The sequence below is a fragment of the Ruegeria sp. CF3 genome (assembly GCF_056537365.1).
This window is the reverse complement of record NZ_JBQFRK010000001.1, coordinates 1070645-1126847: the sequence shown is the minus strand read 5'-3', so window position 1 is coordinate 1126847 and position 56203 is coordinate 1070645. Positions and strand designations below refer to the sequence as shown.

Annotated in this window: 56 protein-coding genes and 3 pseudogenes (2 of these 59 cut by a window edge); 42 read left to right on the top strand and 17 right to left on the bottom strand. The window is 55.4% G+C overall.

Annotation, left to right across the window (positions count from 1 at the left end; genetic code table 11):
- Window positions 1-613: the 3' portion of an IS6 family transposase gene (locus ACR0KC_RS05680; protein WP_480705367.1), read on the top strand. The gene continues 95 nt to the left of window position 1, outside the view; only the last 613 of its 708 coding nucleotides appear in the window; its start codon lies beyond the left edge, outside the window; it ends in the stop codon at window positions 611-613.
- 270 nt (window positions 614-883) lie between these two features.
- Here the strand turns inward: ACR0KC_RS05680 and ACR0KC_RS05675 are convergent, their stop codons facing one another.
- Entirely contained in the window at window positions 884-1783 is a 900-nt protein-coding gene (locus ACR0KC_RS05675) for a LysR family transcriptional regulator (protein ID WP_480771583.1), read from the bottom strand.
- A 96-nt stretch (window positions 1784-1879) separates the two neighbouring features.
- On the opposite strand from ACR0KC_RS05675, the gene ACR0KC_RS05670 reads away from it, so the two are divergent.
- Together ACR0KC_RS05670 and ACR0KC_RS05665 are read left to right on the top strand one after the other, a co-directional pair.
- Window positions 1880-2527: a class I SAM-dependent methyltransferase gene (locus ACR0KC_RS05670; protein ID WP_480771582.1), complete on the top strand. Its 648-nt coding sequence runs from the start codon at window positions 1880-1882 to the stop codon at window positions 2525-2527.
- Between the two features lie 66 nt (window positions 2528-2593).
- On the top strand, window positions 2594-3067 hold the full coding sequence (locus ACR0KC_RS05665; RefSeq protein WP_480705363.1) for a GNAT family N-acetyltransferase: 474 nt from the start codon (window positions 2594-2596) through the stop codon (window positions 3065-3067).
- Here the strand turns inward: ACR0KC_RS05665 and ACR0KC_RS05660 are convergent.
- Window positions 3034-4041, bottom strand: a complete 1008-nt coding sequence (locus tag ACR0KC_RS05660; protein ID WP_480705361.1) for an AraC family transcriptional regulator — start codon at window positions 4039-4041, stop codon at window positions 3034-3036. The two genes, ACR0KC_RS05665 and ACR0KC_RS05660, sit on opposite strands and share 34 nt — an antisense overlap.
- Window positions 4042-4178: 137 nt before the next feature.
- Here ACR0KC_RS05660 and ACR0KC_RS05655 point away from each other — a divergent pair, with 137 nt between their 5' ends.
- Window positions 4179-5006 (top strand): Rossmann-fold NAD(P)-binding domain-containing protein, encoded by an 828-nt coding sequence (locus ACR0KC_RS05655; protein ID WP_480705359.1) that lies wholly within the window; start codon window positions 4179-4181, stop codon window positions 5004-5006.
- 28 nt (window positions 5007-5034) lie between these two features.
- The gene (locus ACR0KC_RS05650) at window positions 5035-5439 is read left to right on the top strand and encodes a DUF4345 domain-containing protein (RefSeq protein ID WP_480705357.1); all 405 of its coding nucleotides are present in this window, start codon (window positions 5035-5037) and stop codon (window positions 5437-5439) included.
- Between the two features lie 108 nt (window positions 5440-5547).
- Here the strand turns inward: ACR0KC_RS05650 and ACR0KC_RS05645 are convergent, their stop codons facing one another.
- The gene (locus ACR0KC_RS05645) at window positions 5548-6528 is read right to left on the bottom strand and encodes a hypothetical protein (RefSeq protein ID WP_480705355.1); all 981 of its coding nucleotides are present in this window, start codon (window positions 6526-6528) and stop codon (window positions 5548-5550) included.
- A 205-nt stretch (window positions 6529-6733) separates the two neighbouring features.
- On the opposite strand from ACR0KC_RS05645, the gene ACR0KC_RS05640 reads away from it, so the two are divergent.
- From ACR0KC_RS05640 to ACR0KC_RS05555, 18 genes and pseudogenes are all read left to right on the top strand, one after another.
- The gene (locus ACR0KC_RS05640) at window positions 6734-7711 is read left to right on the top strand and encodes a serine hydrolase domain-containing protein (protein ID WP_480705353.1); all 978 of its coding nucleotides are present in this window, start codon (window positions 6734-6736) and stop codon (window positions 7709-7711) included.
- Window positions 7712-8317: 606 nt separating this feature from the next.
- Complete coding sequence (gene gloA2 / locus ACR0KC_RS05635; RefSeq protein WP_480705351.1) at window positions 8318-8725, top strand: SMU1112c/YaeR family gloxylase I-like metalloprotein; 408 nt, start codon at window positions 8318-8320, stop codon at window positions 8723-8725.
- A 43-nt stretch (window positions 8726-8768) separates the two neighbouring features.
- Window positions 8769-9593, top strand: a complete 825-nt coding sequence (locus tag ACR0KC_RS05630; RefSeq protein WP_480705349.1) for a TauD/TfdA dioxygenase family protein — start codon at window positions 8769-8771, stop codon at window positions 9591-9593.
- 213 nt (window positions 9594-9806) lie between these two features.
- Window positions 9807-10808: a Gfo/Idh/MocA family protein gene (locus ACR0KC_RS05625; RefSeq protein WP_480705347.1), complete on the top strand. Its 1002-nt coding sequence runs from the start codon at window positions 9807-9809 to the stop codon at window positions 10806-10808.
- A complete protein-coding gene (locus ACR0KC_RS05620; protein ID WP_480771581.1) occupies window positions 10808-12379 on the top strand; it encodes an acyl CoA:acetate/3-ketoacid CoA transferase in 1572 nt (523 codons plus the stop codon). The genes ACR0KC_RS05625 and ACR0KC_RS05620 overlap by 1 nt, the downstream gene beginning before the upstream one ends.
- Window positions 12376-13143, top strand: coding sequence for an enoyl-CoA hydratase/isomerase family protein (locus ACR0KC_RS05615; protein ID WP_480705343.1), 768 nt, complete (start codon window positions 12376-12378; stop codon window positions 13141-13143). The genes ACR0KC_RS05620 and ACR0KC_RS05615 overlap by 4 nt, the downstream gene beginning before the upstream one ends.
- A 4-nt stretch (window positions 13144-13147) precedes the next feature.
- Window positions 13148-14671 carry an aldehyde dehydrogenase family protein gene (locus ACR0KC_RS05610; protein ID WP_480705341.1) on the top strand — a complete coding sequence of 508 codons (1524 nt, stop codon included), beginning with the start codon at window positions 13148-13150 and terminating at the stop codon, window positions 14669-14671.
- Window positions 14672-14727: 56 nt separating this feature from the next.
- Window positions 14728-15978, top strand: coding sequence for an ABC transporter substrate-binding protein (locus ACR0KC_RS05605; protein ID WP_480705339.1), 1251 nt, complete (start codon window positions 14728-14730; stop codon window positions 15976-15978).
- A 101-nt stretch (window positions 15979-16079) separates the two neighbouring features.
- Window positions 16080-16973: a carbohydrate ABC transporter permease gene (locus tag ACR0KC_RS05600; RefSeq protein WP_170376146.1), complete on the top strand. Its 894-nt coding sequence runs from the start codon at window positions 16080-16082 to the stop codon at window positions 16971-16973.
- Window positions 16973-17854, top strand: coding sequence for a carbohydrate ABC transporter permease (locus ACR0KC_RS05595; RefSeq protein WP_068340098.1), 882 nt, complete (start codon window positions 16973-16975; stop codon window positions 17852-17854). Before ACR0KC_RS05600 ends, ACR0KC_RS05595 begins: the two co-directional genes overlap by 1 nt.
- Window positions 17855-17860: 6 nt before the next feature.
- Window positions 17861-18973, top strand: a complete 1113-nt coding sequence (locus tag ACR0KC_RS05590) for a sn-glycerol-3-phosphate ABC transporter ATP-binding protein UgpC (RefSeq protein WP_170626379.1) — start codon at window positions 17861-17863, stop codon at window positions 18971-18973.
- On the top strand, window positions 18970-20460 hold the full coding sequence (locus ACR0KC_RS05585) for a GMC oxidoreductase (RefSeq protein ID WP_480705337.1): 1491 nt from the start codon (window positions 18970-18972) through the stop codon (window positions 20458-20460). Before ACR0KC_RS05590 ends, ACR0KC_RS05585 begins: the two co-directional genes overlap by 4 nt.
- Window positions 20457-21215: a 3-ketoacyl-ACP reductase gene (locus ACR0KC_RS05580; protein ID WP_480705335.1), complete on the top strand. Its 759-nt coding sequence runs from the start codon at window positions 20457-20459 to the stop codon at window positions 21213-21215. Before ACR0KC_RS05585 ends, ACR0KC_RS05580 begins: the two co-directional genes overlap by 4 nt.
- 16 nt (window positions 21216-21231) lie before the next feature.
- The gene (locus tag ACR0KC_RS05575) at window positions 21232-22818 is read left to right on the top strand and encodes a GMC family oxidoreductase (RefSeq protein WP_480771580.1); all 1587 of its coding nucleotides are present in this window, start codon (window positions 21232-21234) and stop codon (window positions 22816-22818) included.
- 2 nt (window positions 22819-22820) lie between these two features.
- The gene (locus ACR0KC_RS05570; RefSeq protein WP_480705332.1) at window positions 22821-23129 is read left to right on the top strand and encodes a Dabb family protein; all 309 of its coding nucleotides are present in this window, start codon (window positions 22821-22823) and stop codon (window positions 23127-23129) included.
- Between the two features lie 4 nt (window positions 23130-23133).
- The gene (locus tag ACR0KC_RS05565; RefSeq protein ID WP_480705330.1) at window positions 23134-24303 is read left to right on the top strand and encodes a dihydrodipicolinate synthase family protein; all 1170 of its coding nucleotides are present in this window, start codon (window positions 23134-23136) and stop codon (window positions 24301-24303) included.
- A gap of 5 nt (window positions 24304-24308) precedes the next feature.
- Window positions 24309-25316 carry a LacI family DNA-binding transcriptional regulator gene (locus ACR0KC_RS05560; protein WP_480705329.1) on the top strand — a complete coding sequence of 336 codons (1008 nt, stop codon included), beginning with the start codon at window positions 24309-24311 and terminating at the stop codon, window positions 25314-25316.
- Between the two features lie 306 nt (window positions 25317-25622).
- A pseudogene (locus ACR0KC_RS05555) lies at window positions 25623-26330 on the top strand (IS6 family transposase).
- Window positions 26331-26928: 598 nt separating this feature from the next.
- Here ACR0KC_RS05555 and ACR0KC_RS05550 read toward each other — a convergent pair.
- Window positions 26929-27048 carry a GntR family transcriptional regulator gene (locus tag ACR0KC_RS05550; protein WP_480705752.1) on the bottom strand — a complete coding sequence of 40 codons (120 nt, stop codon included), beginning with the start codon at window positions 27046-27048 and terminating at the stop codon, window positions 26929-26931.
- Window positions 27049-27157: 109 nt separating this feature from the next.
- On the opposite strand from ACR0KC_RS05550, the gene ACR0KC_RS05545 reads away from it, so the two are divergent.
- From ACR0KC_RS05545 to ACR0KC_RS05495, 11 genes and pseudogenes are all read left to right on the top strand, one after another.
- A complete protein-coding gene (locus tag ACR0KC_RS05545) occupies window positions 27158-28165 on the top strand; it encodes a LacI family DNA-binding transcriptional regulator (RefSeq protein ID WP_170733481.1) in 1008 nt (335 codons plus the stop codon).
- A gap of 114 nt (window positions 28166-28279) precedes the next feature.
- Window positions 28280-29587 (top strand): ABC transporter substrate-binding protein, encoded by a 1308-nt coding sequence (locus ACR0KC_RS05540; RefSeq protein WP_480705326.1) that lies wholly within the window; start codon window positions 28280-28282, stop codon window positions 29585-29587.
- 120 nt (window positions 29588-29707) lie between these two features.
- Window positions 29708-30574, top strand: coding sequence for a carbohydrate ABC transporter permease (locus ACR0KC_RS05535; RefSeq protein WP_170719459.1), 867 nt, complete (start codon window positions 29708-29710; stop codon window positions 30572-30574).
- 10 nt (window positions 30575-30584) lie between these two features.
- The gene (locus ACR0KC_RS05530; protein ID WP_170585545.1) at window positions 30585-31415 is read left to right on the top strand and encodes a carbohydrate ABC transporter permease; all 831 of its coding nucleotides are present in this window, start codon (window positions 30585-30587) and stop codon (window positions 31413-31415) included.
- Between the two features lie 12 nt (window positions 31416-31427).
- The gene (locus ACR0KC_RS05525) at window positions 31428-32432 is read left to right on the top strand and encodes an ABC transporter ATP-binding protein (protein ID WP_170719457.1); all 1005 of its coding nucleotides are present in this window, start codon (window positions 31428-31430) and stop codon (window positions 32430-32432) included.
- Window positions 32429-33202 carry an L-iditol 2-dehydrogenase gene (locus ACR0KC_RS05520; RefSeq protein WP_480705750.1) on the top strand — a complete coding sequence of 258 codons (774 nt, stop codon included), beginning with the start codon at window positions 32429-32431 and terminating at the stop codon, window positions 33200-33202. The genes ACR0KC_RS05525 and ACR0KC_RS05520 overlap by 4 nt, the downstream gene beginning before the upstream one ends.
- Window positions 33190-34665, top strand: coding sequence for a mannitol dehydrogenase family protein (locus ACR0KC_RS05515; RefSeq protein ID WP_480771579.1), 1476 nt, complete (start codon window positions 33190-33192; stop codon window positions 34663-34665). The genes ACR0KC_RS05520 and ACR0KC_RS05515 overlap by 13 nt, the downstream gene beginning before the upstream one ends.
- Window positions 34666-34829: 164 nt before the next feature.
- Window positions 34830-35159, top strand: coding sequence for a helix-turn-helix domain-containing protein (locus tag ACR0KC_RS05510; protein ID WP_480771578.1), 330 nt, complete (start codon window positions 34830-34832; stop codon window positions 35157-35159).
- A gap of 7 nt (window positions 35160-35166) precedes the next feature.
- Window positions 35167-35352 (top strand): hypothetical protein, encoded by a 186-nt coding sequence (locus ACR0KC_RS05505; protein ID WP_480771577.1) that lies wholly within the window; start codon window positions 35167-35169, stop codon window positions 35350-35352.
- A gap of 15 nt (window positions 35353-35367) precedes the next feature.
- A pseudogene (locus ACR0KC_RS05500) lies at window positions 35368-35775 on the top strand (glycogen/starch/alpha-glucan phosphorylase); the annotation flags it as partial.
- 31 nt (window positions 35776-35806) lie between these two features.
- The gene (locus tag ACR0KC_RS05495) at window positions 35807-36514 is read left to right on the top strand and encodes an IS6 family transposase (protein WP_480771576.1); all 708 of its coding nucleotides are present in this window, start codon (window positions 35807-35809) and stop codon (window positions 36512-36514) included.
- 258 nt (window positions 36515-36772) lie between these two features.
- Here ACR0KC_RS05495 and ACR0KC_RS05490 read toward each other — a convergent pair whose 3' ends face one another.
- The 6 genes from ACR0KC_RS05490 to ACR0KC_RS05465 all read right to left on the bottom strand — a co-directional run bounded on the left by ACR0KC_RS05490 (window position 36773) and on the right by ACR0KC_RS05465 (window position 41341).
- Window positions 36773-37630, bottom strand: coding sequence for an SDR family oxidoreductase (locus ACR0KC_RS05490; protein WP_480705321.1), 858 nt, complete (start codon window positions 37628-37630; stop codon window positions 36773-36775).
- A 63-nt stretch (window positions 37631-37693) separates the two neighbouring features.
- Window positions 37694-38257: a TetR/AcrR family transcriptional regulator gene (locus tag ACR0KC_RS05485; RefSeq protein WP_480771575.1), complete on the bottom strand. Its 564-nt coding sequence runs from the start codon at window positions 38255-38257 to the stop codon at window positions 37694-37696.
- Window positions 38258-38263: 6 nt separating this feature from the next.
- Window positions 38264-39325, bottom strand: a complete 1062-nt coding sequence (locus ACR0KC_RS05480) for a flavin monoamine oxidase family protein (protein WP_480705319.1) — start codon at window positions 39323-39325, stop codon at window positions 38264-38266.
- Window positions 39326-39328: 3 nt separating this feature from the next.
- A complete protein-coding gene (locus tag ACR0KC_RS05475; RefSeq protein WP_480771574.1) occupies window positions 39329-40012 on the bottom strand; it encodes an SDR family NAD(P)-dependent oxidoreductase in 684 nt (227 codons plus the stop codon).
- 3 nt (window positions 40013-40015) lie between these two features.
- A complete protein-coding gene (locus ACR0KC_RS05470) occupies window positions 40016-40684 on the bottom strand; it encodes a cupin domain-containing protein (RefSeq protein WP_170511673.1) in 669 nt (222 codons plus the stop codon).
- A gap of 36 nt (window positions 40685-40720) precedes the next feature.
- Window positions 40721-41341 (bottom strand): glutathione S-transferase family protein, encoded by a 621-nt coding sequence (locus tag ACR0KC_RS05465; RefSeq protein WP_170399737.1) that lies wholly within the window; start codon window positions 41339-41341, stop codon window positions 40721-40723.
- A 160-nt stretch (window positions 41342-41501) separates the two neighbouring features.
- Between ACR0KC_RS05465 and ACR0KC_RS05460 the strand changes: the two are divergent.
- Window positions 41502-42208: pseudogene (locus tag ACR0KC_RS05460) on the top strand (IS6 family transposase).
- Between the two features lie 60 nt (window positions 42209-42268).
- Here the strand turns inward: ACR0KC_RS05460 and ACR0KC_RS05455 are convergent.
- From ACR0KC_RS05455 to ACR0KC_RS05435, 5 genes are all read right to left on the bottom strand, one after another.
- Window positions 42269-42784, bottom strand: coding sequence for a redoxin domain-containing protein (locus ACR0KC_RS05455; protein ID WP_480705315.1), 516 nt, complete (start codon window positions 42782-42784; stop codon window positions 42269-42271).
- 83 nt (window positions 42785-42867) lie between these two features.
- A complete protein-coding gene (locus ACR0KC_RS05450; RefSeq protein WP_480705746.1) occupies window positions 42868-44148 on the bottom strand; it encodes a TRAP transporter large permease in 1281 nt (426 codons plus the stop codon).
- Between the two features lie 9 nt (window positions 44149-44157).
- The gene (locus tag ACR0KC_RS05445; protein ID WP_170511735.1) at window positions 44158-44685 is read right to left on the bottom strand and encodes a TRAP transporter small permease; all 528 of its coding nucleotides are present in this window, start codon (window positions 44683-44685) and stop codon (window positions 44158-44160) included.
- A gap of 75 nt (window positions 44686-44760) precedes the next feature.
- Entirely contained in the window at window positions 44761-45744 is a 984-nt protein-coding gene (locus tag ACR0KC_RS05440; protein ID WP_170626564.1) for a TRAP transporter substrate-binding protein, read from the bottom strand.
- Window positions 45745-45795: 51 nt separating this feature from the next.
- Window positions 45796-46581: an SDR family NAD(P)-dependent oxidoreductase gene (locus tag ACR0KC_RS05435; protein ID WP_480503412.1), complete on the bottom strand. Its 786-nt coding sequence runs from the start codon at window positions 46579-46581 to the stop codon at window positions 45796-45798.
- Window positions 46582-46841: 260 nt separating this feature from the next.
- On the opposite strand from ACR0KC_RS05435, the gene ACR0KC_RS05430 reads away from it, so the two are divergent.
- Together ACR0KC_RS05430 and ACR0KC_RS05425 are read left to right on the top strand one after the other, a co-directional pair.
- Window positions 46842-47522, top strand: a complete 681-nt coding sequence (locus ACR0KC_RS05430; protein ID WP_170733473.1) for a GntR family transcriptional regulator — start codon at window positions 46842-46844, stop codon at window positions 47520-47522.
- A gap of 35 nt (window positions 47523-47557) precedes the next feature.
- The gene (locus ACR0KC_RS05425; protein WP_170396125.1) at window positions 47558-47869 is read left to right on the top strand and encodes a cupin domain-containing protein; all 312 of its coding nucleotides are present in this window, start codon (window positions 47558-47560) and stop codon (window positions 47867-47869) included.
- Between the two features lie 140 nt (window positions 47870-48009).
- On the opposite strand, the gene ACR0KC_RS05420 is transcribed toward ACR0KC_RS05425, so the two are convergent.
- Both ACR0KC_RS05420 and ACR0KC_RS05415 read right to left on the bottom strand, forming a co-directional pair.
- Window positions 48010-49647, bottom strand: a complete 1638-nt coding sequence (locus tag ACR0KC_RS05420) for a GMC family oxidoreductase (RefSeq protein ID WP_480771573.1) — start codon at window positions 49645-49647, stop codon at window positions 48010-48012.
- Between the two features lie 10 nt (window positions 49648-49657).
- Window positions 49658-50686, bottom strand: a complete 1029-nt coding sequence (locus ACR0KC_RS05415; RefSeq protein ID WP_170396944.1) for a LacI family DNA-binding transcriptional regulator — start codon at window positions 50684-50686, stop codon at window positions 49658-49660.
- 248 nt (window positions 50687-50934) lie between these two features.
- On the opposite strand from ACR0KC_RS05415, the gene ACR0KC_RS05410 reads away from it, so the two are divergent.
- From ACR0KC_RS05410 to ACR0KC_RS05390, 5 genes are all read left to right on the top strand, one after another.
- On the top strand, window positions 50935-52392 hold the full coding sequence (locus ACR0KC_RS05410) for an aldehyde dehydrogenase family protein (protein ID WP_480705744.1): 1458 nt from the start codon (window positions 50935-50937) through the stop codon (window positions 52390-52392).
- Window positions 52393-52447: 55 nt separating this feature from the next.
- On the top strand, window positions 52448-53422 hold the full coding sequence (locus ACR0KC_RS05405; RefSeq protein WP_170396129.1) for an ABC transporter substrate-binding protein: 975 nt from the start codon (window positions 52448-52450) through the stop codon (window positions 53420-53422).
- Window positions 53423-53489: 67 nt separating this feature from the next.
- Window positions 53490-55025, top strand: a complete 1536-nt coding sequence (locus ACR0KC_RS05400) for a sugar ABC transporter ATP-binding protein (RefSeq protein ID WP_480705308.1) — start codon at window positions 53490-53492, stop codon at window positions 55023-55025.
- Window positions 55010-55987 (top strand): ABC transporter permease, encoded by a 978-nt coding sequence (locus ACR0KC_RS05395; protein WP_480771572.1) that lies wholly within the window; start codon window positions 55010-55012, stop codon window positions 55985-55987. Before ACR0KC_RS05400 ends, ACR0KC_RS05395 begins: the two co-directional genes overlap by 16 nt.
- 3 nt (window positions 55988-55990) lie before the next feature.
- Window positions 55991-56203, top strand: partial view of an ABC transporter permease gene (locus ACR0KC_RS05390; protein WP_480705306.1) — the beginning only. 783 nt of this gene lie beyond the right edge of the window; only the first 213 of its 996 coding nucleotides appear in the window; the start codon lies at window positions 55991-55993; the stop codon falls past the right edge of the window.

Genomic DNA, 56203 nt, shown 5'->3' with positions numbered 1-56203 from the left:
GAATGTCGAAGATCTGTTGCACGAACGCGGGATCGACGTTAGCCACGAAACCGTCCGATATTGGTGGAACAGGTTTGGCCCAATGTTTGCTGCTGAGATCCGAAGAAGGCGTGTTCAGAAATTGAGAGCATACTCCAAATGGAAGTGGCACGTGGACGAGGTTTTCGTGAAGGTGAATGGCAAACGCCACTACCTCTGGCGGGCCGTCGATCATGAGGGCGAAGTGCTGGAAGCAAACGTTACCAAACGTCGAAACAAGCAAGCAGCATTGAAATTCCTCAGGAAATCGATGAAGCGGCACGGTAAAGCTGAAGAAGTAGTCACCGATCGCTTCGCGTCGTATCGAGCTGCTCTTAGAGAGCTCGGCGCTACCGAAAAACAGCAGACGGGCAGGTGGCTCAATAACCGTGTCGAGAATTCGCACCTTCCTTTCCGACGGCGTGAACGCGCCATGCAACGTTTCAGGCGCATGCGAAGTTTGCAGAAATTCGCCTCCGTCCATTCCTCTGTCTACAACCACTTCAACCAGGAAAGATCGCTGACCAGCCGAGACACCTTCAAGCTGACCCCTGCCGCCGCTCTTAGCGAGTGGCGTCAACTTGGTGCTGGATAAAGGACAGCGTCACTGGCCTAATAGAGACTGGTTCGAATTCGTCTGACAGCACCGCCAAGGCAACTATCGACCCGAAAGACCAAGAAGGGAAGATCGCATGCGGTTATGACGTAACGCGAAAGCGCTTTCAAGCGACCTGGGATTGGATATCAAATCTTCGACCTCGAACGTCTGCGATGAAGCGCAAAGCTGCCGTTTGGGCCAACTGCTGCGATGGTCCGCTCCGAGCCAGAAGCAGACTCCAGTTCACGACACCAGACCAACTCACGTTCAATAATTTATCCGCGAGCCGAGATGGTCTGCAAGCTGATCAAAAACCAACCTGATCCTTCGCGCTGTTTGTAACTCAGAATGTGTGGCCAACCAGATAGGAAATTTGAATGGCTCACGTTCGGGTAGAACTCGCTCCACGCCGGGTGTAAGGGCCGCCACATCGTCTGACATAACACTAATGCCGAAGCCTTGGCGCACAAGCTCCCATGACACTATCCCGCTCTGCGATCCAATGCGGAAATTCTTGCGGGTTACTTCGATGCCAGCCGGATTGAGAAATCCAATCATCGTGTCAATGTCGCCTAAACCGACGAAATCCAACTTGGCAAGTTCGTCTTCATTTCTTGGTCGTCCAACGTGTTCGAGGTACGAAGGGGCAGCGTAAAAATGTGCCGTCGCTTCTGCCACCAGCTTTGCAATCAGGTCCGGCTGTGTAGGGCGTACATGCCGAATGGCGATATCTGCCTCGCGCCGCTGTATGTCTCGTATGTCATTTGCTGCCACCACGTCGATATCAAGCCGCGGTGCCGCGAGCCTGATTTGCTTAAGAATGGGCGGCAGCTGATAAGCTGACATCACGTCAGAGGCAGTGATCCTGACTTGCCCTTCAATGGCTTGCGACTGGCTTGTCGCGGTCAGAGAAATCCTGTTCGCAACAATTGCCATTTCACTGACATGTACCAACATCTCAGCACCAGCGGTTGTCAGATTAAGCGACTTGCCAACCCTTTCAAACAAGATGACGCCGAGCGCCTGTTCCAGCGCGGCGACTTGCCGACCGACGGTTGGTTGGGTCTGCCCAAGCACGCGCGCTGCCGCGGAAAACGAACCTTCTTCTGCCGTTGCAAGAAAGGACCGAGCCTGGTTCCAATCGAAATTGATAGCGTTCCAATTCATGCATTAATGCATAACAGTTCTGCAATATCTGGCAATTCCATAAAATCGCGTTTTAATTTACTGGCTGCTGTGAAAAGTTTGAAAGAGAGATCAAAGATGGCTGCATTGTCCAAAGATGCCGAGTTCTGGAGCAAGATTTCGCGCAAATATGCGGCTGATCCTATCCGGAACATGGAAGGGTATCTGAACACGCTCGAACGTTCAAAGTCCTACCTGCAAGCCGAAGACAGTGTATTGGAAATCGGGTGTGGAACGGGGTCAACCGCGTTGCTACTGGCACCGCATGTGGCGCAAGTCACTGCCTCCGATCTCGCACCGGGGATGATCGAAATCGCAAACGAGAAACTCGCTGAAGAAGAGTTGGAGAATGTCACGTTCAAAGTGGCCGAGGTTCTACAGCACGATCCTGACGACGGTTCTTACGACGCTGTCCTCGCACATAATCTACTGCACCTTGTACCCGATATGGGCCATGCACTCGAACACATTGCGACCCTTACAAAACCCGGTGGGGTATTCATTTCCAAGACCGTCTGCGCTCCAGAGAGTGGAAGGTTCAAATATGGCATAATCAGCCGAATAGCGATCCCGATTATGCAGGTGCTCGGGAAAGCTCCGTTCGTAAATTTTGTATCCGTAGCTCAACTCCAGCACGCTGTTGAACGTGCGGGCTTCGATATCGTTGAGACAGCGGATCAAGCCGGGTTGTTGCCGAGCCGGTACATTGTCGCGAGAAAGCTGTGAAACAGTATTCGCGCCAGAATTACTTTGCATGCGAGGGACATCTCGGGCCATCAAATGAGTACAATGATGAACGATGGGATTTCATTTGCGCGCCTTTCGGAAATCGACCCGAATGACATTTCGGTTCATATGTCCGACCCCCGGGTAGCAGAGCATATGCCGCTTTTGACGTTCAAATGGAATGTTGAGGTCGCAAGAGAATTTATCGCCAAAAAGGAAGGCTACTGGGCGCGGGACGGTCTTGGACATTGGGCGTTTTTGTCAGGCGGTCGGTATGTTGGATGGGGGGGCTTTCAAAAAGAAGGTGGCGAGTGGGATTTTGGGTTGGTTTTGCGGCCCGACGCCTTTGGACTTGGGAAACGGATTTCCAAAATGGCAATCGACTTTGCGATCGCTGACAAACGTATCCCCTTTGTCACGTTTCTGCTGCCACCAAGTAGAAAAAACCTGGGTGCACTCCGGAAACTCGGTGCCAAACACATCGGCGAGATCGAATACGAAGATGCTCAGTTTCTCAAGTTTCGGCTGGATACGGAGTGAACTCTGTTCTTCCTGATTTTTCCCGGTGGTGCGCCAAATACCCGTTTGAAGGCTTTGTTGAACGCAGGCTCAGACAGGTATCCGATGTCAACGGCAATCTGCGAGATAGGCTGATCGGTGGACACCAACCTTTCGCGCGCCAGATGCATACGCCACGTTGCAAGATACTGGATTGCCGGAACGCCTACCAACTCAGTAAACCGCGCCGCGAACGCGGATCTGGACATCCCAGCAACCTCCGCGAGAGACTCGACTGTCCAAGCCGCAGCAGGCGTACGGTGAATGGCGACTATCGTGCGCCCGATCTGCGGGTCTCGCGCCGCTTTCAGCCAGCCGCGGTTTGCGTCTGGTGCGCTGTTCAGCCAACGACGAATGGCCTCAATGACAACCACATCGGCCAGTCGCGTGATCACGGTTTCGCCGCCCGGTCTCAATACCCGTGCCTCTTTTGCGATGAATTGCAAAGTTGCTTGTAGCCAGCTTCCGGCATCCTCTTCCCACGGGTCGATTTTGAGCACATCCGGAAGCAAGTGCATCAACATACCACTGGCGGCGTGATCGATCCTGACGAGGCCGTACATGATGCCCGTCTCCGCGCCGCTGCCGCCGTATTCCAGTGTTTCATAAAGCTCGGTCACCTTGCGTATCGGCAGCTCTTCCAGAGTTAAAAGCGGGGTGTCTTCCGAGCTGAAGAAACCGACCGGTGCGCCGCTGGTCATCAGCACCAAATCGCCTTTTTCGACCTCGAACGGGTCATCGTAACCGACCTTCATGAAACACCGCCCGTGTGTGATAACCGCAAAGCTCAGTACGCCGGGAAAACCTGGGATGGATACGCCCCATGGCGCTGTCATGCGAGACTGGCAATAGAATGTACCTGTCAATTTCAGCAAATGGAGGATTTCCCCCAGCGGATCGCCGATCGGCTGTGCCAGTGCATCTGGGTCAGGGACATGCGGTTCAACCTTGTTCATGTGGGGACCTTGGCTGAAATTTAGCTCTTCGTCTATTTACTTTGGACGATCGAATAAGAATTTCAGATTCTGAAGAATAGAACATCTCTATTTATTACCTAATTTCGGGCCATCAAGTGAACTCATGGAGATGACCAATGATACAGCAGCCCATTCTTGTACTTGGCGCAACAGGCAAAACCGGATCGCGGATCGCGACACGTCTGGAAGAAAAAGGGCAGGCAGTCCGGCGCGCATCGCGGAACAGTGAAACGCCATTTGACTGGGACCAACCACAGAGCTGGCCCGCAATCCTGGAAGGCGTCTCGTCTGCTTATATTTCTTACTTTCCTGACATCGCTTTTCCAGGCGCGGTTGAGCAGGTCGAAGCGTTCACAGCATTGGCTCGTGAAAAGGGACTACGGCGTCTTGTGCTGCTAACCGGGCGTGGTGAGTTTCATGCGGAACGAGCGGAAGCAGTCGTACGCAATTCCGGAGTTCCGTTCACTATCGTTCGTGCTGCATGGTTTGCGCAAAACTTCTCTGAAGGGGCATTGCTTGGTCCGGTCATGGCAGGTGTCTTGCCGATGCCCGCCGGCGATGTACGCGAACCAATCATCGACGTGAACGACATCGCCGATGTTGCCGTAGCTGCTTTGACAGAAGAAGGACACGATGGCGAACTGTACGAGGTCACGGGACCACGTCTCATGACGTTTGCCGACATGGCCGCAGAGATTTCGCGCGCCATGGGCAGCACTGTGCAATACCTGCCAATTTCATTCGAAGACTTCCACGCGGAAATCGCGCATGCGAATGGCGAGATGATTGCTGATGTGATTACGGACATCGCGCGTGAAACGCTGGACGGGCGCAATGCGAACCTCGCGGACGGGGTCCAGCGTGCGCTTGGACGCGCGCCACGCGACTTCGCCGACTTCGCAAACAAAGCTGAATTGTCTGGCGCGTGGACCAAAGCCGCATAAGCCAGGCCAAGGGATATTGGAGACAAACATGAAACTTGAAATTAGAGGCAGACTTATCTTGGGCATGTCCGGATTAACTGCATTCGCCATAGGTCTGGCCATCACTCTGGACCCACAGTCTTTCTACGCCAACTACGGCATCGTACTCTCGCCGCAGCCAAACCTGATGAGTGAGTTGCGTGCACCTGCTGCCAACCTCTCGGTACTTGGCCTGATCATTTTGTGCGGAGCATTTTACCAAAAGTTGGTCCAGGCCTCAGCCTTGCTTGGGGCTACGGTTTTCTCAGCTTTCGCCGTGGGCAGAACAATCAGTTTCCTCCTCGATGGTTGGCCATCCGATAACATTCTTGCCGCATTTGCGATAGAGGTTTTGCTTGCGGTGTTGTGTTTGTGGGTTGTCGGTGGAAATGCGAAATCTGCAGCGCCAGCCTAAGACGGCTTTGTCCGCAAAGCAGACATTGAGTGAAACTCACTGAACGTCAACATCGAGCCCACAGCAGAAAGGCTTGAAGGGTAGCGCGCCAACGGTCTGCTTTTCAGTTCACTTGCAGATCGGCAATTCCAGTGGTGGCTGTTTAGGCAAGGATGCTCTCCAACTATTTATGATCGGTTGGAGGCTGCTTTTGGGCCAAAACTTTGGTGCGCCAATCGCTTTTAGGCAAGCTGCGTTCCAATAAACTCCAGCTCGAGAAAGTGATTTTCCCTTTTTTAACGCTTTGGCGACAGCGTTTATGTCTTTGGATTCTGGGTAGATGTAGAGGGTCGTCGGGTTCCCTTCTACAATTGCCAATATCTCTTTTGAGGCGGATTGTGACCAGGTTGTGCAACCATTGCTACGACCACCAGTGTAGTTCACAAGTTTTCCGTAGGGGACATAACCGTCGTTGTCTGCATGAGTGCTTCTAGGTTTTTTGAACCTACACTGCCACTTCAGGAAGACAGCTGGATGGCCTCCGATGGCGCGCTCGCGAGCATTGCTCGTTTCTCCTTCACCATCAAACAAAAGAAACGTGCGGTAGAACGGCTGAGTTTTGCCGGAATGACTGTGGTAACCTTTGAAGGACGTGCGGGTTTCAGCCGTCACATAGGCACCTCCGGTGGTTAGTTTAGAGCCCTCTGCATTGCTGAAGTTCTTCGCACATTGTCGGCCATTCGAAAAATTGGCGCGCAGGAGTTTTCTGCCGTTGCCATAGCCGGACGAAACCGCTCGGAAGGACTTTTGTGACTCGCAGATGACAAAAAAACGCTTGCCCGGATTGCCGTTACTTGCAGTGCTGGGGCGGGTCGCATCCTTGGCAAGGTAGCAAGGGTTCCTGACTTCGCCTCGGCGTAGTTTCTTGATGTAAAGCGCTCGTGCCCTTTCCAAAACGATTGGCGCGATTTGCCCTTCACCTGTACCGACGTGCTTTTGTAGCCACGCTGGAACATCTTGCGTTATCGCATTGGCGCGGTCCGGTAGGGTGCCCACCGACATGGCGATTGTTATGACCGAGAGTGCGAGACGGAGTGAATTCGTTAGCAACGGGAGATCTCCTGCTAGAATGTCCTCGGGGTCAGTCTAACACAATTCGTAAACGCAAGGATGCTGGTCAATTGTACGAACGAAGCCTTCCGTTGCCTCAAATCCCATTTTTTGTTTGCGGAGGCTTTCTTACATCTTGGACAATAAATCTTGGGATGTTGCGTAGGTGTCTGGACATTCCGAGATTTGCTTCCAAATGAAGGCCATGATCACACGTCGAAAGCTCCTGTTGGTTACCGCAACCGCAATTTGTGCTCCGTATATTGCGCGGGGACGAACGGTGGCGCTGAATGATGCAATCAGCGGTCTTCCGCAGTTGCATTCACTTCAAATTCAACGCGGCGACGATGTCATTTTCGCGCAGGCCTATCAGGGTGCAGGCCTGGATAGGCCGGCCAATATTAAGTCTTGTTCGAAAAGCATCGTGGCTTTGTTGTTGGGGACAGCGATTGACCGGCAGGAAATTCCATCTGTAGAATCCACCTTGCAGGAGGTCGCTCCACGGCTTTTGCCCGCTAATACGACAGCCGGTTCCGAAAGCATTACGATGGAGGATCTGGTGACGCTGCGCGCAGGGCTCGAAAGAACTTCGGGCAGCAACTACGGAGAATGGATCAACTCTCCCAACTGGATCGCAGACGCGTTGACACGACCGATGGTTGCTGAGCCCGGACAGCAGATGCTCTATTCTACCGGATCGACCCATGTGCTTGGTGCAGCATTGACCGTTGCAACCGGACAAAGTCTATTGAGACTGACGCGTGAAAGGCTGGGTGCACCGCTTGGTATCGAGATACCTGCTTGGACGAGGGATCCACAGGGCTACTACTTGGGTGGAAATGAGATGGCGATTACGCCAAGATCGATGTTGAAAATCGCGGTCCTGCTTCGGGACCGCGGGGCTTTTGCCAATAGGCAAATCATTCCTGAGCGTTGGGTCTTGGAATCGACCAAGCCACACGGCCGTTCGCCTTTCTCCGGTTTGGATTACGGCTATGGCTGGTTTCTGTCCCCTTCAGGCTATGAGTTGGCACGTGGATATGGGGGCCAAATCATAGCGGCGCATCCTGATCGAAACCTTGCTGTCGCAATTACATCTGATCCTACGCGTCCGGCGCGTTCTGGAGGCTATTTTGGAGAATTGGTCAGATTGTTAGATGGTCCGATTTTGAATGCTACCTAGACGTTTCATAAACACTGCTTAGAGTTGGTCACGCTTGGCCTGGACAGCGCTGAACTATCAAACAGCCTTCGTCTTCCGTGGGCGGTGGAGCAACAGGAGCGCCGATTAAATTGCTATTTTGAAAGGTGAAAGAGGCGGTGGCCAGCTTTACTATGTTTCCAAAATCTCGCTTTGCCGGTCCAGTCATGTCGGTCAAAGATCCCGTTCAGATTTGGCTTGCTTGAGTGGCGCGATCCGTGCGCGGCATTGAGGACACTCCCAACTGGCGCAACTGAGACCGCTTCGAATCTGTCTTAGAGCAACACTCATTTGTTTCAAACGAGTTTGTAGGCAGCCTAGTTTGGCGGCATAGGCTCTCAACTCAGAGCTCACGAAGCTTGGTATTTAAGGTGTGTCTCGAATCGCGACCTGCCACCGGCACGAGTTGCCTAAAACAACGACGTTGAGCCCACAGACGCTTGATGAATACTGCTTTGTTTTCCTGTATTGTTCGGTTGCCAAATTTGGCCAAACGCCTTTTGGTTTTCTCGATCAGTTTTGAAAATGAAGCGAAGAAATACCTCAAGAGTTCGGCTTAGCTAATTGATTAAATAAGGATACAGGCCCGTGACCAGTCTGAAAGCAATCCACCATGCTGCAGTCATTTGTTCGGACTATGAACGGTCCAAGGCGTTTTATTCAGAGACGCTTGGTTTGAGGATTGTTGCTGAGAATTTCAGGGCTGAGCGGCAATCTTGGAAGCTGGATTTGGCGTTGCCGGACGGTTCTCAGATTGAACTGTTTTCTTTTCCCAACCCGCCCAAACGCACGTCTCGCCCCGAAGCGCGAGGTCTGCGGCATCTTGCGTTTGTTGTGGATGATATCGAGGCGCTGAAAGACAGTCTGGAACAGAAAGGTGTCCTCGTCGAAGACATCCGTGTCGATGAATATACCGGCCATCGGTTCACTTTCTTCAGCGATCCGGACAATCTTCCATTGGAGTTGTATGAAGCCAAGCCGATTGCATTGAAGTGATATGTCTCGTCTTCTAGGCTGAGCGAAGCAGGGAGGAGGGCGCATGGAAGTAAAACCTCTCACGGGTGGATTGGGTGCGGAAATCGTCGGGGCGGACATCCGGTGTGAAGATCAATTCGACGCAATTAAGTCAGCCTTCGCAGAGTATTCCGTTATCGCACTGAGGGGCCAAAGCGTTAGTCCACAAGAGCATCTGACCTTTGCGAGAAAGTTCGGCCCAATCAACGTGAACCGATTTTTCAAACCGGTTGACGGCCACCCAGAGATTGCCATGGTATTGAAAGAGAAGGATCAGAAAGAAGCTGTGGGAGAGGGGTGGCATACTGACCACTCTTATGATCAGGAGCCTGCTATGGGCTCGATCCTGCACGCCCTAGAGGTTCCGCCCCAGGGTGGCGACACGCTGTTTGTGTCGATGGCTGCTGCCTACGAAGCTTTGTCGCCCACGATGCGTGGTTTCTTAGATGGTTTGTGGGCGGTGCATTCCTCTCGCCATGTCTTTGGCGCCAGCATCATGGAAACAGAAGCCGCAAAAAGCGGCCGTTTGGGTAACGCCGAAGCTGCCACGCAAGACGCTTTGCACCCCGTTGTCATCACGCACCCTCTCAGCGGTAGGCGAGGGTTGTTCGTCAATCCCGTGTTCACGACCGAAATCAGAGGCTTGAGCGCGGATGAGTCTGCCGCGGTGCTGGGTATGATTTACGATCACTGCAAGCAGCCTGAATTCCAATGTCGTCTGCGTTGGCAGGAAGGGGATATCGCCATTTGGGATAACAGAGCGACGTGGCACAAGGCGATCAACGACTACCATGGGTTTCGACGTCTTATGCACAGGGTGACCGTGGAAGGGGTCGCTCTGACGCATTGATGCAAGTGGCGCTCGGCGAATTGCTGCGACTCAGTCAGAGTGTCGGCACGCCGTGAATCTCTTCGGTTCCCTATGATCGTTTTGGATGAGGCATCTAACGTCTCGTTTTTAGACATGTTTTCTGAACTTTAAGGCGCGCATAGAGTTTTTTCTTGCCAAATTTGGAACGTTCCACTAATTTTTTTGGAACGTTCCAATTTTTGGGGAGGTCAGATGAATTGGGTATTTGTCGGAGCGAGCACTATAGCTTCGCAATATATGTTGGACGCGGTGCGTCAGCAGGCAAGCAACGACGTGACCTGGGTCGTCAGCAATTCCCCTGACCGGGTGCAAACATGGGCTAAGGAGCACGGAATTCCCAATGCAACCACAGACCTGAACGCGGCGCTGTCTGACGACGGCGTGAAAGCCGTCTACATTTCCTCCACAAATGAGAAGCACCATGGTCAGGCGATGGCTGCCATCGCGGTTGGTAAGCATGTTCTATGTGAAAAGCCGCTCGGGATGACGCAAGCGGAAGCTGTCGAAATGGTGCGCGCAGCCGAAGCGGCTGGCGTGACTTTTGGTACAAATCACCACCTGCGATGCTCTGGCAGCCATCGTGCCATTCGTGATCTCATTGCAGACGGTCGCGTCGGCGACGTTCTTTCGCTGCGTATACATCACGCGGTACATTTGCCCGGGGACCTACAGGGGTGGCGCATTAACTCAGCAGGTGCCGGCGGCGGCGTGATCCCCGACATCGTCGTTCATGATGCGGATGTCACGCGGTTCCTGCTCAATGAGGACCCGATTTCCGTCGTCGCGCAAATGGCCAGCTCTGGGATGGGGCAGGGGGTCGAAGACTCGTGCATGTCCGTGTGGACGATGCCATCGGGGGCGATGGTCACGACGCACGAAAGCTTTACGCACCCCTTTGCCGGGTCGGGCCTGCAAGTGCACGGGACCAAGGGCTCGATTTTTGCGGATGGCGTCATGACGCAGCGCCCTGTTGGGGCAATAAAACTGGTGACTGAAGCCGGAAGCGAAGAGATTCCGTTTTCGGACCACTCTCTCTATGTTCAAGGCGTTTCGGAATTTGTCTCCGCAGCGGCGGGACAAGGCCGTCCTGCTGCCGACGGACCTGACGGAGTGAAATCGCTGTCAATCGCGCTGAGCGTTCGTGAGGCCGCAGCGTCGGGTGAACGTATCAACATAGATTATGGCGGTTTCTGATGACCAAGCTTGTTTCCGTTTCCGAGGCCGTTTCTCGTATCCCAGACAATGCGGTTGTCACCGTGTCGTCGTCCTCTGCGCTCGGGTGCCCTGACCTCGTGCTGAAGGCACTTGGAGAACGGTTTCGCTCTGAAGGGCATCCGCGCAACATTACAGCGCTGCACCCTATAGCCGCCGGTGATATGTATGGCGTGAAGGGCATGGATTATCTGGCGCAGGATGGATTGCTAAGCCGCGTTCTTGCCGGATCGTACCCGTCGGGCCCTTCCAGCCTTGAGATGCCGGAAATCTGGAAAATGATCGTCGAGGATCGGGTCGCCGCATATAACGTGCCGTCGGGAATTCTGTTCGACATGCATCGCGAGGCCGCAGCGCATCGGCCTGGTGTTCTGACGCAAGTCGGGCTTGAAACCTTCGTGGACCCTGTCCGCGAAGGATGCGCGATGAACGAGCGTGGTGCGGCGGCTCCAATCGTTAATCGAAAGGAATTCGACGGTCAGACTTGGTTGCACTTTCCAAATATCAACCCGAACGTTTGCGTTTTGCGCGCAACCACGGCGGATGAGTTTGGCAACCTGACTTATGAACATGAAGGTGCTTATCTGGGCGGATTGGAGCAAGCGATTTGCGTACGCAACCACGGTGGGCTCGTGATCGCACAGGTTCAACGTGTGACTGCTGCAGGTAGCTTGCGCCCCCATGACGTGCGCGTGCCGGGGCATCTGGTCGATCTGATCGTTGAAGACCCAGAGCAGATGCAAACGACAGAGACGACCTATGACCCGGCGATCTCTGGCCAGATTATGCGCCCTTGGGACAGTTTTTCGCGGGCCGAGCACGGTGTCGAGAAGGTCATCGCGCGACGGGCCGCCCAAGAACTGCGCAGCGGCATGAGCGCCAACTTGGGCTTTGGCATCAGCGCAATGGTTCCGCGTGTCTTGTTGGAGGAGGGCCATCCTCAGGCGGTGACATGGGCGATTGAACAGGGGGCCGTCGGTGGTGTCCCACTAACCGGCTTTGCCTTTGGGTGCGCATCCAACGCGCATGCCTATGTGCCGTCACCACAGCAATTCATCTATTTCCAGGGCGGCGGGTTCGATATGTCGTTCCTCTCGTTCCTCGAGGTCGATGTCGAAGGCAATGTGAACGTCTCCAAACTTGGGAAGAAGCCCTACCTGACTGCAGGGTGCGGCGGTTTTGTCGATATCACCGCGCGGGCCAAAAAGATCGTGTTCTCGGGCTGGTTCGAAGCTGGCGCAAAGATTGATCTGGCGGATGATGGTATCCGTGTGAATGCCCCCGGAAAATTCACCAAGATGGTGGATCAAGTCGAACATGTCACATTCTCGGGCCGCCGTGCCCGGGAAACCGGTCAGGATGTGCTCTATGTAACCGAGCGTTGTGTTATTCGCCTGACGGATCAGGGGCTAGTCGCGACAGAAATCATGCCCGGCATCGAGGCGCAGCGCGACATTGTCGAAGCTTCGGGCGGTCGCGTCAAAGTCGCGGAAAATGCGGCTCAGATGCCCAAGTCACTGTTCGCAGTCGGCCCGATGGGGATGACCCTGTGAGCAAGCTTGGGTTTCATATCGAGGGTGCAACCGCCGTCCTCACTTTGGACAACGTGTCCAAGCTCAATGCTCTGACCGTAGACATGCTGGACGCGCTGGAGGCTCGCTTGCAAGAGGTCGGGCGTGACGCGTCCATTCGTGCGCTTGTTCTGACCGGCGCAGGAGAAAAAGCGTTCTGTTGCGGAGCCGATATTGGAGCATGGGGTGGTCTGAGCCCCGCCGAGTTTGCACGTCACTGGGTCCGGGACGGGCATCGCATCTTTGACCGTCTGGCGCGGATCGGCAAACCAACGATTGCAGCGATCAACGGTCACGCCTTCGGCGGCGGGCTGGAGTTGGCCAGTTGCTGCGATTTGCGCCTGATGACCCCGCGGTCCACGCTGGCTTTGCCGGAAGCTCGGGTTGGGATCGTGCCGGGTTGGTCCGGGACGCAACGGTTAACCCGGCTGATCCCCGAGGCTGCGGTGAAGGAGATGGCACTCTTCGGGCGCCGTATTGGTGCCGACCGCGCGCTGGCTTTAGGCTATGCGACCGAGGTGACTGAAGATGTTCTGGCGCGCGCGCTTGAGATCACCACCGAACTTAGCGACCTTTCGCCTCGCGCCACCGAAATCTCAAAAAACATGATCCATGCAGCGGTTGGTGAAGACGCCCATGCCGCTGTCGAAGCCCTCGGCAGCGCAGCAATCGCCGCCTCGGCGGACCGCGAAGAAGGCGTTGCTGCGTTCATGGAAAAACGAAACCCCACATTTTCGGGCCTTTGACGATATGAAAGACATCACCATCAACCCAGCTATCCCGTTCGAGCTGCCGCCTCTGTTTGAAGGTCGGCACCTTATTGATGGCACGTGGCAGGACAGCACCTCGGGCGAGACGTTCGAGCGCTGCTCACCGTCGCACGGCCACATCGTTAGCCGGTCGGCCATGGGGGGAGAGGCTGAGACCGAGGCTGCGATCCAGGCGGCGCGCAAGGCGTTCGACAGCGGTGTCTGGAATCGCGCATCGGGCAAGGAACGCGCGGCGGTCCTGCTGAAAGTCGCGGACCTGATTGAACAGAATGTCGACCGGATCGCCCTGATCGAAACGCTGGAAAGCGGGAAGCCGATCAGCCAATCCAAGGGCGAGGTTGGCGGTGCTGCGGATCTGTGGCGCTACGCGGCATCATTGGCGCGCAGTACCCATGGCGACAGCCACAACACGCTTGGCGCTGACATGATGGGCGTCGTGCTGAAGGAACCCATCGGTGTCGTGTCCATCATTACGCCGTGGAACTTCCCCTTCTGGATTCTCAGTCAGAAGTTGCCCTTCGCGTTGGCGGCTGGTTGCACCGTTGTTGTGAAGCCGTCTGAGATGACACCGTCGACAACCTTGATGCTGGGCGAGTTGCTGGTCGAAGCTGGATTGCCCGCCGGTGTATGCAATATCGTTCTGGGCTACGGAGTTCCCGTTGGCAGTGTGATGTCGAGCCATGACAGCGTGGACATGATCAGCTTTACGGGCTCAACGGCTGTGGGCAAGACGATCAGCGCAGTAGCATCGGATACACTCAAGAAAGTCGCGCTTGAGCTAGGGGGCAAAAATCCGCAGGTCATTTTTCCCGATGCCGATCTGGATGCGGCGGCGGATGCCGTTGTGTTCGGCGTTTATTTCAATGTTGGTCAGTGCTGCAATTCAAGCAGTCGCATCATCGTGTATGAGGACATTGCCGATGAATTCCGCGAACGTGTCATCGCCCTTTCGCGCAAAGTCAAATTCGGCGATCCTCTGGACCCGACGACGCAGGTTGGGGCTATCGTAACGTCCGCGCACAACTCAAAAATCGACGCGTATGTTAAACAGGCGCAAGCTTCCGGTGCGACTATTGATCTGGGTGGTGAGCCGCTGGAAGTTGAAGGCCTCGGCGCTCAGTTCTATCAGCCGACGGTGATTTCCGACGTCTCGCCCGACATGCCCATTGCCCGCGATGAAGTATTCGGGCCTGTTCTGTCTGTTTTGACTTTCAAAACACTAGACGAAGCCATCGCGCTCACCAATGATAGCGCTTACGGTCTGTCGGCAGGGGTCTGGAGCGAAAACGTTCACACCTGCCTAGAGTTTGCCCGCCGAGCAGAAGCGGGAACGGTCTGGACCAATACCTGGATGGACGGGTTCCCCGAGGTCGCTTTCGGTGGGGTCAAACAATCCGGGCAGGGGCGGGAAATCGGACGATATGGGTTCGAGGAATTCTTCGAAGTGAAATCAGTGGTCATGCGCGTCGGCAACAGCCGGGCGCAATGGGTTCCGCACGACTAAGACCGGGCACCAGATTGGTCCCGAGTGAGAATAACGCATTAAGGGAGGAAACAAGAATGCGTAAATTTTTGAAGACAAAATCGCTGTTTGTGGCAGGTCTACTGTGCACGACCAGCCTTGCGCACGCTGAAGACGTGGAAGTTCTGCACTGGTGGACTTCTGGCGGTGAGGCTGCAGCATTGAACGTTCTCAAGGACGACCTGTCCGGACAGGGCATCGGCTGGACCGACATGCCTGTTGCAGGTGGCGGTGGTGAGCAGGCGATGACCGTTCTGCGCGCACGCGTCACCGCAGGAAACGCTCCAACAGCCGTTCAGGCTCTGGGCTTTGACATTCTGGACTGGGCCGATCAGGGCGCGCTGGCCGATCTGAACGAAGTGGCAGCCCAGGAAGGTTGGGATGACGTCGTCCCAGATGCGCTGAAAGCCTTCGCCAAGCATGACGGCAAATGGGTCTCGGCCCCTGTGAACGTGCATTCGACCAACTGGGTCTGGGCGAACAAGGCGGTGCTGGACGCCAACGGCATTGCACAGCCCACCAACTGGGACGAATTCGTCGCCGCAGTTGAGGCGTTGAAAGCTGCTGGTGTCACTCCGATCGCGCATGGTGGTCAGGCATGGCAGGACGCGACCGTGTTCGATGCTATCGCGATGTCGACGCTGGGGCCTGACGGCTACAAAGCGGCCTTCATCGACTTGGACGAGGAAACGCTGGGTGGCGACGCGATGAAAGAAGCATTCGACCGTATGGCCTTTATCCGCGACAACGTGGATGAGAACTTCTCGGGTCGAGACTGGAACCTGGCGACAGCGATGGTCATCAACGGCGAAGCGGGCTTCCAGATGATGGGTGATTGGGCCAAAGGCGAATTCCTGAACGCGGGCAAAGTGCCGGGCGAAGACTTTTTGTGCTTCCGCTTCCCGGGTACTCAGGATCAGGTCACCTTCAACGCTGACCAGTTCATGATGTTTGATCAGGGCGGTTCGGTATCGGCCGAGCAAGCCGCGCTGGCCAGCGCGATCCTGTCGCCATCCTTCCAGATTGCCTTTAACAAGGTGAAGGGCTCTGTCCCGGCTCGTACTGACGTGGATGGCAGCGATCTGGATGCGTGTGGTCAGCAGGGCATGAAAGATTTGGCCGCCGCGGCTTCGTCAGGCAACCTGTTCGGCTCGATGGCACACGGACATGCCGCGCCCGCGTCAGTCAAGAACGCCGTCTATGACGTGGTGACCGCCCACTTTAACGGCGAGTACGGCAGCGAAGATGCCGTGACCGAACTGGTTGACGCCGTTTCGATCGCCAAGTGATCCACAAGTGATCCTCCTGATGGGGCGGCGGTCTGGCCGCCCTGTCGCCAAACGGGCGCAAAAGCTCCGATCTAACACGACTCGAACGAGGAGGGCGCGCCATGGCTGCTTCAGCCGACGCGGATTTTAAGACACGCCTTCAGAACTGGATACCCAAGCTGGTCCTGTCACCGTCGCTGGCGATGATGCTGGTCTTTGTCTACGGGTTCATTCTGTTTTCGGTCTACCTGTCATTCACCGACAGTCGCATCCTGCCGTCCTTTGGATGGGTCGGATGGGAAAACTACGACAAACTGTGGCGGCTGAGCCATTGGGAAACCTCGTTGATCAATATGGGGATTTTCGCGAGCCTATACATCGTGATCTGCACCTGTATCGGCCTGGGTCTGGCGATCTTCCTTGATCAGAAAATCCGGGGGGAAGGGCTGCTGCGTCCCATCTACCTCTATCCGATGGCTCTGAGCTTCATTGTCACCGGTACAGCCTGGAAGTGGTTCCTTGACCCTGGCATCGGGTTGGAAAACGTTATGCACACATGGGGCTGGACCAGCTTCGAGTTCGACTGGATAAAAAACCGTGATTACGCCATCTACACAGTTGTTCTAGCAGCCGTCTGGCAGACGAGCGGCTTCGTGATGGCAATGTTTCTGGCTGGCCTGCGTGGGATCGACAATGAAATTCTGCGGGCTGCGCAGATGGACGGCGCGTCGAACTGGAACCTCTATCGCCGGATCATTATCCCGCAACTACGACCAGCCTTCTTGTCGGCCTTCGTGATCCTCAGCCATCTGGCGATCAAGACCTTTGACCTTGTCATCGCCCTGACCGGGGGTGGCCCCGGTCGCGCCACAGAACTACCCGCGACCTTCATGTATTCTTACACGTTCACGCGAAACCAGATGGGGATCGGTGCGGCCTCGGCCACGATCATGCTGATGACCATTGCCGCGATCATGATCCCGTATCTTTACGCCGAATTGCGGGAGAAACGCTGATGTCTCAAGCTACTCAGGATACCGCAATCCGAACGGGCCGCGTTACGCGCACGTTGATATATCTGGTGCTGCTTCTGTTCGGTCTGTTCTACCTGCTGCCGCTTTATGTCATGCTGGTGAACTCGGTGAAGCCATTGGAAGAGATCACCGGCGGCGGCATGATGAACCTGCCGCAGGTATTCACGATTGAGCCGTGGCTCAAGGCATGGTCTTCGGCGCAGATCGGCGTCGATCCGACAGGGCTGAAGCCCTACTTCTGGAACTCGATCAAGATGGTGGTTCCGGCGGTGATCGTCTCGACCATTCTTGGGGCGTTGAACGGCTATGTGCTGACCAAATGGCGCTTCAAGTACGACACCATCTTATTCGGTCTGATGCTGTTCGCCTGCTTCATCCCGTTCCAGATTGTTCTTATCCCGATGGCACGGATGTTGGGCATAATCGGGCTGGCAGGCACCACCTGGGGTCTTGCACTTGTCCACGTTGTCTACGGGATTGGCTTTACCACGCTGTACTTCCGCAACTACTACGCTGTGTTCCCGACCGAGCTGATCCGCGCGGCGCAGATTGATGGCGCCGGGTTCTTCCAGATTTTCTGGCGCATTCTTCTGCCCAGTTCCGGGCCGATCGCCGTGGTTTCGATCATCTGGCAGTTCACTAACATCTGGAATGACTTTCTGTTCGGCGCGTCCTTTGCCGATGCCAACAGCCAACCGATGACGGTGGCACTGAACAATCTGGTGCAGTCATCAACCGGTGTGAAGGAATACAACGTTCATTTTGCAGGCGCCATTCTGGCGGCCATGCCAACTCTGCTCGTCTACATCGTGGCCGGTCGATACTTCGTCCGCGGCCTGATGGCGGGTTCGGTGAAAGGATAAGACCTCATGGGTTTTCTAGACATAGACAACGCGACCAAATCCTACGGGGCGGTCGAGGTTCTGCACAAAGTCGACATCTCGGTGCAGGAAGGAGAGTTCCTGGTTCTGGTCGGCCCCTCGGGCTGTGGCAAATCCACTCTGCTGAACATGATCGCGGGGCTGGAAGAGATCACCAGCGGCGAAATCCGCATCAAGGATCAGGTGATGAACGGGGTGCACCCGTCCAACCGCAACATTGCCATGGTTTTCCAAAGCTATGCTTTGTATCCTAATATGACGGTCGGGCAGAACATCACTTTCGGTCTTGAGATGCATGGTGTGCCCAAGCCTGAACGCGACAAAGCGATGCAAGAAGTTGCCAAGCTCTTACAAATCGAGCAGTTGCTGGATCGTAAGCCCGGTCAGTTGTCGGGCGGTCAGCGCCAGCGGGTTGCAATGGGTCGCGCGTTAGTACGTAACCCTGATGTCTTTCTGTTCGATGAACCGCTCTCGAACCTCGATGCCAAGCTTCGCGTCGACATGCGAACCGAGATCAAGAAGCTGCATCAAAACCTCGGGACCACCATCGTCTATGTGACGCATGACCAGATCGAGGCGATGACGCTTTCAAGCCGGATCGCCGTGATGAACGGCGGTTATGTCCAACAGCTGGGTACGCCGCAGGAAATCTATGACACGCCTGCGAATATCTTCGTTGCAACATTCATGGGTTCGCCTGCGATGAACGTGGTACCGGCCAAGGTTACGGTTTTGAATGGCCACCCTCATGCAGAGGTCGCCGTTCATGACGGATCTATGGCGCAACTTCCGTTCAGCCAGGACAACTTGGCCGCATGGGATGGGCGCGAGATCTTGTTGGGAATCCGCCCAGAGACTATCACCGATATGGATGGCGCGGATCGAAAGTCGTCGAACATCGCGCAGATGGCCAACCGTATCGTGGTGACGGAGCCCGCTGGATCGGACACCTTCGTCTCGATGCAATTGGGCGGACGAGATGTGATCGCGCGTATGCGTTCGGATGCCGAAGTGGCACCGGGTCAGGATTTCAACTTTGCAGTGAACATGGAAAAGGCCGTGGCTTTTGATCCCGAAAGCGAGATGCGGATTCTTCCATGAATCGAGCTGACGTCATAATCATTGGGACGGGTATCGGGGGGGCAACGCTGGCTGCGGCGTTGGCTCCGTCCGGTCGTCGCATTCTGATCCTTGAACGAGGAAAGCGGTTGCAGCCCTCACCGCAAGATCGAGACCCAAAAGCGATCTTTGCCAATGGGCACTTTCGCCCCGATGAAACATGGCTAGATGGAGCAGGCAAACCTTTTAACCCCGGAAACTACTACTGCGTTGGTGGAAATTCTAAGTTCTACGGCGCAGCTTTGATACGCTATCGGAAAGAGGATTTTGAGCCGCGTCAGCATATTGGTGGCTACTCGCACGGCTGGCCCATGCCCTATGAAGAGCTGGAGGCGGATTACACCACCGCGGAACAGCTTTACGACGCACGTGGGACCACCAAAGAGGACCCCACCGAACCGCCGCACAGTAGGGGTTACCCGCACCCACCTGTGCCGGATGAGGTTGATATTGCAGACCTGAGGAACCGGCTAAGCCACGCAGGCCTGACGCCATCCTCAGTGCCTTTGGGTGTGGATATCGAAACCTGGTTGCGGGCTGGGCAAACAACTTGGGATGCGTTTCCCAATACATGCGGCGGCAAAATGGACGCCGAAACCTGTGCCCTCGCCGAGGCATTGAAGCATGGGAATGTCGAGCTGTTAACTGACGCGCGTGTCCGAAAATTGAAGGCTGATGCCGTTGGTCGTGTCACAAGTGTCGAAGTTGATGGCCACGGTACCCTGCGTGCGCCGGTCATCGTGCTTGCAGCAGGTGCGGTACAGTCCTCGGTACTATTGCTGCAGTCCGCGGACGACAATTGTCCAACCGGTCTTGCCAATCGGTCCGATCAGGTCGGACGGAACTTCATGAACCACAATTGTTCGGCGGTGTTGGCCCTTCATCCGCTGCGCCGAAACAGGGCGGTCTATCAAAAGACATTGATGTTCAACGACTATTACAACAGCGACGGACAGGGTGGCTTGCCTTTGGGCAACATTCAGATGTTGGGAAAGATCACTGGGCCGATCCTTGCGTCGCAAACCCATCTACCGGGTCCAATCGCAGCACTGATCGCAAATCGCAGTTTTGATTTCTATGTTATGTCCGAGGATCTGCCGAACCCAGAAAGCCGGGTGACGGTCGAAGGTGACCAGATCAAGCTGGATTGGAAACGCTCGAATTGGGCTGCGCACGAGGCCCTGGTTGCACGGCTAAAGGCGCATCTGAAGCAGGCCGGGTTTCCTGTTGTATTGTCGCGACCATTTGATCGGCGCACTCCGTCGCATCAATGCGGCACGGCGCGGATGGGTAATGACCCGGCAAGCAGTGTCGTCGACACGTTCTGCCGCAGCCACGACCACAAGAACCTGTTCATCGCCGACGCGTCAGTTCTTCCGACATCTGCGGCAGTGAATCCGGCTCTTACTATAGCCGCACTCGCACTCCGGGCAGGTCGTCACATTATTGAAACGGAGTTTGCCGCATGACCGGAACAGCATTGGTGACCGGAGGACAACAGGGCATTGGACTCGGGGTGGCGCGCGCCTTGATCGCCGCAGGGTACAAGGTCGCAATAGCCTCTCGCTCGGCGCCCTACAAACCGGTCGTTGAGGCGACTTTGGCAGAGCTTGGCCCAAGCGCAATTTATGTGCAGCACGACGTGTCCGACATTGATCACATTCCGGCGCTACTGGATCAAATCGAAGCCGATTTGGGCCCGATCACCGCGTTTATAAACAACGCAGGCGTAGGGGCGCCAGTGCGTGGTGACATGCTGGACCTGAAGCCCGAGAATTGGGATTTCGTGCAGAACATCAACCTGCGTGGCGCGTTTTTTCTGGCGCAAGAGGTGGCCCGGCGCATGTTGGAGCAGCCGCAAGATACCTATCGTTCGATCACCTTTGTCACCTCTGTCAGCGCGACAATGGTATCGATCGAACGCGCCGAGTACTGCGTGTCCAAGGCGGCCGCAGCTATGATGGCTCAGTTGTTCGCAGTACGCTTGGCCCCCGAAGGCATCGGTGTCTTTGAGCTGCGACCGGGCATCATCGCGACCGAGATGACGGCGGGCGTGCGCGACAAGTATACCGACCGTATCGAGGGCGGTCTTGTTCCCGCGGCACGCTGGGGTGAGCCCGAGGATATTGGGTCCGTTGTCGTCCCACTGGTTCAGGGGCACATGCACTTTGCGAACGGCGCCGCCATCCCGGTGGATGGCGGCTTGTCGATTTCACGTCTGTAAGTCAGGGCACACGAGAATGTCTGAAGGATATGATTTCATTATCATTGGTGGCGGCTCGGCAGGCTCGGTGATCGCTGCGCGTCTTTCCGAGGAACCGTCGACGCGTGTGCTATTGCTAGAGGCTGGCTCCACCGACCGTCACCCGTTCTTTCACCTGCCAGCCGGGTTCGCGAAGATGACCAAGGGTATCGGCAGCTGGGGCTGGTCCACGGTTCCGCAAAAGCACATGCAGAACAAGGTCTTCAACTACACCCAGGCCAAGGTGATCGGCGGAGGGTCTGCAATTAACGCGCAAATCTACACGCGGGGTGCAGCTCAGGACTACGATGACTGGAGACAGATGGGGTGCGAGGGGTGGAGTTATGCCGACGTGCTGCCCTATTTCAAAAAGTCCGAAGACAACGACACCTACGACGACGAATTTCACGGCAAGGGCGGACCGCTGGGCGTGTCCATGCCCGCAGCCCCTTTGCCAATCTGCGATGCCTACATCAAGGCCGCTGGGGAAGTGGGGATTCCTGAAACACGCGATGTGAATGGGGCCAAACAAGATGGAGCGGGGTACTATCAGCTGACCCAGCGCAATGCGCGACGATCCTCTGCTGCGATGGCGTTTATCACGCCGAACCGCAGCCGCCTGAACCTGACAGTGCGCACTGGCGCACAGGCCCGCCGCATTACGGTGGACAAGGGCAGGGCGACTGGTGTCGAGATGATGAACGGGGACAAGATCTCCGCCGCGAAAGAGGTCATTCTGTCCTCAGGTGCCATCGGTTCGCCGCGCTTGTTGCAACTGTCGGGAATTGGCCCGGCGGATCATTTGGACTGCCTTGGCATCGACGCAGTTTTTCATCAGCCGCAGGTGGGCGCAAATTTGCAGGACCATCTTGATTTGTATTCCATCTGCGAAGTGACCGGCCCGCACACCTACGACCGTTTTGCTAAGTTGCACCTTTCAGCTTTTGCAGGCCTGCAATACCTTTTCACCCGCAAGGGACCGGTCGCGTCCAGCCTGTTCGAAACGGGTGGGTTCTGGTACGCAGACCCGGATGCGCGTTCGCCGGACCTTCAGATGCATCTAGGGCTTGGTACCGGCATTGAGGCAGGGGTCGAGGCGATGCCCAACGGTGGGGTTACACTGAACGCCTGTTTTCTGCGACCCAGGTCACGCGGATCCGTCCGATTGCAAAGCTCGGACCCTGCGATGATGCCGCTGATTGATCCCAACTATCTGGCGGATCCCTACGATCGCGAGATGTCCATTCGGGGCCTGAAGCTGGTGCAGAACATCCTCGCTCAGGATGCGTTGAAGCCGTACATCTTGGCAGAACGTTTGCCGGGCCCGGACGTGCGGACCGAGCAGGAGTATTTCGATTATATCTGTGTACACTCCAAAACATCGCACCACTGCGCTGGTACCTGTCGGATGGGCAGCGATGCCGAAGCCGTTCTGGACCCGCGCCTGCGGTTCAATGGGATCGAAGGGCTTCGCGTCGCGGATGCGTCGATTATGCCAACAGTGAATTCATCGAACACCAATGCACCTACAATCATGATCGGGGAAAAAGCTTCCGACATGATCAAACAAGATCAGGGTTTCTAAAAATGATCCGCCATATCGTACTGACCAAATTCCGCGCCGACGTGACCGAGGAGACAATCGGAGCCATCTACAAAGGTCTCGAGGACGTGTCCAAGGCCCTTCCCGGGGCCAGCGGGTTTACCGGGGGCCGCAGTGAGAGCCCCGAGCAGATCGAACGCGGATACATGCATGGGTTCGTGATCGACTTCAACGATTGGGGCGTGCTGGAGGCCTATCAGAACAACGAAACGCACAAGGCGCTGGGCGCGCAACTGGTCGAGAACGCCTTGGGTGGCATCGACGGCATTCTGGTTCTGGATTTGGAGGTTTGAGACAATGAAATTGATTTTGCCAAATCCTGAGGGGCAGCTGGAACCCTATGCGCTGACCGGAACGCCGTTAGTGCCACGCAAGCCGCAGGTGCCTCTGACGCGCACGGCCTTTGCGGCGGCTCATGTGGTTTCAGACCCGCTGGCGGAACGTAATCCCTGGGATGGGCGTCCCGCAGTTGATTGGGAAGCGACCCTGCGATTTCGTCAGGGACTCTGGGATCAGGGGCTGGGTCTGGCCGAAGCCATGGATACCGCACAACGGGGTATGGGCGTCGATTGGGAGACCGCGCTGGAGCTGATCCAGCGCACAATGAAGGCTGCGCAGGCGCATCCGTTGTCGCCTCGGGTGGCTTGTGGGGCAGGGACTGATCACCTGCCTCTAAGCGCGTTGAACACAGCAGGTGAAATCCTGTCAGCCTACGAGCATCAGGCCGAGGCGATCGAAGCCGCCGGAGGGCAATTGATCCTCATGGCGTCACGCGCCTTCCCATCGATCAAGGCAGGTCCGGACACCTACCATGATGTATACCGCGCGCTGATCGATGGGGCTGCGGAGCCTGTAATCCTGCACTGGCTGGGCGATATGTTCGATCCTGCATTGACGGGCTATTGGGGTAGCACGGATATCGACGCGGCCAGCGACTTTGTACTGTCCCTGATCAACGAATATCCCGCCAAGGTTGATGGGATAAAAATATCCTTGCTGGATCAGCCACATGAAGAATACTTCCGCGCGCGGTTGCCGGACGGCGTGCGCCTCTACACTGGTGACGATTTCAACTATGCCGATCTTATTGCCGGGGATGGAGCGCATTTTTCCCACGCTCTGCTCGGCATTTTCGCTGCTATCGCCCCCGCCGCCAGCCAGGCGCTTGAGGCGTTGGCTATGGGCGACATGGATCGCTACAACGCGCTGTTCGCACCGACTATTCCCCTCAGTCGAGAGATTTTTAAGGCTCCGACGCGGTTCTACAAAGCCGGGATTGCCTATCTGGCATGGCTGAACGGAGCCCAGTCCCATTTCATCATGCCGAGTGGGTTCCAATCCAGCCGTGACATCTGCCACTACGCGCAAGTATTCAGATTGGCGGATCAGGCCGGTTTACTCTCAGACCCTGAACTGGCTAAAGCACGGATGACCACGCTTCTCAGCTTGCATGGAGTTGAACAATAGCCTGAATGCGAAGACCCACGATCATAGATGTCGCCAACTCGGCAGGCGTTTCCAAGTCGACGGTAAGCCTTGTGTTGCAGGGCAGTCCGCAGGTGAAGCCGGAGACACGCAAGCTCGTCCATACCGCGATGAAAGAGATCGGGTATGTCTATAACCGATCGGCGGCAAATCTGCGATCCACGGGAACGGCGCTAATAGGTTTGGTGATAAACGACCTGACCAACCCGTTTTTCACCGAGTTTGCGACTTCGTTGCAGATGGCGCTGGCGTCCCGAGGCTATGCGGTCGTATTGGCGAACACAAACGAAGACCCCGAACTTCAGGATCAAGTGGTGGGCGCGATGCTTGAGCACGGTGTTTCTGCTTTGATCCTATCGCCTGCTTATGGCGATGTCACAAACACCCTCTCCGCGGTAGAGCGAGCTGGCATTCCGTTGATGCAAGTCTTGCGACAGGTTGAAAGCGAAACAGGCAGATTTCCCTTTATCGCCCCTGATTACGCAGAGGGCGGACGCGCGGCAACGCAGTATCTGATCGAAACGGGCGCGCGGAACATCGCCTTTGTCGGTGGTCTGGATGGTGCCGAAGTCACTCAGGAAAGACTGTCCGGCTATATCAGTACGATGAAAGACAACCACTTGCAGCCTATTGTAAAAACAGGGGAATCCAGCCGATCATTTGGACATGAAACAACGGTCAACCTCTTCAAAGAGCATCCTGCGTGCGATGCCGCAGTCTGTTTCAATGATCTTGTTGCTTTTGGGATGATTAATGCCTGCCATGAAACTCAGGTAAAGATTGGCACGGAGTTTCAGATTGTCGGTTTCGACGACATCAAGGAAGCATCAGAATGTTGGCCAGCTTTGTCTACCGTACATTGCGGCGTCTCTGAGTTTGGAGAACAAGTTGCGGACACTGTTTTGCAGTGGTTGCAGGATGGTGCCACGCCAGCACAACCCACGCGGACTTCAACGCGCTTGGTATTGAGGCAAACTACAAAAGACACGGTGTAGCAAAAGACTATACCAGCCTTTGTCGAGAGGTCTTGTCAGAAGAGCTTTTGTTGAGCGGGACATAGCGGTCGCGTGCTTTTGCCATGACCAGACCTGCCTCTTTCAAAATCTTTGAAATTAGTCCCGTGATCATCCGCATTGCGGTGACGCTATACAATCGATTGCCGCTCTCGCTTCGAAATCTCGAAGATCTGCTGCAAAAGTTTGGCATCGAAGTGAGTTCCGAAACTTTCCACCAATGTGCTTATTGGTCTTGTCAGAAGAACTTTGATTGAGCGGGGTAGGGTTGTTGTGTAGCTTTTGCCCATGACCAGGCCTGCCTCATTCAAATACTCTAAAACCAGCCCCGAGATCATCCGCCTTGCGATGATGCTGAACATCCGTTTCCCGCTCTCGCTTCGGAATGTCGAAGACTTGTTGCACGAGCGAAGCATCGACGTGAGCCACGAAACCGTCCGATACTGGTGGAACAAGTTCGGCCCGATGTATGCATCAGAGATCCGAATATAACGGGTTCAGCAACTCCGTGCCTTTTCAAGATGGAAGTGGCACGTAGACGAAGTATTCGTGAAAGTGAACGGCAAACGCCACTACTTCTGGCGTGCCGTCGATCACTAAGGTGAAGTGCTTGAGGCCGTCGTCACCAAACGCCGAATCAAAGCTGCAGCACTGAAATTTCTCAAGAAATTGATGAAGCGGCACGGTTGCGCCGAAGAGATCGTCACAGATCGCTTCGCTTTCTACAAGGCTGCGCTCAAAGAAATGGGCGCGCTCAAAAAACAGCAGACGGGCAGGTGGCTCAATAAGCGCGTCGAGAATTCGCACCTGCCGTTTCGACGACGCGAACGCGCGATGCAGCGTTTCAGGCGCATGAGAAGTTTGCAGAAATTCGCCTCCATCCATTCCTACGTCTACAACCACTTCAACCAGGAAAGATCGCTTGCCAGCAGAGACACCTTCAAGCTGACACGCAGCGCTGCTCTCGCCGAGTGGCGTCGACTTTGTTCCGGATAGGTTCGCGGTTTCCGCGGCAAACTGAGACTGGTTCGAATTCGTCTGACAGCACCTCCAGAACTGGAAACCCTGATATAGGAGATCAGAAATGCTGAATTGTCAGTCCTCGATGCTTCGCGCGGCAGGCGCAGTAGCCCCTTAAAGCGGTCTGACAGATTACCGATCTAAAGGCCGCCTCGTGAGCGGCCTTTTTTGTGTTTTCTTCACGTGGCGGCTTTCCATCATTAATAGAGAGAACAATGCCAACCTTATCACTATACATCCCCTTCAAACGGTCGCGTGGCCTCTTGCTGCGGCTGGATGCTGTACTTGCCTTGCAATCCAGCAAAGAACGGCCTCTTCTGCGCAAGCTAGCTGAACTGCCGGATTACCATAGGGAGGACGTCGGCCTCCCGCCACAGATTGAACGCCCACCGCCTTCACACCATCGGGTTCCTTTCTGAACAGCAAATCAAGCAAGGGCAGCTTGCTGCCCTTGCGCTCAACTATGTCACAATGCCCGGTTTGCGAAATGAGGCTGTCTTTCCTATCGTGCAAGCTCGTCCGCACGCGAACCAAACCGTCCCTTCGCACCAACGATAACCAGTTGCCAATCGTTCTACACAGGCCAACGGCAAGTAAGTGCTTCGCGAATAGGGCTTGCGCCGGTGTCCAGAAGCCCGCGAAGCTGTTCAACTTTGAGTTTTTGTCTAGGAGGCAGCTCGCCGGTTAGGATCATTTCGCGTAACTTGACACCGCAGGTCATTCACTACTAAATTTGACAAAAGTTATCGCGCGATAGGTTGTAATTTGGTGTGAGGTAAAATTTGCAACGTAAAATCCGAAATATGGAAGAGTTTGCAGCTATCAGTGGGATTTCTCGACCTACCGTCTCGAAGTATTTCAACGATCCTGAAAGCGTGCGTGCTTCCACAAGAAAAAAGATCGAAGCAGCGCTGGAAGAGTATGATTATCATCCGAATGTTTTCGCGATGAACCAAAACAGACGCACCACCAAGAACATTGGCGTTATAGTACCTAACTTAGCTGACCCGTTCTTTTCCGAGATCGGCAGACGTGTGGAGCTTGCATGCATTGAGGCCGGTTACAGCCCGATTTTACTCAGTTCACACGGTAATCCCGAAATGGAGCGAGATAACCTTAACTCGCTTAAATCCTTGAAACCAGCGGGTGTATTATTGGCACCATTCGGCAGGCTGTCTGATACAGACGCCGTAAAGGCATTTGATGCGGATATTCCGGTCGTCTTGTTTGACGCCAATATGCATAATGTCGGACGGGCATTTGTTGGTACCGATCATTTTCAAAGTGTTGACTTGATGGTTGAGTACCTCTGCCGCAGTGGCGAGCCGCCTTGCTTTTTCGAAATGAAGAAACCTCTGAACCCGAACGCCAACAAACACCGACAAGCCTATATCGAAAGCATGGAGCGGCACGGTAAAACGCCGAGCATTTTTCGAGTAAACGGAGAAGGCTGGGACTTCGAGGAAATTGGAAAAGTTGAAGGGGGTCGGCTTTTATCCGAGGGAGCATTCAGCACTAACACGATCCTGTGCAGCAATGATCGCTTTGCAATTGGTCTTTTGTCAGCCGCCTATGGCCTTGGCTTTAAGGTTGGTCATGGTCACGAATGTAACCTCAGGATTGCAGGCCACGATGATCACCCTTTTTCCAGATTTACTTGCCCCCCTCTGACGACAATCGCGCAAGATTACGAAGCTATCGCGAATTGGTCGGTGTCCACCCTGTTTGCATTGTTCGAGACGGGAGAAGCCCCGACCGAAAGGCAGGAAAAACTGTTTGAGGGCCGTTTGATCATGCGGGAGTCGGCCTGAGGCATTATTGGTCGCGCAACCATCCAAAATTTTACGCGCGTAAATTTCTAATTGACTTCGCGTTGTGGTTTTGACTAAAGTCAAAGTCATCATCCAACGAGGAGGAGAATTAGGATGTCATTCAAACAAGCTCTATATGCGGCGACGGCAATGACACTCGTCACTGCAAGTGGCGCACTAGCAGAGAATCTTGTCATCGCCACCGTGAACAATGGCGACATGATTCGCATGCAGGGGTTGACTCAGGACTTCACTGATAAGACCGGCCACACGGTCGAGTGGGTCACATTGGAAGAAAACGTATTGCGCCAGCGTGTCACAACGGACATCGCCGCAAAGGGCGGTTCTTTCGACATCATGACCATTGGCATGTACGAAACACCGATTTGGGGCGCCAATGGATGGTTGGTATCGCTTGACGATCTTTCTGCTGAGTACGATGCGGATGATATTCTGCCAGCCATGCGAGCCGGTCTGAGCCACGACGGTACTCTCTATGCCGCGCCATTTTACGGCGAAAGCTCGATGATCATGTACCGGACTGACCTTATGGAGAAGGCCGGTCTGGAAATGCCTGAGGCGCCAACCTGGCAATTCATCCGCGAAGCTGCTGCAGCGATGACAGACCGTGACAATGACATCAACGGAATCTGCCTGCGCGGAAAAGCAGGCTGGGGTGAAGGCGGTGCCTTTATCACCGTAACCGGCAATTCCTTCGGTGCGCGCTGGTTTGACGAAGACTGGAATGCCCAGTTCGATCAGCCAGAGTGGAAAGAGGCGCTGACCTTCTTTGTCGACATGATGCAGGAATCCGGCCCAACCGGCTACGCGACCAACGGATTCAATGAAAACCTGAACCTGTTCCAGCAGGGCAAGTGTGGCATGTGGATTGACGCCACCGTCGCGGCTTCGTTTGTGACCAATCCTGATGACTCAACTGTTGCCGACAAGGTTGGTTTCGCGCTAGCACCGAACAGTGAAGGTGTCGACAAGAAAGCAAACTGGCTTTGGGCATGGGCGCTGGCAGTTCCCGCCGGAACGCAAAAGGAAACTGCAGCAAAAGCGTTCATCGAATGGGCAACGTCAAAAGACTATATTGAACTTGTCGCCGAAAACGAAGGTTGGGCGAACGTACCTCCGGGTGCGCGTACATCGCTTTATGAAAACCCCAACTATCAGGCGGTTCCCTTTGCCCAGAAGACGCTGGATTCAATTCTAGCTGCGGACCCGACAAACCCGACTGTGAAGCCGGTTCCGTATGTTGGCGTCCAGTTCGTGGCAATCCCGGAATTTGCGGGCATCGCGACGGAAGTGAGCCAGGAATTCTCTGCTGTCTATGCAGGTCAGCAGACCGTTGATGAGGCGCTTGCCAAAGCTCAGGCGCTGACAAACGACGCCATGGAAGCCGCTGGCTACCGCTAAGCGCTCCACCGGTCTCGGGCAACACTCTTCTCCCAAGTGTTTCCCGAGGCACCATAAATTTTCAATAACTATGCACTGTTTAAGATAGCCTCATGGCAATCAACAGAGGAGGTATGCCCGATGGCTACTAAACACTCCCGATCAGCGGCGCGGCTTATGATGGCCCCAGCAGTCATCTTGCTCCTCGGCTGGATGCTCGTGCCTCTGATCATGACGCTCATTTTCTCATTCAAGCAATACCTTCCACTGCGTGGCGGAGATCTTGGGTGGGTAGGCTTCGACAACTACGTTCGCTTTGTCAGCTCCAGCGCCTTCTGGCCGTCGGTGATCGCCACATTGACCATCGTTGGCGGTGTCCTTTTGATCACGGTAATCTTTGGCGTATTGCTGGCAATATTGCTGAACCAGCCGATGTGGGGCCAAGGTGTCGTCCGTATTCTGGTCATCGCTCCGTTCTTTGTAATGCCGACGGTTTCAGCCCTGGTATGGAAGAATATGTTCATGGATCCTGTGAACGGCCTGTTCGCGCATCTGTGGCGCTTTTTCGGAGCCGAACCAATCGCTTGGTTGTCAGAGGCTTCGCTACCTTCGATCGTCATGATCGTTTCCTGGCAATGGTTGCCGTTTGCCACATTGATCCTTTTGACAGCAATCCAATCTCTGGACGGAGAACAATTGGAAGCGGCCGAAATGGATGGTGCCCCGCCGCTTAAGCGGTTTGGCTACATCACTCTGCCGCATCTTAGCCGGGCAATTACGATCGTGGTTCTCATTCAGACGATTTTCCTGCTGGCAATCTTCGCAGAAATATTTGTCACGACCGGAGGTGCCTTTGGTACCCGCACACTGACCTACCTGATTTTCCAACGTGTTCTTGAAAGTCAGAATGTTGGCCTCGGTTCTGCTGGTGGTGTCTATGCAATCATTCTCGCCAATATCGTTGCGATCTTCCTGATGCGCATCGTTGGCAAGAACCTGGACGCGTGAGGAGGACAAAATGGCCCGCGCAGTAACTCAACAACGTAAGATCATCAACACAGCCGCCGCTTGGGGTGTTGGACTGCTGATCTTTTTCCCGATCCTCTGGACTGTCCTGACCAGCTTCAAAACCGAAGCCACCGCAATCGCAGACCCTCCGGTGTTCCTGGCATTTGACTGGACGCTTGAAAACTACTCTGCGGTGATGGAGCGGTCCAACTACGCCCGGTTCCTTTGGAACTCGATCATCATCGCTGGTGGCTCGACAATATTGGGTATCATCGTGGCAGTCCCCGCGGCGTGGTCGATGGCTTTTGTTCCATCCAATCGCACCAAGGACATCCTCCTCTGGATGCTGTCCACTAAAATGCTACCGGCGGTAGGTGTTCTGTACCCGATCTACCTGATCTGCATCAAACTTGGCATCCTCGACAGCCGAGGCGCGCTGGTCATCATCCTCATGCTGATGAACCTGCCGATCATCGTCTGGATGCTGTACACATACTTCAAGGAAATCCCTGGTGAGATCCTTGAAGCGGCCCGAATGGACGGTGCGACGTTGAAAGAGGAAATCCTTCACGTTCTCACGCCAATGGCAATTCCCGGCATAGCTTCAACCTTACTGCTGAACTTCATTCTGGCCTGGAACGAGGCGTTTTGGACACTGAACCTTACAGCAGCCAATGCGGCTCCGCTAACGGCCTTCATTGCTAGCTACTCCAGCCCCGAAGGCCTGTTCTTTGCCAAGCTTAGTGCAGCATCAACCATGGCCATTGCGCCAATCCTCATCCTTGGCTGGTTCAGCCAGAAACAACTTGTCAGCGGCCTGACCTTCGGCGCCGTCAAATAAGGAACTTGACCAATGGGACAAATAAAACTCAACCAAGTGACCAAAAGCTTCGGCGACGTTCAAGTCATTCCGCCTCTGGATCTGACAATTGGAGACGGCGAGTTCACGGTTTTTGTCGGGCCATCGGGCTGCGGTAAATCCACACTGTTGCGCCTGATCGCGGGACTCGAAGACATCACTACGGGCCACATAGAAATCGACGGCTCGGATGCGACTGACGTGCCCCCCGCAAAGCGCGGTTTGGCAATGGTCTTTCAGTCCTACGCCCTCTACCCGCATATGTCGGTGCGCAAAAACATCGCGTTCCCGATGAAAATGGCAGGGATCGATGAGGACGAGCAAAATCGCCGGATCGAAGGAGCCGCAAAGGCGCTGAATCTTACCGATTATCTGGATCGGCGTCCGGGGCAATTGTCAGGCGGGCAGCGTCAGCGTGTTGCAATCGGTCGCGCAATTGTACGGGAACCTGCAGCGTTTCTCTTCGATGAACCGCTGTCTAACCTCGACGCGGCCCTGCGGGTCGGAATGCGGCTTGAAATCAGTGAACTTCACGAACGGCTCAAAACGACGATGATCTACGTGACCCACGATCAGGTCGAAGCCATGACCATGGCGGACAAGATCGTTGTCCTGCGCGCCGGTGTGATCGAACAGGTGGGTTCACCGCTGGAGCTCTATCACAGCCCACGCAATGAATTTGTTGCAGGCTTCATCGGGTCTCCGAAAATGAATCTGATCAAGGGTGCTGAGGCCGAGAAGAGCGGCGCAGCCACAATTGGCATTCGCCCAGAGCACACCGATGTCAGCACAACCGACGGAATGTGGAAAGGCGTCGTTGGTGTGGCGGAGCACCTGGGATCGGACACCTTCATTCACGTCCATGACACGGGTCTTGCTGACATGGTCACCGTGCGGATTACAGGTGACATTCAGGCCAAGCATGGCGACACGATCTACCTGACACCGCAAATGGACAAGTTGCACAAGTTCGACGCTCAAGGTCTAAGGATCGAATAATGCAATTGGCTGGAAAAACAGCCCTGATCACAGGTGCCGCCCGAGGAATCGGGCGGGCCTTTGCCGAAGCTTATGTCAGTGAAGGCGCCCGAGTCGCCATCGCCGACATCAATATTGATGGCGCTCGCCAAAGCGCTGCCGCACTTGGAGAAAATGCAATCGCGGTGGCTATGGATGTGACCGACCAGGCCAGCATCGACAACGCTGTGGGCAATACAATAGCGGAGTTCGGGCATATAGACATTCTGGTCAACAACGCAGCACTTTTCACAGCAGCCCCGATTGTTGAAATCGAACGCGCCGACTATCAGCGCGCTTTTGACATCAATGTAGCGGGTACTCTCTTTACGACGCAGGCCGTAGCGCGGTGCATGATTGAGCGCGGGAAAGGTGGCAAGATCATCAACATGGCAAGTCAAGCCGGACGGCGCGGTGAGCCGTTGGTTGCAGTCTATTGCGCGACAAAAGCGGCGGTCATCAGCCTGACTCAGTCGGCGGGGCTGAACCTGATCAAGCACGGCATAAACGTGAACGCGATTTCTCCGGGTGTCGTCGACGGCGAGCACTGGGACGGCGTGGATGCGTTCTTTGCCAAGTATGAAGACAAGGCACCCGGACAAAAGAAACAGGAAGTTGATGCCGCCGTGCCCTACGGACGCATGGGCACACCGGACGATTTGACCGGAATGGCTGTTTTTCTGGCAGGTGATGCGGCGAACTACATCGTCGCACAAACTTATAACGTGGATGGTGGGCAATGGATGAGCTGATCTCCCTTTCGAATGCGACACTCGACCAGCTCACCGTCGAGCGCCCAAGATATGACCGTACCACCCTGAAACCAGGTATTATTCATGTGGGCGTCGGCAATTTCCACCGCGCGCATCAAGCATGGTACTTGCACCGATTAATGCAGCAAGGAAAAGCTGAAGATTGGGCCATCATCGGCGCGGGCGTACGACCCTATGATGCGACTATGCGGGAGAAACTGCTTGCACAGGATTGCCTCACGACCCTGATCGAGCTCGATCCTGAAAAAATCTCAGCTGAAGTCATAGGCTCGATGATCAACTACCTGCCTATTGAAGACGGCAACGGAGCGCTAATTCGCACGATGTCGAATCCGGCCATTCGCATCGTTTCTATGACTGTAACCGAAAGTGGCTACTACGTTGATCCAGTCACGAACGGGTTTGACGCCAACCACCCTGACGTTCAGCACGACGCCCAAAATCCTTTGGCGCCCCGAACAGTCTTTGGTGCCATAGTGGCCGCCCTTCGCGTGAGACGAGACGCAGGGCATGCGCCCTTCACCGGGCTAAGTTGCGACAATCTGCAAAGCAACGGTGACGTCCTTAGGCAAACCGTTGTTTCGATGGCTCGCATGTCCGACCCTGAACTGGCCGATTGGATTGACACCAACGCCACATTTCCGAATTCGATGGTGGATTGCATCGCCCCTTCGACCGGTCCAAGCGAACTTGCACTTGCCATAGATTTTGGCATTGACGATGCTGCTGTGGTCACGCACGAAGCGTATCGCCAATGGGTGATTGAAGACAATTTCTGCGCTGGGCGTCCGGACTGGGGTGAGGTTGGCGCAATCTTCACTGACGACGTTCATGCGTTTGAAGCTATGAAAATTCGAGTCCTCAATGCCGGGCATCAGGTGCTCGCAAATGTGGGTGAGATATTAGGGCTCCAGACGATTTCCGAATGCATGAGACACCCGGTTGTTTCGCAGTTTTTTGGTAAAGTTCAGAGAATAGAGATTGCGCCAACGGTTTCATCGGTTTCCGGAAAAAGTCCGGAAGAGTATGTAGGCCTCGTTGAAAGCAGGTTTTCAAATCCAAGGATTGTGGACACGACCAGACGCGTGGCTTTCGACGGTTCAGCGCGCCATACAGGTTTCGTTTTGCCGATATTGCGAGACCAGTTGAAGGCTGGGCGTTCCGTTACCGGTTTAGCGCTCGTCGAGGCGCTATGGGCACGTATGTGCGCAGGCACACGCGAAGATGGTAGTGTGATCGAGGCGAATGATCCGATTTGGGATAGACTGAGTGAGGCAGCCCTTGCCGCCAAGTCAAACCCGGCGGTCTGGCTTGAACAAAGTCGGATTTACGGTGACTTGAAGGACGCCAAACCGTTTTCCAGTTCGTTTTCCAAGTGGCTCGACTTAGTTTGGCAGAATGGTTGCGAAGCTGCTCTTATCGCGTACGTTGATGAGGCTTGAGGCAAATCTGTGGGTGATGTCACTCGTGCTTTTGGTAGGAAACACTGGTTGACCGATCAGGAGTGTAAATCGCGTAGATCGCGGATGTGTTGGACCCGTTATGAAGAAAGTCAGATAGGGCAGGCTTGCTCATCTGTGATCCCCCAAAGATTCTGGAGAAAAACGTGAAACCAGAACAGCTTAGAATGGCCCGCAACGCGCCTGGATTGTCTATGAAGGGATTTGCCGATTTGTCGCGGGTTTCTCATATGACCGTACACCGGTTTGAAGCCGGAAAAAGCGGCGTGAAGCACGCTATTATCGAAGCGATGCGCACAACTCTTGAAGCCGAAGGTGTTCAATTCCTCAATTATGGAAGTGTGTCTGACGGCATAGGCGTCGCAATCAAACCAACCCGACCAAAACTATTGGCCCTGTTTAATCATGCACTCACAAATCCTCAGACATCTCAACTATTCGCTCGGCAAAGACGCAGTACATGCGTCGACCTATGATTGGCGAATGGCGGTTTCGCTAACGTTGCGCGACCGCATAGTTGACCCTAGGTTCGAAAGCACACGCGAGACGTATCAGTCAGGTGCAAAACGTGTTTACTACCTTTCAATGGAGTTTTTGATTGGCCGACTTGTCGAAGACATGACCGCGAATCTGGGGCTGGTGGAAGAGGTTATGGAAGCTCTCGCGTAACTCGGCCAAGATGCGTCGGTCGTATTCAACGACGAACCTGATGCCGCCTTGGGGAATGGCGGCCTCGGACGGCTGGCGGCCTGTTTCATGGGCTCACTCGCTACTCTTGGCTTCCGGCTTATGGTTACGACATCCGCTATGAGCATGGCTTTTTTCGAGCAGAGTTTTGTCGAAGGTCAGCAGGTCGAAAAAGCGGAAACCTGGTTAAACCAGCGCTTCGCCTGAGAGTTTGAGCGTCCCGAAGTCCGATACCGGATCGCCTTTGGCGGCTATGTTTCCCATCACGATGGGAAGGCGGAATGGCATCCCGCCGATACGGTTCTGGCCCAAGCATTTGATACGCCGGTCGTTGGTTGGAAGGGCGCGTGGGGTGACACTCTGCGCCTATGGTCAGCCCGGTCTTGTCAGAAGAACTTGTCTTGAGGCGGGCAGGGGTGTTGCATAGCTTTTGCCCATGACCAGACCTGCCTCTTTCAAATACTTCAAAACCAGTCCCGATATCATCCGTCTTGCGGTAGTGCTGTACATCCGTTTCCCGCTCTCGCTTCGGAATGTCGAAGACTTGTTGCACGAGCGAGGCATCGACGTGAGGCACGAAACTGTCCGATATTGGTGGAACAGGTTTGGCCCGATGTTTGCTGCTGAGATCCAAAGAAAGCGTGCTCAGCAATTGAGAGCATACTCCAAATGGAAGTGGCACGCGGACGAGGTTTTCGTGAAGGTGAATGGTAAGCGGCTTTGTCTTTGGCGGGCCGTCGATCATGAGGGCGAAGTGCTGGAAGCAAACGTTACCAAACGTCGAAACAAGCAAGCAGCATTGAAATTCCTCAGGAAATCGATGAGGCGGCGCGGTAAAGCTGAAGAAGTAGTCACCGATCGCTTCGCGTCGTATCGAGCTGCTCTCAGAGAGCTCGGCGCTACCGAAAAACAGCAGACGGGCAGGTGGCTCAATAACCGTGTCGAGAATTCGCACCTTCCTTTCCGACGGCGTGAACGCGCCATGCAACGTTTCAGGCGCATGCGAAGTTTGCAGAAATTCGCCTCCGTCCATTCCTCTGTCTACAACCACTTCAACCAGGAAAGATCGCTGACCAGCCGAGACACCTTCAAGTTGGCACGAAGCGCCGCTCTTAGCGAGTGGCGTCAACTTGGTGCTGGATAAAGGACAGCGTCACTGGCCTAATAGAGACTGGTTCGAATTCGTCTGACAGCACCCTTTTCATGGCGCTGGTCGCGAAAAGCTTTACGACATTGCCGACAGAAACCGATCCGAAAAGGATCAGGGATTGTACGCATGATCGACGCGTGCTGGTGTTCCTCGACATCGCAAAAAGCGGACGTCGCCGTTGATGCAGCATGGAAACCTGTGGCAATTGCAGCAAGGCTGCCGCATTCCGAGCAGACTTACACGAGTAAGGTTTTAGCGTAGGAACTGCTCAATCACGGCTGCTTGTTGCTTTTTTCCATCCGGGTCTGCTTCGGTTTTCAGGCGAGTAAACGCCTCACCCCAGTTTGAAGTGCGAACGCGGATCGGCGGGTCAGAGGCTTCAACCACGCCCATGACAACTGATGCCACTTGTTCCGAAGTTTGATAGATATCGCTGCCATCCATTCGCGCCTGAGCGCCGCCGATATACTTCTGGAGAATAGGTAGATACTCATCCTCAAGCATCCCGCCCGTGGCCTCGACATGTTTAAGCACATTGGTCGCAAACTCGGATTGAATACCGCCCGGTTCGACTGTCGAGAAATGGATACCGAAATTGGGCGTGACATAGCTGGCCAGAGCCTCAGTGTATCCCTCAACGGCGAACTTTGCGGCGCAGTAGATCTCGTTGAACGGCTGACCCACAAGGCCGCCTACGGATGAGATTGTGATGACGTGGCCCGAGCGTGCTGCGCGCATGTGTGGCATCACCGCTTTTGTGCAGCGCACGACTCCCATGAAATTCACATCCATGACCCAGGCGACGTCTTCTTCGCTGGCTTGTTCGGTTGTGCGAACAAATCCAGCACCCGCATTGTTGATCAGCTTATCGATCCGCCCCTCTTTCGCGATGATCTGATCGACTGCGGCGTTTACGCTGGCGCTGTCTTGCACGTCCAGCTCAAGCACGTTGAAATTGACGCCAGCGTCAGAGGCGGCCGCATCCAAGATGCCGCGCTTGGCGAGGTTTCGCATAGTAGCGTAGACAGTATGGCCCGCATGGGCCGCTTGTACGGCGATTTGAACACCAAGGCCGGTTGACGTGCCGGTGATCAGAATGACTTTGGGCATAATGGAAGCTCCGAATATCAAATGAATTGCTTGCGGCAACGATCCGATGTGTCGGGGCGAAGGTCAACAGCGGGACTTTAAAACGCCCAAAGCCTCATCGAAGGTATTCACATTCTCTTCTGCGCGCGCGGTCAGATGCGCGCCTTCCAAAAGGGCCAGTATCGCGCGGGACTCCGAGATCGGATCGGTGATACCGGTGATTGATTTGTCCTCTTGGCTAAGCTTCAGGATCTCTTCGATTTGGGTAACCATCATGGCGCGGAATTTTCTGATCTTTTGGATCACGTCATCCGAAAGGCTTTCACGGCTGCTGATGAGCGACACGCAGAGACACAAGGTTTTCCCGTCATTGAGTGCATCCCGGTAGAGGTCGATCAGGGCCAGCATTTGCTCGGCCCCGGTTTTGTGTTCTACCCGGATGCGGTTGCACTCTGCCTGCAGGGTCTCATGATAGCGATCCATGAGTGCCGCCGACAGCGCTGCTTTGGTCGGGAAATGATAGTGGATTGACGCCTTGCGAATACCCACCGCCTCTGCCAGATCGGCATAGCTGAACCCGTCAAACCCCCTCGCGCGCGCAGCGTGTTCGGCAACATCCAGAAGGGCAGTCTTGGTATCACTCGTCATACGTGCTCAAACCTTTTCCGTCATGATCAGGGCCAGCGCGTTTTCCGCAGACTCCAGGGCGCCTTCGATATAGCCCCCGAACTGTGGTGCAACTTCGGTCCCGCCAAAGATTAGTCGGCCATCCCACAGACGGGTCATCGCATGGGGCAGCCCGTATTGCGGATGAGCGTATAACGGCTGTTGATCCGCTTCGATAGAGGTGAACGGGTCAAAGGCCCAATCTTTAACATAGAGTGTCTTTGGCTCCGCAGCTTCGGTGCCGAAAAGCCGGGCCAATTGCTCTTTAAGCACCTGCCGCAGCCGTTCTTCGTTGCTGCGGGCGCCCGGGGGTAAACCAATAAAGCCGAACAACGCGTAAGGTCCGCCCTCGGCAGGGGATGCGTCGTGTATTTCCACCATCGGCCCCCTGCGGCTCATCGCGTCACCGGACAGCCCGGCCGTGCGCCAGAACGGGGTATCATAGACAGCGATGGCTTTGGCCTGTCCGGCCATCCAAGTCGCGATCCCGGTCATTGCCGCTAAAGCTTCATCTGGTAAAGCAGGTGAGAACGCGATCTTGCTCGCCACGCGAGGAGGGAGGGCCAGTACGACTTCCTGAGCATGGATGACTTGCCCAGTTTGAGCGGTCGTGGTGATCCCAGACGCAGACTTCTCTAACCCGACGATTGGCGCGGATAAGATGAGCCGCTTCGACGGTATCTCAGCGGCAAGCGCATCAGTGAGGGCGCCCAGACCACCTTTCAAGCGATAAGATCCTTGCATCGAGGCAAACCCGCGATCGCGCTCGACCTGGCCGATCTCGTTTTCAAAGCTGAGAGCGCCTGTTGAATATTGCTCGAACCACTCCAGTCCGAGCCGCTTTATTAACGCTGCAATACGCGGCTGCCCGGGCCAGAACCAGGCGGGACCCATGTCGAAGTACCCACCCTCCAGCCTTTCCGTCAAGATACGTCCGCCCGGACGACCCCGCGCTTCGACCAGCAGGTAGTCATGGTTTCGTGCCTGTAGCTGTCGCGCAAGGCAGAGGCCAGAAAGGCCTGCGCCAATGATCAGAGTTTGCGTCTGCATCGCTCAGGACCCCTCAGATGCCGGGCGCAGGTCCAGCTCATGGGTCCAGGTGGATTGCGGTTGGTGAGCCAACTGCCAGTAGGCCTCGGCAATCTCGTCCGGTTTCATCATCTTCGACGGATCCAGCGAGTGCAAATCCCGCGAGCGGGGTGTATCGATGATCCCGTCCAGAACGACGTGCGAGATATGTACGCCAGCCGGTTGATATTCACGTGCCAGCGATTGTGTCAACCCGCGCACGGCGAACTTAGCCGACGCAAAAGCGGAAAACCGTGGGCCGCCGCGCAGCGACGCTGTGGCCCCCGAAACGATCAGCGCGCCACCACCGCCGCGCACCATCGGTTGCAGAACACATTGCCCCAGCAGGACCAAAGATTGCACCATTGATGTCCACGTTCTCTGATAGTCTTCCAATGCGGTTTCGGGGAATGGCGCGATCACCAGCTCAGCCGTATTGTGCACCACGATCTTCGGCGGGCCATGCGTAGCGATCAATTCAGAAATCACTGGCGCAACCGCACTCGGATCGGACAGATCGACCTGATGAAACGGCGCGATCGTTTCCTGCGGCTGCGTCCGTCCAAGACCAATGGCCGTCATGCCACCTGCCTGAAACCGCGCGAGAAGGGACTGGCCAAGGCCAGCCCCCGCACCGGCGACAATCGCCAGAGGTTTCTTGCTACTCATGAATTAAACCACCGGTGGCTGTGCAAAGGGCAGGTGGCCAGTCTTCATCCAGACCTTCGCCCCGTCTGGGCCAGCCATAGCCGACAGCGCTTCACCCTCAGGCAGGCGTAGCCAGTCGTTCTTTTTCAGAACGTCACCGCCTGAGGTCAGAGATCCGCCAATCATTAAGAGCTCGATACCACCCGGCGCATTCGAAGTAATCTCGGTGCCTGCATCAACATGGCTGTAAGTGACAACCTCGCGGTCATCCTTGTGCAGGGTCGCAGTGGCGACCCCGTTCACGGGTGCGGCCAGTTCGTCGGCCATGGTTTTGCGGAACTGATTGCGATCATCCATGTCAAACTGCCAGAGTTTGACGAAGATCGTGCAGCCGGGTTCTGAGCCGGGCGTATGCTCGGTCGTTGGGGGATTGCGCACATAAGTGCCTTCGGGAAAATCGCCATGCTCATCCTGAAAGACGCCGTCCAAAACTATGAACTCTTCACCACCCGTATGGGTGTGGGCCGAGAATTTGCTGCCTGGTGCATAGCGCACAATGGTGGTGGCGCGGGCGACTTCGCCACCAATTCGGTCCAGCATGCGCCGGTCCACACCCTTCATGGGCGAGGCCTGCCACTCAAGCTGATCAGAGTGAACAACGACACGCGAAGAGAAGTCCGAGTTGAGTTCCATGGGAGGGGTCCTTTCAACTTAAATGGCAGTTCTCGCTTAGCCGGCGATAGATGGACGGGCCGCCATCTTAGCACGCCAAGCTTGCAGGTTGGTCAGGGTTTCAGGAATTTCAACTTTAGCAAAATCGGCGAACGCCAATCCTGCAAAGGCGGTGATATCAGCCACCGAGAATGTGTCTCCAGCCAAGTATTCGTTTTCGGCCAATACCGCATCCAGATAGGCCATGGTGTTTCCGGCAACCTCTTTCTGTTTGTTGCCCCATTCGGCGCATTGATAGGTTTCCAGGTCCGGGCCGAGGCCAGGTGTGGCATGGTGGAAGTAGGTGCCGACCGCATTCAACAGACCGTTTTCCGCGCGCAGATTCATCATCGAGATTCGGGCGCGCTCTTGCGCAGTCACGCCGGTCAATGATGGGCCATCGAAGGTTGCGTCGATATATTCAGTGATCGCGTTGCATTGAGCGATGTGCGATCCATCTTCCAGTTCCAAACAAGGCACCGCGGCATCGGGGTTTTTGGCTTTGAACTCAGGCGTACGATGTTCGCCGCCCATCACATCCACAGGGATGAATTCAACTTTGTCTGACGCGCCTTTTTCAGCCAGCGCAATACGAACACGGGCAGGGTTCGGGAACCCTTCGACATCATAAATCTTCATCTGAGTACCTCCGTCGGGGTTTGTGCTTCATGTAATCTACCTATCAATAGGTAGATAATATTACAAGCCTTTTTTACGTCTTGTCAGATTGAATTGCTCTGATGGTCTTTTAAGAAGAACTTTGCTTGAGCGGGGTAGGGGTGTTGCGTAGCTTTTGCGCATGACCAGACCTGCCTCTTTCAAATACTTTAAAACCAGTCCCGAGATCATCTGCCTTTCGGTCATGCTGTACAACCGTTTCTCGCTCTCGCTTCGGAATGTCGAAGATCTGCTGCACGAGCGAGGTATCGATGTCAGCCGCGAAACTGTCCGATATTGGTGGAACAGGTTTGGCCCGATGTTTGTTGCTGAGATAAGGCAGAAGCGTGTTCAGCAACTCCGAGCCTTTTCAAAATGGAAGTGGCACGTTGACGAGATTTTCGTGAATGTGAATGGCAAGCGGCATTACCTCTGGCGGGCCGTAGATCATGAGGGCGAAGTACTGGAGGCCGTTGTCACCAAACGCCGAAACAAAGCTGCAGCGCTGAAATTCCTCTAGAAATTGATGAAGCGATATGGTTGCGCCGATGAGATCGTGACCGACTGTTTTGCATTCTATAAGGCTGCACTCAGACACTAGGGCGTGTTAAAAAACAAAGGACGGGCAGGTGGCTCAATAACCCCGTCGAGAACTCGCACCTTCCTTTCCGACGGCATGAACGCGCCATGCAGCGTTTCAGGCGCATGCGAAGTCTACAGAAATTCGCCTCCGTCCGTTCCTCCGTTTACGACCACTTCAACAAGGAAAGATCGCTAGCCAGTCGAGACACCTTGAAGCTAACCCGCGCCGCCACACTTAGCGAGTGGCGTCAACTTTGTTCCGGATAGGTTCGCGGTTTCTGCGGTAAACTGAGACTGATTCGAATTCGCCTGACTGCACCGTTGCAGTTAAAAAACTGTTCCCCGGGTCGGGCGGTCGTTTTCGATATTGAACTTCATTCCGTCTAGCAATTCTTCAAGATCCGGGCGCGCGGCAGGGCCATTCGAAATGTCGACCAACATCAAACTGCCATCTGGCCGAATTCCGAATGCGCCGGGCTCTGCAAACAGTGTCGTTGTCTCAGCCTCTGAAAGAGGGGCCGACACGTAGAGGCCAAGTGATCGCATCTGCGTTTCGGTCAATCCAAAGCCCAAATTAAATGTCCAACCGAACTCTTCCTTGTCGGCCAAAGCCTTTTCTTTAGAGTCGGCAGAAACGACCACCACATCCATGACGCTGCTCCAATCAGCCAGCATGGCGTTCAATTTACTGAGAAATCGCTTGCATCTGGGACAGTGACGCCCGCGATAGACGAAAAGCATCGTCCATCGATCTTTGGGCCGACCAATCTCTATTTCGCCACCGCAGACATCAAAAACACTGATGTGCTCGACGGGAGCATTCACTTTGGGTTTTTGCGACATGTCAGCTTCCTTTTTCATTAAGAGCGAAACTCGAACACAAGCTTAGCTTCAAGTGTCTGCCTTTTAACTTGAATGTACTTTATTCACCCAACCAAGCTTGGCAGTGTTAGTGAAATCGCGGGTACAAAAGTGATAAGCATTAATGCGAAGAGAATTGCCAAGTAGAAGGGCCATATTGTTCGCACGGCTTTCTCCATTGGCAATTTACCCACGGCGCAACCGACAAACAGGCACGATCCGACCGGTGGTGTGCACAATCCTAATCCCAAATTCACGAGCAAGATCATCCCGAATTGCAGCGGATCAATCCCAAGGCTGTTGGCAACGGGTAGAAAAATGGGTGTGCAGATCAGAATAAGCGCTGCCATATCCATAATCATTCCAAGCAACAACAAAACCGCATTTACCATCAGCAAGATGAGTATCGGATTTTCTGTCAACCCAGTAAGCAGATCTACGGTTCTGTCCGGAACTCTGTAAAAGGTCAGCATGTAGGCAAACGCACCAGCGCATGCGATTAATATCATTACCATCGCCGTCGTGCGCACAGCAGAAGAGACGGCAATACAAAAGTTTTCCCACGTTATGCTTCTGTAGACGATCAGAGTGACCACAAATGCGTAAATGGCCCCAAAAGCTCCGGACTCCGTAACGGTGAAAATTCCCGACAACACACCGCCGACGATAATCACAGCCGTCAAAAGTCCTGGAATTGCACTGAAGAAGCTCACTACGAGCGCTGGCCAACCCGGGAAAGTCTCAGCTTGATAACCTCTGCGCACCGCTACAAGGTACGCCGCCACAGCAAGGCAAAGGCACATTAAAACTCCTGGAACAACGCCTGCAAGAAACAGCTTCGAGATCGATATTCCACCCCCGGCTGCGATCGCGAAAATGATCATATTGTGACTGGGTGGAATAATTATACCGGCAATCGAGGACGTGACGGTCACGTTTACGGCGTAATCTGCATCGTAACCTTTCTCTTTCATCACAGGAACCAAGATAGACCCTAGTGCGGAAATGTCTGCGATGGCCGATCCTGAAATCCCCCCAAAAAGCATCGAAGAAAACACGTTCACAATTCCCAAGCCGCCGCGCACGGCCCCGACAGCGGCTGAAGCAAACCTGACGAGACGCATGGCTATCCCGCCGTGGAACATCAGTTCACCCGCAAAAATGAAGAACGGGATCGCCATCAACGAGAATACATTGATCCCGGAGACGATCCGCTGAAATCCGATCATCAAGGGTAAGCCTTCGAACCAAAATGCCGAAATGGCCGCTATTCCAAGCGCGAATGCTACAGGCGTTCCGATCAGAACGCAGAGGGCGAACACGCCAAGCAACAGAAGTATTCCCATCATTCGCCTCTATTCGATGCTGTCATTGCGCTCGTCAAAACCGACATAGAGGCGGATTAGATGACCAACGGAAAAGAGTAATATGAGTCCTCCGCCAATTGTGAGAGGCAATGAACGCAAGCCTTCGGGGACTTGAATCAATGGGATTAGCGATCCCCACTTAAAGATCGTAAGTCGAGCTCCGAACCACAGCATCAAAGCGCCGAACCCTGCCATAAGCACGTCTGTGCAGATAACCAAAATGGTCCTCACACGTGGAGGAACCGCAGAACGCACGAGAGACACGGACAAGTGCGTGTTATCGTGTACACCTACTGCCGCACCGAGAAACGCAATTGTCATGACGAGAAGCAAGGCGACTTGCTCGACCCAGGTCGGCGTCGCATTCAGAACATAGCGACCAAATACTAGCCATCCGAATATGACCGTGATGACAACCAGTGCGACACCGGTCAAAACCCGGCACACGTCGGCGATCCAATCCAGGATCTGGATCATCTTGCGCACAGATGTCGGGGGCAGGGAAGTATAACTCATTGGCTCACAACTCTTGATCAGGCGTCCGGACCCGCATGTGCGGGACCGGACAATATCAGACCCAATGTAGCTAAATCAGTCCGTCGCCTGGATAGTCTCGACAAGCGGGCGTAAATCGGGGTTCGTAGCAAAGTAGGCTTCGTAAACCGGGCCCATAGCCGCTTGGAACGGGGCTTTGTCTGCCACTTCATTCACGACCACACCAGCTTCTTCGACGGCTATACGGCTGGCTGCTTCGCGCTCGGCCCACAATTGCCGCTGAAGTTCTGCAGATTCCTGAGCTGCCTCTCGAACCGCGGCCTGCATCTCAGGTGACAGTGCGTTGAACGTGTCGGTATTAATGCAGATACATTCGGGTATGATCAGGTGCTGAGACAGCGAATAGAAACCGGCAACTTCGAAGTGGCCAGTTGACTCGTACGATGGCCAGTTGTTTTCGGCACCATCGACGACACCGGTTTTCAGCGCCTGATAAACTTCGGCAAACGCCATTGGCGATGGGTTGCCACCAAGCTCAGAAATCATGCCTGTAAACAGGTCATTATTCATGACCCGAACTTTCATTCCCTCAACATCGGCAGGTGCGTTGATTGCCTTTGTTCCGTTGTAGAAGGAGCGAGCGCCAGCGTCATACCACGCAAGAGGTGTCAAGCCTTTGGCTGCCATGCCCGCCGCAATTGCCTCGCCACCCTCACTGTCCAAGACGCGGAACATGTGCGGGACGTCTTTGAATATAAAGGGCAACGATACAACATTGGCCTCGGCGACAATCGGGCCAATTGGGCCCAGGTTAAAGTTGCCGACTTCCAATGCGCCTGCGCGGACCTGTTCAACAGCGTCGGGCTGACTGCCCAGCGTGCCCCCATGGAACATTTGAAGGCTGATTTCACCGCCAGTTTTTTCCGTAATGAGTTCTGCGAATTTGTCCATCGCGATGGTGTTTGGGTAACCATCCACGTGGATATTCCACCCGCGCCAATCCTCTGCGAAGGATGCGCTCCCGGTAATTGCGACCACGGTCGCGGCACTCATCAGCGTTTTAGTCAGTTTGATATTCATATTTTCCTCCCTAGAAAACAGACCGTTGACTCGATGCCCGGCGAAGGCCGGTTATGAAAAGAGCAGGCCTCCGTTGATGTCGATGTTCGCGCCCGTAATGAAAGCAGCGGCGTCTGAGGCCAGATAGGCGACCAGATTGGCGACATCCTCAGATGTGCCTTCGCGTTTAAGCGGCGTGGCGCCGGCCACGTTGGTCCGCACTTCGCTTTTTGTGAAGACATTGTGAAAATCGGTGTCGATCATGCCCGGGCAAACCGAATTTACCCGGATGTCCGGCCCCAGTTCTTTGGCCAATCCACGCGTCATCGTCATGACCGCACCCTTCGAGGCCGCATAGGCGACCGCGCCTGGGCCACCCCCGTCACGCCCCGCCTGACTCGCAAACCCGACGATCGCGCCGCCTTTTTTCATATGCGGCAACACGGCCTGAACAGCGCGGGCAAAAGAAGTGGTGTTCAGGTCCATGACATGGCACCAATGCTCCATATCCATCTCAGACAGGGTCTTCCGGGCCAGTAATCCGCCGGTCACGTGGGCAAGAATGTCGATCCGAGGTCCGAATGTCGCAATAGTCTCCGAGATCAGCCTTTCCACATCCGCACCGGAGGTCATGTCGCCCTGTATGGCAATCGCCTTACCTCCGGCAGCCGTTATTTCCTGAACCGCCGATTCCGCACCCGAAGATGAGCTGTGATAGTTGATCGCGATCGACGCTCCAGCCTTGGCCAGTTTCATGACGCAGGCGCGGCCAATGTCCCGTCCGCCGCCGGTTACGATCGCAACCTTCCCTGCCAGTTCCATGTTCGGGCCAATCTGTTCAGCGTTCAATTCGGTCATTTTCTTGCCCCCTTTGCTCCCCGGTCATCCAGTCAGTGCGCCCGTTTTGGTCTTTGAGCCTTAACGAGCATTCAGCCGTGTTGCCTATTGTAGTCGACTAGGATACTAGTATTGTCAACAAATTTGTTTGGGAGCCGCAAAAGGCTTCGTACGGCCCGTGCTAAATGGATTGGCTGGAGATACATTGAGGAGTATCGGAGGGAGAGGCCTAGTGGCCCAGAATGCCGCCGGTGTTAGTCACGCGCAGAAAAAGGCAGGAAATGCAAAGTATTACGGATAAAATCGAGCGGCGCACAACCACTGACATCGTATATGAGAGTTTGTACGAGGCGATCGTTTCACTGGAAATTCTGCCGGGAACAAAACTGTCCGAAGCAGATATTGCAAAAAAGTTCGAAGTGTCGAGGCAGCCGGTCCGCGATGCTTTCAACAGGCTTGAGGCGCAGGATTTGCTGCTGATCCGGCCACAGAAAGCCACGCGGGTACGTAGTTTTTCCATGGAACGCATCGGTCATGCACGCTTTGTTCGCCTCTCGGTCGAGTTGGAAGTGGTGCGCGCTGCATGTCGGAACTGGAAGCCCGAATATTCGAAGCTGCTGGGGGGCAATCTCAAGCAGCAGAAAGACGTCGTTTCAAGGAACGAAGCCGAAAAGTTCCATCAGCTCGACTACGACTTTCACCGGCTGATTTGTGAGTTGAGCGGCAACCCACTGGCCTTCAACACGATTCAGGAATGCAAAAGAAAGATCGATCGCCTGTGCGTTTTGAGCCTAGGGCGCGAGAGCGAGGCCGACATTCTGGTTCGGGATCATGTTGAGCTGGCAAAAGCGCTAGCAGACCGCGACGAGGCGACTGCAACCGAGACGATACGCCGTCATTTGGGCCGCATCGACAAGACCATCGAGGAGGTTCACTCGAAACATGCCGAGTATTTCGAATAAATTGAACGCCGCCAACTGACTAAGGACCTCGCATTATGACCAAGAGCTATCCGATTGTATCACCTGCATCAGGTGTCACACGCCAGGTTTTGGCGGATAATGAAGACCTCATGATGGTTTCATTCCGGTTTGAAGAAGGTGCCGAAGGCGTGTTGCACGACCATCCGCATGTGCAGTCGACATTTGTGCGGTCCGGACGGTTCAACTTTGTCATCGGAGATCAGGAGCGAGCGTTGGAACCCGGTGACAGCCTGATCATTCCGTCCGGTGTAAGCCATGGTTGTGTTTGCCTGGCTGCCGGAGAGTTGATCGACTGCTTCACGCCCAGGCGGGACGATTTTCTGTAAGGCGTTTTCCGTCCGCGCCATGACCTTTGGCCACGTTCTGCGCATTTAGGCAGGGTAGTCTATTTTCGGTGGGTCGGACAGGGCGACGCCATATTCTGCGTTAGAAGTCGGATCAATGACGGGCGACGCCGCAGCTCAGGTTAGGAATTGCGTATCTCGCGGGCTGATCCGATGCCGAGGATCAGGTCGGCGCATCGTTCGCCCAGCATCATGGCAGGTGCGTTTGTGTTGCCGGCGTTGATGTCGGGCACGGCTGACATGTCGCACACCCGCAAGCTCTCGATTCCGCGCACGCGCATCCTGGCGTCCAGCACGGCCATTCCGTCGCCGTCCCGGCCCATTTTGGCAGTGCCCGCCGGGTGATAGTTGGTTTTTACGAATCGCTTGCAATGTGCTCGTAGCGTCTGGTCGTCGTCCGCTGTGGGAATGACGATTTCGCGAACCCTTTGAGCAAGCGGGCCCGACGTGAATGCCCGGCGAAAGAACCGCTGCCCCCGGATCATCTCCTGCATGTCGTCTTCATGCTTCAGAAGGTTGGGCGAGACCACTGGCATGGTGTGAGGATCGGCCGAGCGAAGCCGGACCTCTCCGCGTGATTTCGGTTTGACCACGACGGTCGTAACGGTCAGGCCAAAGTCATCCTGCACCTCGTCCAGAGCGTCGCGATCCAGATAAACAATTGGCACGCAAAAAGCTTGAATGGTTGGTTCTCCATCAGGAATCGACGGATTGACAAACGCGCCGGCTTCGACTCCGGCGGAAGTCACCGGTCCGCTGCCGAACAGTTTGAACTGGATGCCGTTGCGAAGCATCCGCCAGCCCTCACCTTGTTTGAAGTATCCGTAGGGACCGTTGGCAAAGGCGGTAATTGGAACTTCGGGGTGGTCGATCAGGTTCTGGCCTACCCCAGGCAATGGGCAGATCACGGGAATACCGTGATCGGCAAGATGTGCATCTGGTCCGATGCCTGATAGCATTAGGATTTTTGGCGTCACCAGAGCGCCCGCCGCAACGACAACTTCACCATCGCACCGGACCGTGTGGGCTCCGCGTTTGTCTCGATACTGCACGCCGACGGCCTTATCGTTTTCGATGATGACTTTGTTGACCGTTGCGCCAAGCTGGATGGTCAAGTTCGGGTTCGTCTCGAGAGGGGCGAGAAAAGCATAGGCCGACGAACTGCGCTTACCGGCGCGATTGGTGAACTGATAGAACCCGACACCGCGCTGCGTTACGCCGTTGAAATCCGTGTTGAATGGTTCGCCAAGGGCCTGGACCGACTGAACGAACCAACGTGACATGTCGTCGATATGCCCCGGATCCGAGACCTGCACCGGACCGTTGCTGCCATGCAGGTCATTGTGAAGCCTGTTATTGTCTTCCATTCTACGGAAGTAGGGCAGCACATCATCCCATCCCCAGCCGACCCCGTCGTTGGTCTGTCGTAGCAGGTCGTCCCACGCGTCATAATCAGAAGGGCGGCCGCGCATATAGACCTGGGCATTCACAGACGACCCGCCACCCAGCACGTTGGCCTGCGGAATGTCGTGCACGCGACCGTCCAGGTGGTCCTGCGGTTCGGTCTGGTGGTAGGTCATGAACTTGGACCCGTTGATCATCTTGAAGATACCCGGCGGCATGTCCAGCAACGGATGGCGGTGCGAATGCCCGGCCTCCAGCACCAGAACCCTGCACTTGCCCTGGTTGACCAGTCGCGCTGCAGCGGCTGCGCCGGCAGAGCCGCCGCCGATGACGATATGATCGAAGGTTTCCGTCATGAGTTCGCCTTCAGGCCCGGCGTTTGGGTTCGCTGATCGAGTCGCGCTCCACCAGTTCGCATTCAAGCTTCACGAGAGGGTGTCGCTGACCATCCGTCGGACCGTGGAACAACTGTTCGATGACCCAGCGTCCCATCGCCCTAGTTGGAAGGATCATCGAGGTCAGGGGGGGCGACAGGTGTCGCGCGGTTTCGTCATCGTCAAATCCGATGACCGAGATGTCTTCGGGGATGGATAGGCCAAGTTCCTTGAGCGCCTCATAGCAGCCGATCGCCATTCGGTCATTCTGACAGAAAATGGCGGTTGGCGGAGAGGGCAGGTCCATCAATTCGCGCGTGGCAGCATAGCCTGCGCTGGGCAGCCAGTTGCCCTCGATGACCAAATCCTCGTCAAATGGGATGTCGGCGGAAGCAAGGGCGTTTCTGTACCCGGTCGTTCGCCCTGCGGCGCATTCCATGAACGGCTCACCGGTGATGGTGGCGATTCGTTTGTGCCCCGCCTTGATCAGGGCGTTGGTCGCCGTATGTCCAGCAGCGACTTCGCCGGGGATCACCGCAGGAAAAGAGAGGTCGTCGCAAAAGCAGTTCAGCAGCAGAACCGGGGTTGCGGTCTGCCTGAGTATTTCCGGAACGACCACCCGCCGGGTGAAAACGGTTGCGTAAATGATGCCCGCAACCTGTTGGTCGAGGAAATACCTAAGCGTTCTGGGTTCGACCTCGGGGTCGTTTTGGGTTTCTGCCAGCAATACAAGATTTCCCGTGTCCCGAACGGCCTGTTTCACGCCATTAAACGCGTTTACCATTTCGGGGCTCGACGCCAGATCGTCCACGACAAAAGCGATGGTGCCGTCTAACGCCGAGGGTCGAGGCGCGCTGTCCTGGGGTTTCCTGAGTTGAGAGGGCATGGCGTATCCAAGCGTGTTGGCGGCATCCAGGACTCTTTGCTTTGTGTCCTCGGAGATTTTGACGGAATCGTTCTTGTTTAGAACCAGCGATACTGTCGTCTGTGAGCACCCGGCGACGCGTGCAATATCATGCATCGTTATGCGCTGCCGGCCCGCGACTCGTCCCACGCCCCTGTGCTGCCCGGTCTTGTTCGCTTGATCGTTCATCGCTCAACCTTTTTGTTCGCTTCCTTTTTATCGACTATGCGGAGGACACGCAACTAATATTAGTGAATAGTAATTAATATTAGTGTTGACGAAATAATATTATTAGTGTTTTGATCGGCAGTGCGGTCGCCAATGTGGTCTGACCGAAGCAAACGCGGGAGGCGAAATTGCGGTCTGTGGTGGGGGAGTTGGGTCAGGTGGTTCGGCATTCGATGTTCATCGATGGCCGCTTTACCGACTCTGACGCGGACACGGTTGGTGTCGAGAACCCTGCAAATGAAGAGATCGTTGCGCAAGTTCCAGATGGCGGTGCCGCTCATGCGGATGCGGCCGTCGAGGCGGCCCATCGTGCTTTTAGCTCGTGGTCCTCGCGTCCGGCGATCGAGCGGGCGCGACTGGTTCAGCGGTTGGCCGAAGCCATCCGGATTGACGCCGGGCGTCTGGCAGCCTTGATCACGGTCGAGCAGGGCAAGCCGATCACGCAGGCCCGAAGTGAAGTTGATGCCGCTGTTACCTTTCTTTGCCATGCGGCTGAAGAGGCCCGGAGGATTTCGGGTGACATAGTGGCATCGGACAACAAGTCCGAGGAAATCCAGATCCGGCGTCATCCTTATGGCGTTGTTGTTGCGTTGACGGCCTGGAACTATCCGTTGGCATTGGCCGCCAGGAAAGTCGGGCCTGCGCTGGTCGCGGGCAACACTGTTGTTCTGTTGGGGCACGAAATCACGCCGCTGTCCGGTCTCGCGATCGCCGAGCTTGCCGAAAAGGTCGGGTTTCCGCCCGGTGTTCTAAATGTTCTGACAGGCAAGGGGCCGGTGGTAGGGCAGCGGTTGGTCGAACACCCCGATACCTCACTGATCACAATGACCGGCAGCACACGAGCCGGTAAAGAGATTTTTCGCGCCGCGGCCGACCGGATCAAGGTTGTCCGGCTCGAGCTTGGCGGTAAGGCTCCGTTCATCGTGATGGAGGATGCGGATATTGACGCTGCTGTTTCGGCCGCCATTGCCGCCCGGTTTGCCAATTGCGGCCAGATTTGCACCTGCAACGAGCGTATGTATCTGCATAGCGGTATTGCGGATCAGTTCTTGGAAAAATTCGTGACAGCAGCCCGCGCATTGTCGATCGGAGATCCGATGGAGGACTGCGACCTGGGGCCCAAAGTCAGCAAGGTCGAAGTGACCAAGGTCGCCGAAATCATCAAGCGCAGCATCACGGAAGGTGCCACGGTCCATTTGGAAGGCGGGCCCCTGTTGGACAGCGCGCACCGCAAAGGACACTGGATGTCCCCGACGGTTCTTGAGGTCTCCGACAACGGCAATGCCGCGATGCAAGAGGAGGTCTTTGGACCCGTGGCGACAGCCATGCGAGTCGATGATTTTGATCAGGCGATAGACGTAGCGAATGACACATCATTCGGGCTGTCTGCCTATCTCTTTACGGCATCGCACCGGCGATTGATGGAGGCCCCGAGCCGTTTGAAGTTCGGCGAATTGTACCTGAACCGCTCCAATGGTGAGGCCGTACAGGGATTTCACACCGGTTGGGGTTTGTCCGGGGTTGGGGGCGAAGACGGCGCGTATGGCTTCGATGGCTATCTGAGGAAACAGACGACTTACATGAATTGGGCATGACCTGAGAACTCGCGGTCAAAACGGAGGCGACCGCACCAATGGAGGAGGAATAACCATGAAACGCAGAACTCTTTTGATCTCGACGGTTGTCGCGGGTGCGCTGTTGGGCACCACGGTGATCGCGCAGGATCTGCCACCGCTTGAGCAGAAGGATCGCTACAAGGTCGGCTTTGCGCAGATGGAATCGAACAACCCGTGGCGCATTGCCGAAACGAAATCTTTCCATGACACAGCCGAGGCCTGTGGCTGGGATCTGATCGCGACGGATGCGGCCGGATCTGCGGCCAAGCAGGTTGCGGATGTGGACAGCATGATCGCCCAAGGCATCGACGTTCTGTTCCTGCCCCCGCGGGAAGAAAAGCCGTTGATCCCAGCCGTTATGAAGGCCCGTGCAGCGGGAATCCCGACCTTTTTGGTGGACCGCTCGGTTGATCCGGCCGTTGCCAAGCCGGGCGAGCATTTTGTGGCGTTCCTTGGGTCGGATTTTATTGATCAGGGCAACCGGGCCGCACAGTGGCTGATGGAGAATTTCGACGGCGACAATGGCGTCATCGTCCAGTTGGAGGGCACGACTGGTTCTTCACCTGCAAATGACCGCAAAAAAGGTTTCGACGACGCGATTGCAGCGGATGACCGCTTTGAGATCGTGGCTTCTCAGACCGGTGACTTTGCGCGCGACCTGGGTCGTCAGGTGATGGAAACCCTGCTGCAGGCGCACCCCGATGTGAACGTGGTCTACGCCCACAATGACGAGATGGCGATCGGTGCGATCCAGGCTCTGGAACTGGCCGGCCGCAAGCCCGGCGAGGACGTGACCATCGTTTCGATCGACGGGACACGCGATGCACTTCAGGCTATTATCGATGGCAAGATGGGGGTGACGGTGGAAAGCTCACCCTTCTTCGGCCCTCTGGCTTGTGAAGTCATGAAAAAATACGCAGCTGGCGAGGCGATCCCGGAATGGGTGAAAGTCGAAGATCGCATCTTTACCAAGGACAATGCGGCCGATCACATCGACGAAGCCTATTGATTCTCCCTGGTGGGTGGTGCTGGCCTGTGGTCGGCGCCGCCTGCAAGCAATCGGAGGAAGACATCTCATGAATGCGCTCGTCTCGATGTCGGGAATCGAAAAGTCCTTTGCCGGCGTGCCGGCACTGAGCCAGGCCAACCTGGAAATCGCGCCGGGCGAGGTTCATGCGCTGATCGGCCAGAACGGTGCCGGAAAATCGACGATGATCAAGGTTCTGACCGGAGTTTACGATCGGGATGCCGGCGACGTCCATCTGGCGGGTGTGCCAAGCCGCATCTCCACTCCGCGCGAAGCGCAGGAATCCGGAATTGCCACCATCTATCAAGAGCTCAACCTGGTACCGCTGCGGTCAGTGACTGAAAACATCATCATGGGGTACGAGCCCAAACGTCTCGGCTTTCTGGTCGACTGGCGCGAGGGCAACAGGCGCGCACGCGAGGTTCTTACGCGCTTTGGCATAGATATCGACGTGACTGAGCCGCTAGGAAATTTCTCGACAGCGATCCAGCAGTTGGTTGCAATTGCGCGGGCTGTTTCGCTGGATGCGAAACTTGTCATCATGGACGAACCTACGTCGTCACTGGATGCCAGCGAAGTCGAGGTGTTGTTCGGTGTTGTGCGCGAGTTGAAGAAACAGGGCGTGTCTGTTCTTTATGTTTCGCATTTCCTCGATGAGCTGTTCCAAATATGCGATCGAGTCACAACGATGCGAGATGGGCGCACCGTCAGCACGCGTAACGTCCAGGACACGACCAAACTGGAAATGATCGCGGACATGCTGGGCCGCAACAAGGATGAGATCGCGGCAGATGGTTTGACGGACTTCGCCGGTGCCAAGGCCAAGAAAGGCGATATCGTTTTGCGGGCGGACTCTGTTTCAACAGGCCCGCGGCTGACGCATTTCGACCTCACTCTCCACCGCGGGGAAATCGTCGGGTTGGGCGGATTGCTGGGCTCTGGCCGGACCGAGGCGGCGCGCGCTTTGTTCGGAGTGGACGGGAAACGCAGCGGCGCAATCGAGTTGCATGGCACGGTCGGTCAACCGTCCGGACCGGGTGACGCGATCGCAAACGGCGTCGGCTTTCTGACCGAAGATCGCAAGGCCGAAGGGATCGTTCCAGACATGTCCGTGCGCGAGAACATGACGCTGGCCCTGCTGCCGAAACTGGCCAGCCGTGGTCAAATCGACTTTGCCCGTGAGCGCGAGATCGTTCAGGCCTTTATCGACGATCTGGGCATCAAGGCGGCGCATATGGACCAGCCCATTCGCGAGTTGTCCGGCGGCAACCAGCAAAAGGTGTTGCTTGCCCGCTGGCTGGCGACGCAGCCCGACATCCTGATACTCGACGAGCCGACCCGAGGCGTGGATGTTGGCGCCAAGCGAGAGATCCAATCGTTCATTCGGTCTTATGTCGAGAAGGGGTTTGGCGTCGTTCTCATCAGTTCGGAATTCGAAGAGCTGGTGGAAGGCGCCGATCGCATCGTGGTCATGCACGAGGGACGCTCGGTCAAGGAATTGACCAACCCCGGAGTCACCGAGAACATACTGGTGCGCGCGCTTGCGCATCATGAAGAAGGAACTGGTTCATGGACCGCGCAATGAAGTTGCCGCAACGGGTCGCATCAATGCCCTTCCGCTTTCACGGCGGCATCGCCGCGTTGGTCGCCCTATTAGTGTTCAACGCGTTTTTCACACCTAATTTCCTGCAACTGCAAACCCTGTTCGTAAATATCAGCCAGGTCGCTACGATCGCCATCGTGGCCATGGGGATGACGCTGGTAATCGCCACGGGTGGGATCGATCTGTCGGTTGGGGCGGTCATGGCGCTGGCGGGGGCGCTTGCTCCGCTGATCTTTCTGTCGGATCTGGGCGCTGCCAATCCGATGCTAGGCGTCACTTTGGCCATTGTCCTGCCGCTTTTCATTGCGGGGCTATGCGGGGTATTCAACGGCGTGATGGTTGCCGTGTTGAACGTGCAGCCCATCGTTGCGACGCTCATTCTCTTCATCTCTGGTCGCGGTATTGCCCAAGTCTTGACGAACGGGAACCTGCAGACGTTTTCAAACCCTTCATTCAGTTATCTTGGAACTGGTAAAGTGCTTGGTTTGCCGTTCCAGGGCTGGCTGGCGCTGGCCATTGCCTGTGTGCTGTTTTGGGTGATCACCAGAACCACATGGGGCCGTTACCTGCTGGCCATAGGGGGCAATGAACGCACGGCCTATCTGTCGGGTGGTCCCGTCCGACGGGTCAAGATCGGGGCCTATGTCATCTGCGCGGTGCTTGCGGGCCTAGCCGGTTTGATCGTGGTTGCAATCAACTCGGCCTCGGACGCCGCGCGCAACGGCAATCTGATGGAGCTTGATGCCATCGCGGCCGCGGTTGTTGGCGGGGCTCTTTTGCAAGGCGGGCGAGCGCCGATCTTTGGTGCCATACTGGGTGCCGTCATCATCCAGTTGGTCAAATATACATTGTTGGCCAACGGGGTAGAGGACGAAGTTGCACTGATCGCCAAGGCCGTCATCATTATCCTGGCCGTTTGGGTCCAGCAGTTTCGGAGGACTTAATCGATGTTGGATGAAACGGCTTTTGACCTGCGAAAATACCTTCGACGTAATTCGGCCTCGGTGACGGTGTGGATCGCACTGCTGGCTTTGATTCTGTTCGGGCTGATGCGCTATGACAACTTTGGCAGCGCCTACAATTTCTCGTCTTTCCTGAATTACAACGCGATGTTCATCGCGATTGCGCTGGGCATGTGTTTTGTGATCATGACCGGCGGG

What these genes read in the sequence shown, in the direction of transcription:
- ACR0KC_RS05495 (WP_480771576.1), top strand. Translation starts at nt 35,807, where the DNA reads ATGACCAGACCTGCCTCTTTCAAATACTTCAAAACCAGTCCCGATATC.
- ACR0KC_RS05405 (WP_170396129.1), top strand. Translation starts at nt 52,448, where the DNA reads ATGAAACGCAGAACTCTTTTGATCTCGACGGTTGTCGCGGGTGCGCTG.
- ACR0KC_RS05515 (WP_480771579.1), top strand. Translation starts at nt 33,190, where the DNA reads ATGGATGAGCTGATCTCCCTTTCGAATGCGACACTCGACCAGCTCACC.
- ACR0KC_RS05475 (WP_480771574.1), bottom strand. Translation starts at nt 40,012, where the DNA reads ATGAGTAGCAAGAAACCTCTGGCGATTGTCGCCGGTGCGGGGGCTGGC.
- ACR0KC_RS05425 (WP_170396125.1), top strand. Translation starts at nt 47,558, where the DNA reads ATGACCAAGAGCTATCCGATTGTATCACCTGCATCAGGTGTCACACGC.
- ACR0KC_RS05530 (WP_170585545.1), top strand. Translation starts at nt 30,585, where the DNA reads ATGGCCCGCGCAGTAACTCAACAACGTAAGATCATCAACACAGCCGCC.
- ACR0KC_RS05560 (WP_480705329.1), top strand. Translation starts at nt 24,309, where the DNA reads ATGCGAAGACCCACGATCATAGATGTCGCCAACTCGGCAGGCGTTTCC.
- ACR0KC_RS05485 (WP_480771575.1), bottom strand. Translation starts at nt 38,257, where the DNA reads ATGACGAGTGATACCAAGACTGCCCTTCTGGATGTTGCCGAACACGCT.
- ACR0KC_RS05505 (WP_480771577.1), top strand. Translation starts at nt 35,167, where the DNA reads ATGGCGGTTTCGCTAACGTTGCGCGACCGCATAGTTGACCCTAGGTTC.
- ACR0KC_RS05480 (WP_480705319.1), bottom strand. Translation starts at nt 39,325, where the DNA reads ATGCAGACGCAAACTCTGATCATTGGCGCAGGCCTTTCTGGCCTCTGC.
- ACR0KC_RS05400 (WP_480705308.1), top strand. Translation starts at nt 53,490, where the DNA reads ATGAATGCGCTCGTCTCGATGTCGGGAATCGAAAAGTCCTTTGCCGGC.
- ACR0KC_RS05585 (WP_480705337.1), top strand. Translation starts at nt 18,970, where the DNA reads ATGAATCGAGCTGACGTCATAATCATTGGGACGGGTATCGGGGGGGCA.
- ACR0KC_RS05620 (WP_480771581.1), top strand. Translation starts at nt 10,808, where the DNA reads ATGACCAAGCTTGTTTCCGTTTCCGAGGCCGTTTCTCGTATCCCAGAC.
- ACR0KC_RS05420 (WP_480771573.1), bottom strand. Translation starts at nt 49,647, where the DNA reads ATGACGGAAACCTTCGATCATATCGTCATCGGCGGCGGCTCTGCCGGC.
- ACR0KC_RS05670 (WP_480771582.1), top strand. Translation starts at nt 1,880, where the DNA reads ATGGCTGCATTGTCCAAAGATGCCGAGTTCTGGAGCAAGATTTCGCGC.
- ACR0KC_RS05415 (WP_170396944.1), bottom strand. Translation starts at nt 50,686, where the DNA reads ATGCATGATATTGCACGCGTCGCCGGGTGCTCACAGACGACAGTATCG.
- ACR0KC_RS05440 (WP_170626564.1), bottom strand. Translation starts at nt 45,744, where the DNA reads ATGAATATCAAACTGACTAAAACGCTGATGAGTGCCGCGACCGTGGTC.
- ACR0KC_RS05525 (WP_170719457.1), top strand. Translation starts at nt 31,428, where the DNA reads ATGGGACAAATAAAACTCAACCAAGTGACCAAAAGCTTCGGCGACGTT.
- ACR0KC_RS05470 (WP_170511673.1), bottom strand. Translation starts at nt 40,684, where the DNA reads ATGGAACTCAACTCGGACTTCTCTTCGCGTGTCGTTGTTCACTCTGAT.
- ACR0KC_RS05540 (WP_480705326.1), top strand. Translation starts at nt 28,280, where the DNA reads ATGTCATTCAAACAAGCTCTATATGCGGCGACGGCAATGACACTCGTC.
- ACR0KC_RS05455 (WP_480705315.1), bottom strand. Translation starts at nt 42,784, where the DNA reads ATGTCGCAAAAACCCAAAGTGAATGCTCCCGTCGAGCACATCAGTGTT.
- ACR0KC_RS05655 (WP_480705359.1), top strand. Translation starts at nt 4,179, where the DNA reads ATGATACAGCAGCCCATTCTTGTACTTGGCGCAACAGGCAAAACCGGA.
- ACR0KC_RS05565 (WP_480705330.1), top strand. Translation starts at nt 23,134, where the DNA reads ATGAAATTGATTTTGCCAAATCCTGAGGGGCAGCTGGAACCCTATGCG.
- ACR0KC_RS05600 (WP_170376146.1), top strand. Translation starts at nt 16,080, where the DNA reads ATGGCTGCTTCAGCCGACGCGGATTTTAAGACACGCCTTCAGAACTGG.
- ACR0KC_RS05550 (WP_480705752.1), bottom strand. Translation starts at nt 27,048, where the DNA reads ATGATCCTAACCGGCGAGCTGCCTCCTAGACAAAAACTCAAAGTTGAA.
- ACR0KC_RS05580 (WP_480705335.1), top strand. Translation starts at nt 20,457, where the DNA reads ATGACCGGAACAGCATTGGTGACCGGAGGACAACAGGGCATTGGACTC.
- ACR0KC_RS05445 (WP_170511735.1), bottom strand. Translation starts at nt 44,685, where the DNA reads ATGAGTTATACTTCCCTGCCCCCGACATCTGTGCGCAAGATGATCCAG.
- ACR0KC_RS05430 (WP_170733473.1), top strand. Translation starts at nt 46,842, where the DNA reads ATGCAAAGTATTACGGATAAAATCGAGCGGCGCACAACCACTGACATC.
- ACR0KC_RS05605 (WP_480705339.1), top strand. Translation starts at nt 14,728, where the DNA reads ATGCGTAAATTTTTGAAGACAAAATCGCTGTTTGTGGCAGGTCTACTG.
- ACR0KC_RS05625 (WP_480705347.1), top strand. Translation starts at nt 9,807, where the DNA reads ATGAATTGGGTATTTGTCGGAGCGAGCACTATAGCTTCGCAATATATG.
- ACR0KC_RS05630 (WP_480705349.1), top strand. Translation starts at nt 8,769, where the DNA reads ATGGAAGTAAAACCTCTCACGGGTGGATTGGGTGCGGAAATCGTCGGG.
- ACR0KC_RS05590 (WP_170626379.1), top strand. Translation starts at nt 17,861, where the DNA reads ATGGGTTTTCTAGACATAGACAACGCGACCAAATCCTACGGGGCGGTC.
- ACR0KC_RS05545 (WP_170733481.1), top strand. Translation starts at nt 27,158, where the DNA reads ATGGAAGAGTTTGCAGCTATCAGTGGGATTTCTCGACCTACCGTCTCG.
- ACR0KC_RS05490 (WP_480705321.1), bottom strand. Translation starts at nt 37,630, where the DNA reads ATGCCCAAAGTCATTCTGATCACCGGCACGTCAACCGGCCTTGGTGTT.
- ACR0KC_RS05595 (WP_068340098.1), top strand. Translation starts at nt 16,973, where the DNA reads ATGTCTCAAGCTACTCAGGATACCGCAATCCGAACGGGCCGCGTTACG.
- ACR0KC_RS05665 (WP_480705363.1), top strand. Translation starts at nt 2,594, where the DNA reads ATGAACGATGGGATTTCATTTGCGCGCCTTTCGGAAATCGACCCGAAT.
- ACR0KC_RS05465 (WP_170399737.1), bottom strand. Translation starts at nt 41,341, where the DNA reads ATGAAGATTTATGATGTCGAAGGGTTCCCGAACCCTGCCCGTGTTCGT.
- ACR0KC_RS05535 (WP_170719459.1), top strand. Translation starts at nt 29,708, where the DNA reads ATGGCTACTAAACACTCCCGATCAGCGGCGCGGCTTATGATGGCCCCA.
- ACR0KC_RS05610 (WP_480705341.1), top strand. Translation starts at nt 13,148, where the DNA reads ATGAAAGACATCACCATCAACCCAGCTATCCCGTTCGAGCTGCCGCCT.
- ACR0KC_RS05640 (WP_480705353.1), top strand. Translation starts at nt 6,734, where the DNA reads ATGATCACACGTCGAAAGCTCCTGTTGGTTACCGCAACCGCAATTTGT.
- ACR0KC_RS05575 (WP_480771580.1), top strand. Translation starts at nt 21,232, where the DNA reads ATGTCTGAAGGATATGATTTCATTATCATTGGTGGCGGCTCGGCAGGC.
- ACR0KC_RS05570 (WP_480705332.1), top strand. Translation starts at nt 22,821, where the DNA reads ATGATCCGCCATATCGTACTGACCAAATTCCGCGCCGACGTGACCGAG.
- ACR0KC_RS05660 (WP_480705361.1), bottom strand. Translation starts at nt 4,041, where the DNA reads ATGAACAAGGTTGAACCGCATGTCCCTGACCCAGATGCACTGGCACAG.
- ACR0KC_RS05395 (WP_480771572.1), top strand. Translation starts at nt 55,010, where the DNA reads ATGGACCGCGCAATGAAGTTGCCGCAACGGGTCGCATCAATGCCCTTC.
- ACR0KC_RS05435 (WP_480503412.1), bottom strand. Translation starts at nt 46,581, where the DNA reads ATGACCGAATTGAACGCTGAACAGATTGGCCCGAACATGGAACTGGCA.
- ACR0KC_RS05650 (WP_480705357.1), top strand. Translation starts at nt 5,035, where the DNA reads ATGAAACTTGAAATTAGAGGCAGACTTATCTTGGGCATGTCCGGATTA.
- ACR0KC_RS05675 (WP_480771583.1), bottom strand. Translation starts at nt 1,783, where the DNA reads ATGAATTGGAACGCTATCAATTTCGATTGGAACCAGGCTCGGTCCTTT.
- ACR0KC_RS05450 (WP_480705746.1), bottom strand. Translation starts at nt 44,148, where the DNA reads ATGGGAATACTTCTGTTGCTTGGCGTGTTCGCCCTCTGCGTTCTGATC.